Origin of the sequence: Paraburkholderia sediminicola (assembly GCF_046026855.1) — a bacterium.
Classification (GTDB): Bacteria; Pseudomonadota; Gammaproteobacteria; order Burkholderiales; family Burkholderiaceae; genus Paraburkholderia; species Paraburkholderia sediminicola_A.
The window spans coordinates 169,093-224,955 of record NZ_JAQQET010000004.1; the positions used below are offsets into that span (position 1 = coordinate 169,093).

The 55,863-nt window shown below is 61.8% G+C and carries 55 protein-coding genes and 3 tRNA genes (2 of these 58 cut by a window edge); 42 read left to right on the forward strand and 16 right to left on the reverse strand.

The features are described 5' to 3' along the window. From pncB to PQR40_RS06180, 5 genes are all read left to right on the forward strand, one after another. On the forward strand, positions 1–576 hold the 3' portion of the coding sequence (gene pncB / locus PQR40_RS06160; RefSeq protein WP_408222252.1) for a nicotinate phosphoribosyltransferase. It extends 621 nt beyond the left edge of the window; the window shows 576 of its 1,197 coding nt (coding positions 622–1,197); the start codon falls outside the window, past its left edge; its stop codon occupies positions 574–576. Between the two features lie 170 nt (positions 577–746). Continuing rightward, positions 747–1,409, forward strand: coding sequence for a LutC/YkgG family protein (locus tag PQR40_RS06165; protein WP_408333958.1), 663 nt, complete (start codon positions 747–749; stop codon positions 1,407–1,409). Positions 1,410–1,476: 67 nt separating this feature from the next. Continuing rightward, positions 1,477–2,904 carry a sodium:proton antiporter gene (locus PQR40_RS06170; RefSeq protein ID WP_408222248.1) on the forward strand — a complete coding sequence of 476 codons (1,428 nt, stop codon included), beginning with the start codon at positions 1,477–1,479 and terminating at the stop codon, positions 2,902–2,904. Between the two features lie 65 nt (positions 2,905–2,969). Further along, on the forward strand, positions 2,970–3,959 hold the full coding sequence (locus PQR40_RS06175; protein ID WP_408508612.1) for a 2-hydroxyacid dehydrogenase: 990 nt from the start codon (positions 2,970–2,972) through the stop codon (positions 3,957–3,959). After that, positions 3,956–5,404 (forward strand): DNA recombination protein RmuC, encoded by a 1,449-nt coding sequence (locus PQR40_RS06180; protein ID WP_408508613.1) that lies wholly within the window; start codon positions 3,956–3,958, stop codon positions 5,402–5,404. The genes PQR40_RS06175 and PQR40_RS06180 overlap by 4 nt, the downstream gene beginning before the upstream one ends. 27 nt (positions 5,405–5,431) lie before the next feature. Here PQR40_RS06180 and PQR40_RS06185 read toward each other — a convergent pair whose 3' ends face one another. The 6 genes from PQR40_RS06185 to PQR40_RS06210 form a co-directional block, all read right to left on the reverse strand. Continuing rightward, positions 5,432–5,920 carry a GNAT family N-acetyltransferase gene (locus PQR40_RS06185; RefSeq protein ID WP_408388641.1) on the reverse strand — a complete coding sequence of 163 codons (489 nt, stop codon included), beginning with the start codon at positions 5,918–5,920 and terminating at the stop codon, positions 5,432–5,434. Beyond that, positions 5,920–6,195 (reverse strand): hypothetical protein, encoded by a 276-nt coding sequence (locus PQR40_RS06190; RefSeq protein ID WP_064268466.1) that lies wholly within the window; start codon positions 6,193–6,195, stop codon positions 5,920–5,922. Before PQR40_RS06190 ends, PQR40_RS06185 begins: the two co-directional genes overlap by 1 nt. Positions 6,196–6,260: 65 nt before the next feature. Further along, the gene (gene moeA / locus PQR40_RS06195) at positions 6,261–7,562 is read right to left on the reverse strand and encodes a molybdopterin molybdotransferase MoeA (RefSeq protein ID WP_408508614.1); all 1,302 of its coding nucleotides are present in this window, start codon (positions 7,560–7,562) and stop codon (positions 6,261–6,263) included. A gap of 74 nt (positions 7,563–7,636) precedes the next feature. After that, positions 7,637–8,251, reverse strand: a complete 615-nt coding sequence (mobA, locus tag PQR40_RS06200; protein WP_408508615.1) for a molybdenum cofactor guanylyltransferase MobA — start codon at positions 8,249–8,251, stop codon at positions 7,637–7,639. A gap of 13 nt (positions 8,252–8,264) precedes the next feature. Next, positions 8,265–9,374 (reverse strand): GTP 3',8-cyclase MoaA, encoded by a 1,110-nt coding sequence (gene moaA, locus PQR40_RS06205; RefSeq protein ID WP_408508616.1) that lies wholly within the window; start codon positions 9,372–9,374, stop codon positions 8,265–8,267. 230 nt (positions 9,375–9,604) lie between these two features. Continuing rightward, complete coding sequence (locus PQR40_RS06210) at positions 9,605–12,856, reverse strand: Rne/Rng family ribonuclease (RefSeq protein ID WP_408508617.1); 3,252 nt, start codon at positions 12,854–12,856, stop codon at positions 9,605–9,607. A 731-nt stretch (positions 12,857–13,587) separates the two neighbouring features. Here PQR40_RS06210 and PQR40_RS06215 point away from each other — a divergent pair. Genes PQR40_RS06215 through PQR40_RS06230 form a run of 4 tightly spaced genes read left to right on the forward strand, consistent with a single transcriptional unit; the run spans position 13,588 to position 16,713 of the window. Continuing rightward, entirely contained in the window at positions 13,588–14,622 is a 1,035-nt protein-coding gene (locus PQR40_RS06215) for an RluA family pseudouridine synthase (RefSeq protein ID WP_408508667.1), read from the forward strand. Continuing rightward, positions 14,615–15,274, forward strand: a complete 660-nt coding sequence (locus tag PQR40_RS06220) for an HAD-IIIA family hydrolase (RefSeq protein ID WP_408508618.1) — start codon at positions 14,615–14,617, stop codon at positions 15,272–15,274. Before PQR40_RS06215 ends, PQR40_RS06220 begins: the two co-directional genes overlap by 8 nt. Then, positions 15,271–15,675: a Rieske (2Fe-2S) protein gene (locus tag PQR40_RS06225; RefSeq protein ID WP_408508619.1), complete on the forward strand. Its 405-nt coding sequence runs from the start codon at positions 15,271–15,273 to the stop codon at positions 15,673–15,675. The genes PQR40_RS06220 and PQR40_RS06225 overlap by 4 nt, the downstream gene beginning before the upstream one ends. 33 nt (positions 15,676–15,708) lie before the next feature. Further along, the gene (locus tag PQR40_RS06230; protein WP_408333982.1) at positions 15,709–16,713 is read left to right on the forward strand and encodes a S49 family peptidase; all 1,005 of its coding nucleotides are present in this window, start codon (positions 15,709–15,711) and stop codon (positions 16,711–16,713) included. A gap of 117 nt (positions 16,714–16,830) precedes the next feature. Here PQR40_RS06230 and PQR40_RS06235 read toward each other — a convergent pair whose 3' ends face one another. Both PQR40_RS06235 and PQR40_RS06240 read right to left on the reverse strand, forming a co-directional pair. Then, positions 16,831–17,550 carry an SAM-dependent methyltransferase gene (locus PQR40_RS06235; RefSeq protein WP_408333985.1) on the reverse strand — a complete coding sequence of 240 codons (720 nt, stop codon included), beginning with the start codon at positions 17,548–17,550 and terminating at the stop codon, positions 16,831–16,833. Beyond that, positions 17,547–18,164: a Maf-like protein gene (locus PQR40_RS06240; RefSeq protein ID WP_408222224.1), complete on the reverse strand. Its 618-nt coding sequence runs from the start codon at positions 18,162–18,164 to the stop codon at positions 17,547–17,549. The genes PQR40_RS06235 and PQR40_RS06240 overlap by 4 nt, the downstream gene beginning before the upstream one ends. 211 nt (positions 18,165–18,375) lie before the next feature. On the opposite strand from PQR40_RS06240, the gene PQR40_RS06245 reads away from it, so the two are divergent. From PQR40_RS06245 to nagZ, 22 genes are all read left to right on the forward strand, one after another. After that, entirely contained in the window at positions 18,376–19,020 is a 645-nt protein-coding gene (locus PQR40_RS06245) for a DUF177 domain-containing protein (RefSeq protein ID WP_408508620.1), read from the forward strand. Positions 19,021–19,121: 101 nt separating this feature from the next. Continuing rightward, a complete protein-coding gene (rpmF, locus tag PQR40_RS06250) occupies positions 19,122–19,301 on the forward strand; it encodes a 50S ribosomal protein L32 (protein WP_006051932.1) in 180 nt (59 codons plus the stop codon). A 172-nt stretch (positions 19,302–19,473) separates the two neighbouring features. Beyond that, the gene (gene plsX, locus PQR40_RS06255; RefSeq protein ID WP_408222220.1) at positions 19,474–20,580 is read left to right on the forward strand and encodes a phosphate acyltransferase PlsX; all 1,107 of its coding nucleotides are present in this window, start codon (positions 19,474–19,476) and stop codon (positions 20,578–20,580) included. After that, entirely contained in the window at positions 20,580–21,569 is a 990-nt protein-coding gene (locus tag PQR40_RS06260) for a beta-ketoacyl-ACP synthase III (protein ID WP_408222218.1), read from the forward strand. The genes plsX and PQR40_RS06260 overlap by 1 nt, the downstream gene beginning before the upstream one ends. 111 nt (positions 21,570–21,680) lie before the next feature. Beyond that, a complete protein-coding gene (gene fabD, locus PQR40_RS06265; RefSeq protein WP_408508621.1) occupies positions 21,681–22,616 on the forward strand; it encodes an ACP S-malonyltransferase in 936 nt (311 codons plus the stop codon). A 72-nt stretch (positions 22,617–22,688) separates the two neighbouring features. Beyond that, on the forward strand, positions 22,689–23,438 hold the full coding sequence (gene fabG / locus PQR40_RS06270; RefSeq protein ID WP_408222214.1) for a 3-oxoacyl-ACP reductase FabG: 750 nt from the start codon (positions 22,689–22,691) through the stop codon (positions 23,436–23,438). Positions 23,439–23,589: 151 nt separating this feature from the next. Then, the gene (gene acpP, locus PQR40_RS06275) at positions 23,590–23,829 is read left to right on the forward strand and encodes an acyl carrier protein (RefSeq protein WP_004197638.1); all 240 of its coding nucleotides are present in this window, start codon (positions 23,590–23,592) and stop codon (positions 23,827–23,829) included. Between the two features lie 327 nt (positions 23,830–24,156). Further along, the gene (gene fabF, locus PQR40_RS06280; protein WP_408508622.1) at positions 24,157–25,395 is read left to right on the forward strand and encodes a beta-ketoacyl-ACP synthase II; all 1,239 of its coding nucleotides are present in this window, start codon (positions 24,157–24,159) and stop codon (positions 25,393–25,395) included. A gap of 99 nt (positions 25,396–25,494) precedes the next feature. Next, positions 25,495–25,896: a protein YgfX gene (locus PQR40_RS06285; protein WP_494478195.1), complete on the forward strand. Its 402-nt coding sequence runs from the start codon at positions 25,495–25,497 to the stop codon at positions 25,894–25,896. Positions 25,897–25,997: 101 nt separating this feature from the next. Continuing rightward, positions 25,998–26,597, forward strand: a complete 600-nt coding sequence (gene rpoE / locus PQR40_RS06290) for an RNA polymerase sigma factor RpoE (RefSeq protein WP_408205998.1) — start codon at positions 25,998–26,000, stop codon at positions 26,595–26,597. Between the two features lie 82 nt (positions 26,598–26,679). Then, on the forward strand, positions 26,680–27,306 hold the full coding sequence (locus PQR40_RS06295) for a sigma-E factor negative regulatory protein (protein ID WP_408222208.1): 627 nt from the start codon (positions 26,680–26,682) through the stop codon (positions 27,304–27,306). Between the two features lie 4 nt (positions 27,307–27,310). Beyond that, on the forward strand, positions 27,311–28,354 hold the full coding sequence (locus PQR40_RS06300; protein WP_408222206.1) for a MucB/RseB family sigma factor regulatory protein: 1,044 nt from the start codon (positions 27,311–27,313) through the stop codon (positions 28,352–28,354). A 37-nt stretch (positions 28,355–28,391) separates the two neighbouring features. Then, positions 28,392–29,918 (forward strand): DegQ family serine endoprotease, encoded by a 1,527-nt coding sequence (locus PQR40_RS06305; RefSeq protein WP_408508624.1) that lies wholly within the window; start codon positions 28,392–28,394, stop codon positions 29,916–29,918. After that, positions 29,915–30,205: a glutaredoxin family protein gene (locus PQR40_RS06310; RefSeq protein ID WP_408205990.1), complete on the forward strand. Its 291-nt coding sequence runs from the start codon at positions 29,915–29,917 to the stop codon at positions 30,203–30,205. The genes PQR40_RS06305 and PQR40_RS06310 overlap by 4 nt, the downstream gene beginning before the upstream one ends. A gap of 192 nt (positions 30,206–30,397) precedes the next feature. Continuing rightward, on the forward strand, positions 30,398–32,191 hold the full coding sequence (lepA, locus tag PQR40_RS06315; RefSeq protein ID WP_408222202.1) for a translation elongation factor 4: 1,794 nt from the start codon (positions 30,398–30,400) through the stop codon (positions 32,189–32,191). A gap of 18 nt (positions 32,192–32,209) precedes the next feature. Then, positions 32,210–33,103, forward strand: a complete 894-nt coding sequence (lepB, locus tag PQR40_RS06320; protein ID WP_408222200.1) for a signal peptidase I — start codon at positions 32,210–32,212, stop codon at positions 33,101–33,103. Positions 33,104–33,277: 174 nt separating this feature from the next. Continuing rightward, on the forward strand, positions 33,278–34,528 hold the full coding sequence (gene rnc, locus PQR40_RS06325) for a ribonuclease III (RefSeq protein ID WP_408334000.1): 1,251 nt from the start codon (positions 33,278–33,280) through the stop codon (positions 34,526–34,528). Between the two features lie 55 nt (positions 34,529–34,583). After that, positions 34,584–35,483: a GTPase Era gene (era, locus tag PQR40_RS06330; protein ID WP_408334003.1), complete on the forward strand. Its 900-nt coding sequence runs from the start codon at positions 34,584–34,586 to the stop codon at positions 35,481–35,483. After that, positions 35,470–36,390 (forward strand): DNA repair protein RecO, encoded by a 921-nt coding sequence (gene recO / locus PQR40_RS06335; RefSeq protein ID WP_408508625.1) that lies wholly within the window; start codon positions 35,470–35,472, stop codon positions 36,388–36,390. Before era ends, recO begins: the two co-directional genes overlap by 14 nt. Then, positions 36,387–37,151 (forward strand): pyridoxine 5'-phosphate synthase, encoded by a 765-nt coding sequence (gene pdxJ, locus PQR40_RS06340; RefSeq protein WP_408222192.1) that lies wholly within the window; start codon positions 36,387–36,389, stop codon positions 37,149–37,151. The genes recO and pdxJ overlap by 4 nt, the downstream gene beginning before the upstream one ends. A 16-nt stretch (positions 37,152–37,167) precedes the next feature. Beyond that, complete coding sequence (gene acpS, locus PQR40_RS06345; RefSeq protein WP_408508626.1) at positions 37,168–37,611, forward strand: holo-ACP synthase; 444 nt, start codon at positions 37,168–37,170, stop codon at positions 37,609–37,611. A gap of 69 nt (positions 37,612–37,680) precedes the next feature. Then, entirely contained in the window at positions 37,681–38,709 is a 1,029-nt protein-coding gene (nagZ, locus tag PQR40_RS06350) for a beta-N-acetylhexosaminidase (protein WP_408334009.1), read from the forward strand. A 118-nt stretch (positions 38,710–38,827) separates the two neighbouring features. Here the strand turns inward: nagZ and PQR40_RS06355 are convergent, their stop codons facing one another. The 4 genes from PQR40_RS06355 to earP all read right to left on the reverse strand — a co-directional run bounded on the left by PQR40_RS06355 (position 38,828) and on the right by earP (position 43,208). After that, on the reverse strand, positions 38,828–40,210 hold the full coding sequence (locus PQR40_RS06355) for a sigma-54-dependent transcriptional regulator (protein ID WP_408334012.1): 1,383 nt from the start codon (positions 40,208–40,210) through the stop codon (positions 38,828–38,830). Positions 40,211–40,489: 279 nt separating this feature from the next. Then, positions 40,490–40,696: a CsbD family protein gene (locus PQR40_RS06360; RefSeq protein WP_408222184.1), complete on the reverse strand. Its 207-nt coding sequence runs from the start codon at positions 40,694–40,696 to the stop codon at positions 40,490–40,492. A 283-nt stretch (positions 40,697–40,979) separates the two neighbouring features. Then, positions 40,980–41,537, reverse strand: coding sequence for an elongation factor P (gene efp / locus PQR40_RS06365; RefSeq protein WP_408222182.1), 558 nt, complete (start codon positions 41,535–41,537; stop codon positions 40,980–40,982). A 477-nt stretch (positions 41,538–42,014) separates the two neighbouring features. Beyond that, positions 42,015–43,208, reverse strand: coding sequence for an elongation factor P maturation arginine rhamnosyltransferase EarP (earP, locus tag PQR40_RS06370; RefSeq protein ID WP_408508627.1), 1,194 nt, complete (start codon positions 43,206–43,208; stop codon positions 42,015–42,017). Positions 43,209–43,466: 258 nt separating this feature from the next. Between earP and uvrC the strand changes: the two genes are divergently transcribed. From uvrC to PQR40_RS06395, 5 genes are all read left to right on the forward strand, one after another. Continuing rightward, positions 43,467–45,665: an excinuclease ABC subunit UvrC gene (gene uvrC / locus PQR40_RS06375; protein ID WP_408222178.1), complete on the forward strand. Its 2,199-nt coding sequence runs from the start codon at positions 43,467–43,469 to the stop codon at positions 45,663–45,665. A 187-nt stretch (positions 45,666–45,852) separates the two neighbouring features. Further along, on the forward strand, positions 45,853–46,446 hold the full coding sequence (gene pgsA / locus PQR40_RS06380) for a CDP-diacylglycerol--glycerol-3-phosphate 3-phosphatidyltransferase (RefSeq protein WP_325046140.1): 594 nt from the start codon (positions 45,853–45,855) through the stop codon (positions 46,444–46,446). Positions 46,447–46,670: 224 nt separating this feature from the next. Continuing rightward, a tRNA-Gly gene (locus PQR40_RS06385) sits at positions 46,671–46,746 on the forward strand. Positions 46,747–46,808: 62 nt separating this feature from the next. Continuing rightward, positions 46,809–46,884: transfer RNA gene (locus tag PQR40_RS06390), tRNA-Gly, on the forward strand. 104 nt (positions 46,885–46,988) lie between these two features. Continuing rightward, positions 46,989–47,062 (forward strand) — tRNA-Cys (locus tag PQR40_RS06395). A 174-nt stretch (positions 47,063–47,236) separates the two neighbouring features. Here the strand turns inward: PQR40_RS06395 and PQR40_RS06400 are convergent. Next, on the reverse strand, positions 47,237–48,226 hold the full coding sequence (locus PQR40_RS06400) for a hypothetical protein (RefSeq protein ID WP_408334018.1): 990 nt from the start codon (positions 48,224–48,226) through the stop codon (positions 47,237–47,239). Between the two features lie 206 nt (positions 48,227–48,432). Here PQR40_RS06400 and PQR40_RS06405 point away from each other — a divergent pair, with 206 nt between their 5' ends. The 4 genes from PQR40_RS06405 (at position 48,433) to PQR40_RS06420 (ending at position 51,141) form a co-directional block, all read left to right on the forward strand. After that, positions 48,433–49,245 (forward strand): hypothetical protein, encoded by an 813-nt coding sequence (locus PQR40_RS06405; protein ID WP_408222174.1) that lies wholly within the window; start codon positions 48,433–48,435, stop codon positions 49,243–49,245. A 103-nt stretch (positions 49,246–49,348) separates the two neighbouring features. Next, on the forward strand, positions 49,349–49,753 hold the full coding sequence (locus PQR40_RS06410; protein ID WP_408222172.1) for a hypothetical protein: 405 nt from the start codon (positions 49,349–49,351) through the stop codon (positions 49,751–49,753). A 48-nt stretch (positions 49,754–49,801) separates the two neighbouring features. After that, positions 49,802–50,560, forward strand: a complete 759-nt coding sequence (locus PQR40_RS06415) for a TraB/GumN family protein (protein ID WP_408334021.1) — start codon at positions 49,802–49,804, stop codon at positions 50,558–50,560. 74 nt (positions 50,561–50,634) lie between these two features. Then, entirely contained in the window at positions 50,635–51,141 is a 507-nt protein-coding gene (locus tag PQR40_RS06420) for a GNAT family N-acetyltransferase (RefSeq protein WP_408222168.1), read from the forward strand. A 76-nt stretch (positions 51,142–51,217) separates the two neighbouring features. Here PQR40_RS06420 and PQR40_RS06425 read toward each other — a convergent pair whose 3' ends face one another. From PQR40_RS06425 to PQR40_RS06435, 3 genes are read right to left on the reverse strand one after another with little or no spacing between them, the layout of a single operon-like run. Continuing rightward, positions 51,218–52,102: a cytochrome c oxidase assembly protein gene (locus PQR40_RS06425; RefSeq protein WP_408222166.1), complete on the reverse strand. Its 885-nt coding sequence runs from the start codon at positions 52,100–52,102 to the stop codon at positions 51,218–51,220. Between the two features lie 9 nt (positions 52,103–52,111). Continuing rightward, on the reverse strand, positions 52,112–52,573 hold the full coding sequence (locus PQR40_RS06430; protein ID WP_408334024.1) for a copper chaperone PCu(A)C: 462 nt from the start codon (positions 52,571–52,573) through the stop codon (positions 52,112–52,114). Positions 52,574–52,591: 18 nt separating this feature from the next. Further along, entirely contained in the window at positions 52,592–53,161 is a 570-nt protein-coding gene (locus PQR40_RS06435; protein WP_408508668.1) for an SCO family protein, read from the reverse strand. A 475-nt stretch (positions 53,162–53,636) separates the two neighbouring features. Here PQR40_RS06435 and otsB point away from each other — a divergent pair, with 475 nt between their 5' ends. Then, complete coding sequence (gene otsB, locus PQR40_RS06440; RefSeq protein ID WP_408222162.1) at positions 53,637–54,386, forward strand: trehalose-phosphatase; 750 nt, start codon at positions 53,637–53,639, stop codon at positions 54,384–54,386. A 55-nt stretch (positions 54,387–54,441) separates the two neighbouring features. Then, positions 54,442–55,863 carry the 5' portion of an alpha,alpha-trehalose-phosphate synthase (UDP-forming) gene (gene otsA, locus PQR40_RS06445; protein ID WP_408508628.1) on the forward strand. 39 nt of this gene lie beyond the right edge of the window, so the window shows 1,422 of its 1,461 coding nt (coding positions 1–1,422); it begins with the start codon at positions 54,442–54,444; its stop codon lies off the right edge, out of view.

The following is a 55,863-nucleotide window of genomic DNA, read 5'->3' on the forward strand; positions in this document are numbered from 1 at the left end:
AGCCTCACGCCGCTTGGCACGATGGCGCATGAATACCTGCAGGCGTGTCAGGCGCTCGGTCCGCGGCTGCGCGATTCGCAGATTTTCGGTTTCGAAATGTGGGCGAAGGAGTATCGCGGCGACCTGGGTATTGCACTGTCGGACGTGTACGGTATGGAGGCATTCCTGCGCGACTTCGATATGTACTTCTGCAAGCTGTTCGACGGCGCACGCCACGATTCCGGCGATCCGTTCGACTGGGGCGAGCGCCTGCTCAAGCACTACGAGGCGAACCGCTGCGACCCGCGTACCAAGATCCTCGTGTTTTCCGACGCGCTCGACATTCCGAAGGTGTTGCAACTGTACGAGCGTTTCCGCGGCCGCTGCAAGCTGGCATTCGGCGTAGGAACCAATCTGACCAACGACCTGGGCTACAACCCGTTGCAGATCGTCATCAAGATGGTTCGCTGCAACGGTCAGCCGGTGGCGAAGCTGTCGGATTCGCCAGGCAAGAACATGTGCGAAGACAAGGCCTATCTCGCGTATCTGCGTCAGGTGTTCGGCATTGCGCAGCCCGAGGAAAGCGCCGCGAAGTAATGTGGCGCCTGTGCGGCTCGTGTGCGATTCATATGCCGGCACCTTACGGCAACAGCGCTCACCGCGTGGCCGATACGGCGCCCTAGGCCGTTCGGCCAGGGTGTTCGAGCCCAGGGTGGCCGGTATAATCCTCGTCACATCGCACGGCTGTCGACACGAGGATTTCGCATATGGACACATCGATTGCCCGCCGTAACATCCTGGCGCGCATCCGCGCGGCGCAGGGGCGCGAGCCTGAGCCGTCCGCTTCCGAGCGCGAGGCGGCTGCGGATTATCTGGCGCGCCATCCTCAAGGTCCGCGTCCGGAGATGCCGGCCGATCTGATCACGCGTTTCATCGAAGAAGCGCAGAAAATGGCAACCACGGTCGATACGGTCGAGGCACTGAGCGAGGTGCCTTCCGCCGCGCATCGCTACCTCACCGAACACGCTTTGCCGCTGCGGGCGATCGCGTGGCAAACCCTGCAAGATCTGCAATGGGCCGAAGCCGGGCTCAACGTTGAATTTCGCAAGCCTGAAGACGGCGACGTGGTCGGTCTCACCGGCTGCTTTTGCGCGACCGCGGAGACCGGCACGCTCGTTCTGCTGTCCGGGCCGGAAACTTATGCATCGGCAGGTTTGTTGCCGGAAACGCACATTGCGATCGTGCCGGCTTCGCGCATCGTCTCAGGACATGAAGAGGCGTTCGGGCTGATCCGCAGCGAACGCGGTGAACTTCCGCGTGCGGTCAATTTTGTCTCGGGGCCGTCGCGCACCGGGGATATCGAGCAGACTATTGTGCTGGGCGCACATGGGCCTTATCGGGTGCATGTGATCGTCGTACGTGGTGCCTGAGCGCGGCGAGCGTCGGTGCCTCTTCGCGGCGCGCACGGCCGCCTGCGATAACAAGGACTTCAAAAATATGAAACGACATGCCGTAGGGTCGAGCATGGTGCTGGCCGCTGCACTGACGCTGGCAGGGTGGCCTCAACTGGCGTCGGCGGCTACGCTCGACGGCGCGACTTTGTCGGCGCTTTGGGGCTTGCCGTTTGCGGGCGTGCTGTTGTCGATCGCGGTGTTTCCTTTGGTCGCGCCGGCATTCTGGCATCACCATTTCGGCAAGATCGCGGCAGCGTGGGCGCTCCTGTTCCTGGTGCCGTTTGCGCTTACCTTCGGCACGGGTGTCGCATTCGGTACGCTGGTACATGCGGTGCTCGAAGAATACATTCCGTTCATCGTGTTGCTGACGGCGCTCTATACGGTTGCGGGCGGCATCTGCGTGCGCGGCAATCTGCACGGCACGCCGCGCCTGAATACTGCGATTCTCGCACTGGGTACCTTATTGGCCAGCATCATGGGTACGACTGGCGCGGCGATGCTGCTGATCCGCCCATTGCTGCGCGCCAACGACAACCGCAAGCACGTCGTGCATGTGGTGGTGTTCTTCATCTTTCTGGTAGCGAACGCGGGTGGCTCGTTGTCGCCGCTCGGCGACCCGCCACTCTTTCTCGGTTTTCTCCAGGGCGTCAGTTTTTTCTGGACCACCACGCATCTGGCGTTGCCGATGCTGTTCGTCTGCGTCGTCCTGCTGGTCGCGTTCTATGCACTGGACTCATATTATTTTCATCGGCGTGAAGAAGAGCGCTCGCGCTTTCTCGATCCGACACCGGATTCGCCGCCGCTGGGCATCGAGGGCAAGATTAACTTCGTGCTTCTCGTTGCCGTGATTGCGCTGGTTTTGATGAGCGGACTATGGAAGTCGGACGTCGTATTCGATGTTTTCGGTACGCACGTCGCGTTGCAGAATGCTGCGCGCGATATTGCGCTGATCGGCGTCACCTTGCTCTCTCTGGCGTTGACGCCGCGTGCGGCACGCGCGGGCAACGACTTCAACTGGGCGCCGATCGAAGAGGTCGCCAAACTGTTCGCCGGCATCTTCGTGACGATCGCGCCGGTCATCACGATCCTGCGTGCCGGCGAAGCGGGCGCGTTCGCCGGCATCGTCCATCTGGTCAATCCGGCCGGCCAGCCACACGACCTGATGTACTTCTGGGCGACCGGCCTGCTATCGTCGTTTCTCGACAATGCGCCGACCTATCTGGTGTTCTTCAACCTCGCCGGCGGCGACGCACAGACGCTGATGACCACCGGCGCCAGCACGCTTGCAGCGATCTCGGCCGGGGCGGTGTTCATGGGCGCCAATACGTATATCGGCAACGCGCCGAACTTCATGGTGAAAGCGATCGCGGAATCGCGCGGCATTCGCATGCCGAGCTTTTTCGCGTATCTGGGCTGGTCGATTGTCGTGCTGATTCCGTTGTTTCTCGTCACCGGCTGGCTGTTTTTCTGACGCCTGATTTCATGTTTTCTTGACGCCGAGGCAATTGAACTCGACGCGCTATTCGGAGAATTGCAATGCAGAAGATCCTCGTCGCCCGTCCGATCTTTCCCGATGTGATCGAACGGCTCAAACAGTATTTCGACGTCGACTGGCATCAGGGCGACGTATTGCCCGTCGCCGAATTGACGCGCCGTCTCGCGGATAAAGACGGCGCGTTGACTGCGGGCGATCCGGTCGGCGCGGCCGTGCTCGCAGCGGCGCCGCGTCTGCGCGTGGTGTCGAACATGGCGGTGGGCTACAACAACTTCGACATGGCCGCGTTCAACGCGGCGAATGTGCTCGGTACCAATACGCCGGACGTGCTGAACGAATCGACCGCCGATTTCGGCTGGGCGCTGATGATGGCCGCGGCACGCCGCATCGCCGAGTCGGAGCACTGGCTGCGCGCGGGCAAATGGCAGAAGTGGACCTATGACGGCTTTCTTGGCACCGACCTGTATGGCTCGACGCTTGGCGTGATCGGCATGGGCCGGATCGGGCAGGCGCTGGCGCGTCGCGCGAAGGGCTTCAACATGCAGGTGATCTATCACAACCGTTCGCGCGTCGCGCCGGAAATCGAGGCGGAGTTGAACGCGCAATACGTGTCGAAGCAGGAACTGCTGCAACGCGCCGATCACGTGGTGCTCGTTTTGCCGTACACGAAGGAAAATCATCACACGATCGGCGCGGCCGAACTCGCGCAAATGAAGCCGAGCGCAACGCTCACCAACATCGCACGCGGCGGCATCGTCGACGATGCGGCGCTGGTCGAAGCGCTACGCACGAAACAGATCGCCGCAGCGGGCCTGGATGTCTACGAAGGTGAGCCGAATCTGAATCCGGCTCTGCTGACCGTGCCGAATGTCGTGCTGACGCCGCATATCGCCAGCGCGACCGAAGCAACGCGCCGGGCCATGGCGAACCTCGCTGCGGACAATCTGATCGCAGCGCTGGGTGAGGGTCCACGTGCCGGGCGGCCACCGAATCCGATCAACCCCGAGGTCATCGGCAAGGCGCGTTCATGACAATGATTCTGGTGGCGGCCGTTGCCGTGCTGGCGGTCGCCTTGGTCATCGCGTTGGCTTTGCTGATGCGCGGCCGTAGCCGTGCCGACGAAAGCGGGCAGTTCGAGATTCTCGGCGAGCGTATCGACGCAGCGGCAGATGCGCAGTCGCATGCTTATGAGCGGCTCGAGCGGCAATTGCGCAATGACATCACCGAAACGGCGCGCGTGTCGCGTACCGAGCAGAGCAGTGGATTCGCGCACTTTCAGCAAACACTGGCATCGCAATTCAGCAGTATGACGACAGTGCAGGGCGGCAAGATCGACGGCTTCGCCCAGCAACTCGACGCGGTGCGTCACAGCCTGCAGCAGCAGGCGCAGCAGGCGCGCGATGAGCAAGCGCGCACGCTCAAGCAGTTCGGCGAAACGCTGACCTTGCAACTGGGCCAACTTACCGAGGCGAACGATCGCCGCTTCGCCGAAGTGCGTGCAACCATCGAACAGCGACTGAAAGACATCGAGGCGAACAACTCGGCCAAGCTCGAAGAGATGCGCCGCACCGTCGATGAAAAATTGCACGCCACGCTCGAACAACGCCTGGGCGAATCGTTCAAGCTGGTGTCCGACCGGCTGGAGCAGGTGCATCGCGGTCTCGGTGAGATGCAGACGCTGGCTGCGGGCGTCGGCGATCTGAAGAAGGTCCTGACCAATGTCAAAACGCGCGGCACATGGGGTGAAGTGCAGCTCGAAGCGTTGCTCGAACAGTTGCTTACCGCGGATCAATACGCGAAGAACGTCGCGACCGTGCCGAAGAGCGCCGATCGCGTCGAATTCGCGATCAAACTGCCGGGCCGTGCGGAGGCAGGTGCTCCTGCCACGCCGGTCTGGTTACCCATCGACGCCAAATTCCCGCGCGAAGACTACGAGCGGCTGATCGAGGCTCAGGAGCGTGCCGATCCCGTTGCGGTGGAGGAGGCGTCGCGCGCGCTCGAAGCGCGGATACGCGCCGAGGCGCGTACGATTGCCGAGAAGTATGTGTCGCCGCCGCACACGACCGATTTCGCGCTGCTGTTCCTGCCGACCGAAGGCCTGTACGCGGAAGTTCTGCGTCGGCCGGGCCTGACAGATCTGCTGCAACGCGACTACCGCGTGACGATTGCCGGCCCGACCACGCTTACCGCCTTGCTTAATAGTTTGCAGATGGGATTCCGCACGCTTGCGATCGAAAAGCGGTCGAGCGAGGTATGGCAAGTGCTCGGCGCGGTTAAAACGGAGTTCGGCAAATTCGGCGACGTGCTGGCAAAGACCAAGGCACAGCTTGAAACCGTCACGCGTTCGATCGAAGCCGCGGAAACACGCACTCGCGTCATGAACCGCAAGTTGCGCGACGTCGAGGCATTGCCAGGTGAAGAAGCGAGCGGGTTGCTCGGCGATGCGCTAACGGGCGTGGATCTCGATGAGCAGTAATGCCGGATATCGAGGGACGGCTCAAACTCAGAAAGCGGCTCCGGCGGCCAGTCGTTCAAGCGCTTCGCCCGTCAGGCGCACGACACGCCAATCCGGCATCACCGTCGCGCCCATCTTTTCGTAGAAGTTAATGGCCTGCTTGTTCCAGTCAAGCACGGTCCATTCAAAGCGTCCGCATTGCCGCTCGACTGCCAGTGCCGCCAGCCGGGCGATCAACGCTGTGCCTAGACCGCCGCCGCGTTGGCTCGGTTGCACGTAGACATCTTCGAGATACAGCCCGCGCTTGCCGACGAAGCTCGAATAATTGTGGAAGAACAGCGCATAGCCGATGATGCGTCCTTCACTTTCCGCCACCAGCGCTTCGATCGAAGGCCGCGTGCCGAACAGGGCGTCATGCAAGCCGTCTTCGGTCGCGACGAAGACGTGCGTGAGGCTTTCGAATTCGGCCAGCTCGTACGTTAAGGCGAAGATTGCGCCCGTATCCGCGGGCGTCGCAGCGCGGATCGTTGCGGTCATTACGCTTCTTCCGGCGCGTCGGTCAGGTGGATTTCGATACCGCCAAAGCGCGACGCGACCCAGTTGTATGCGTGGCATGCAATCCATAGCAGGATGAAGCCGAGAATCGCGTTCAGCAGCAGCGCGCTGAACACCGTGCTCAGTTCAACCGAGCCATAGCGGATGAACGCCACCAGTACGCCGAGCAGCACGATCGGCACCGAGAACGTCAGGTACACGAGGATAAGCGCTTTGGCCGTCTGTCCCGGTGCAATGAACGAGATCTGTTTTTTCATGTGAGTCAAACCCGTGTGTCGTAGTGGTAATGGGTAAAACCGCAACGGAAGCGTTCAGCCAGGCGTCAGATGAGACCGTCGAACAGCATGATGTCGACGTGCTCGCCCTCGGCAATATCGGCTTCATCGTGCCCGAGAACGATGAAACAATTGGCTTCGCTCATCGAACTTAGCACGCCGGAACCTTGCGAGCCGGTTGGCGTGACATGCCATTGGCCGTGCGCATTCTGCTCGGCGACGCCACGTTGGTACTCGGTGCGCCCGGCGCGTTTGCGGATGATCTGGCGGCTGGCGGCGCGAAAGACCGGCAAAGCCTGCGGTGTTGCGCCGGACATCAGCAGCAGCGCGTCGCGCACGATCTGGTAGAACGTCACCATCACGGCCACGGGATTGCCCGGCAAGCCGAAGAATAGCGCGGGCAGCCCGAGACCCGAATGGTCGCCGGACCAGACCCGGCCAAAAGCGAGCGGCCGTCCTGGGCGCATCGCGAGATTCCAGAAAGCGACGTCGCCGAACGTCTGCAGCAATTGCTTGGTGAAATCCGCCTCGCCGACCGAGACCCCGCCTGACGTCAACACCACGTCGGCGCTGGCTGCGGCACTGCGCAACGCGGCTTCGAGCGCGGCGGGTTCGTCGCGCACCACACCGAGATCGAGCGTATCCATGTTCAGGCGCCGGAGCATCGCAAACAGCGTGTAGCGATTGCTGTCGTACACCGAACCTGGGTCGAGTGGCTCGCCGAGCGAGCGCAATTCGTCGCCAGTAGAGAAAAATGCGACGCGCAGTCGCCGCCGCACGTTGACTTCGCCAATGCCGAGCGAAGCCAGCAAACCGAGGTCTGACGCGCGCATGATGCGGCCGGCACGGAGCGCAGCATGGCCGCGTGCGAGGTCTTCGCCAGTCAGACGCCGGTTGGCGCCCGCCCGCACGGCGTTGGCCGCAAAGCGGATGGACACAGAATCGGCGCTGCTCTCGACAAGCTCCTGGGGCACGACGGTGTCGCAGTCAGTCGGCATGCAGGCGCCCGTCATGACGCGTACGCATTGCGCCGTGTCCACGCGGCCCGCAAACGGATGACCGGCCAGCGCTTTGCCGACGATCGTCAAATCGACCGCAGACTCATTCGTTGCCAACGCCGCGCGATTGAACGCGTAGCCGTCCATGGCCGAGTTGTCGTGCGAAGGGACGTCGATCGGCGAGACGATGTCGGCCGCCAGCACGCGGCCGAGCGCATCGCGCAAGGGCACGCGCTCGACCGCCGTGACGGGCGTTGCCCATTGGCGGACGATCGCCTGGGCGGCCGAAACAGGTAGCGCTTGAGGATCGTACTGCGCGACGCAGCGGGAAAATTCGTTAAGCGTGGTCATGAAGGGCTGGTCGTCGCGACCGGGGGCGGGCGCGGCTGCTGCCGTGCGGCCGGAGCGGGATTTCAACCGGGGCCTCAGCAACGCTCGAGGTCGGCGAGTTCTTGTAACGAATTGATATTGTAAAACGCGCGCTCGTCGGTAAAGGCGACTTCGACTGTCTTGTGGCGCGCGTACCACGCGCGGACCTTGCGCTCACCGGCTTCCAGAAAGGCCGCCAGGTCGTCTGCGAGACTCGTGCGGAGCAACGCGAACACAGGGTGGAGCGAGACGTGGCCTGCGGCGTCGGCGGTCGTGACGGTGGCGATGTCGGCCTGATTCGAACTGAGTGCCTGCGTGAGCAGGGCAGCGAGTTCGACGGGCAGTCCGGGTGTGTCGCAGGGCGCGCTCAGTACGTACGCGGTGCCGGCCGCGCGCAACCCGGCGAGCAGGCCTGCCAGCGGGCCGGGAAAGCCGGGCAGGGTATCGGCAAGCACCCTGGCGCCGAACGGCGCGCCGAGTGCAGTGTAGACGTCGGGGTGACGATTCGCGCTGATCAGCAGGGCGCTGGTTTGCGGCGCGAGCCGCTTCAGCACGTGGGAGGCGAGCGGCTCGCCGTGCAGCGTTTGCAGCCCCTTATCGACGCCGCCCATACGCATGCCGCGTCCGCCCGCGAGGACCAGACCGGTGATGTGTTCGCGTGTGGGGTTCATGGGCTCGGCTGCTTTAGCCGCCGATGTACGACATTTCCACGCGGCGGCCATCCTGCTCGCGCGGCGCGGCTGCGCTGCTGCCGCGCAATTGCGAATAGCGGTCGTTGCGGTTTTGCCAGATTTCGGCGACGGCGGTGGCAATATCGGCGTCGCTCGCACCGTTGCGCAGCAACGCGCGCAGATCGTGACCGGACGACGCGAACAGGCACAGGTACAGCTTGCCCTCGGTCGACAGGCGTGCACGCGTACAACTGCCGCAAAACGCGCGTGTCACGCTCGAAATCACGCCGATCTCGCCGCTGCCATCCGCGTAACCCCAGCGCTGGGCGGTTTCGGCTGCGCTGTGCGCTTCGAGCGGGACGAGCGGGAAATGCTCGGCGATGCGCGTCACGACGTCGGCGGAAGGCAGCACTTCGGTCATGTTCCAGCCGTTAGACGTGCCCACGTCCATGTACTCAATAAAGCGCAGCACCGTGCCCGTGTCTTTGAAATGACGCGCCATTGGCCCGATTTCGCTGTCGTTGGTGCCGCGCTTGACGACCATATTGACCTTCACCGGCGCGAGCCCCACCGCGTGCGCCGCGGCGATTCCGTCCAGCACGTCGGCGACGGCGAAGTCGGCGTCGTTCATGCGGCGAAACAGGGTGTCGTCGAGCGCGTCGAGACTTACCGTCACGCGGGTCAGGCCGGCATCTTTCAGGCTGCGCGCTTTGCGCTCCAGCAGCGAGCCGTTGGTGGTTAGCGTCAGGTCGAGTGGGCGGCCTTCCGGTGTCGCGAGTCGCGCGAGCCGTTCGATCAGGAATTCCAGATTTTTGCGTAGTAGCGGCTCGCCACCCGTAAGACGGATTTTTTCGACGCCATGTGCGACGAAGAGCCGCGCGAGCCGTTCGATTTCTTCGAAGCTGAGCAGTGCGCTATGCGGCAAGAACGCGTATTCCTTGTCGAATACCGCGCGTGGCATGCAGTAGACGCAGCGAAAATTGCAGCGATCCGTCACCGAGATGCGCAGATCGCGCAGCGGGCGCACCAGCGTGTCGTGCAGCACGCCACTGGGCGCCTGCACGGGGCCGGAAATGACCGGCACTGCGCTGAGATCGGCAACAGGGATGATGCGTCGGGACATGAATTACTTCGCTTGATGCTGCGTTTTGGGCTGCTTAGGCGCCACGATTGGTGCTGCGACGGGAATCCAGATCTTCATTCTAGCGGAAATGCACCCGGCGGCTGCTGGCCCCCGCCGCTGTCGGGGTATACGGGGAGTGGCATAAAGCATTCGATCAGGCGGGCGTGGTGGCTTCCATAAAGCAAAAAGCCCGCCGGTGAGGGCGGGCTTTTTGCGAGGCGGCGGTTCGCTTACTGCGGGTGCTTACCGGTTTCCACCATTTGCATTGGCGCGGTTTCGACCGGCGCCAACGCTTTACGCTCGCGACCCACGCGAACCGGCTTGGCCGCTTGTGCAGCAGCGTCCTGTGCCGCCCGCAGCTTGTCGGCGTCCGTGTTCACCCAGACGAGGCCGGCTTGTTCCAGCACAGGCTTCAGGGCTTCGGCCGATACACCGCCGTTACGCGGTGCCTGCGGCGCAGCTGCAACGGGCGTCGGCTCGACTGCTGCCTCAACGGCCGGAGCGGCCGCTGCAACGACGGGTTGCGGTTCGACGATCTCGGCTTGCGGCGCCGGCTGGGTAGCCGGTGCTTCGACCACTGCCGCCGGTGCTGCGGTTTCTACCGGAGCCGGTACGGCTTGCGCTTCAACGACCGGAGCAACTGCTGGCGTTTCGACTCGCGCTTCAGCGGGGGCTTCAACCCGAGCTTCGACTGCGGCTGCTTCAGCGTGAGCGACCGGCTCGACGAGCGAAACGGTTTCACGGGCTGCCGGTACAGCTTCGACCGGCGCGGCAGCGACATGCGCCACCGGCGCTTCCACTGCCTGTTCGACCGCAACCGATGCCACCGGCGCTTCTGCGACCGGCACAACCGTTTCCGTCGTCACAGCCTTCTCGACGGCCAGAGCCGGCGTTTCGGTTGCAGCATGCAGTTCGCTGACCACAGCGGTTTGCGTCGCGACAGCTGCGACAACCACTTCTACCGGCTTAACGTCGTTCGTTTCGTTGACGTCGGCCTTGTGCTCAAACGGTTGATGCGCGGCGCGCACCGGTGCTTCGTCGGTCACATTGGCGTTGTCGCCTTCAGCTTCCGCGACGTCCGCAGCCAGGTTGCCGTTCACGTCCTCTTCACGCTCACGACGGCCACCACGACGGCCGCGACGGCGACGACGGCGCTCTTCACCTTCACGCGCAACCGCTTCCTGATCGACCGGCGCACCGTTTTCGCCTAGGGCGGTCTGGTTTTGCGCCAGTTCTTCCGCGGTTTGCGCGTCGTTCTGTGTCAGTGCATCTGCCGCTTCCGGCTGCTGCTTGCGGCGTTCGCCGCGTTCAGTGCGCTCGCCACGTTCACGGCGTTCGCCGCGTTCGGCGCGCGGTGCGCCCTCGACGGTTTCCGCACGGTCGCGGTCACGGTTTTCGCGACCTTCACGCGGCTCACGAGCCTCGCGGCCTTCGCGGGCCTCACGCGGTTCACGAGTGCCACGCGGCTCGCGCGATTCACGTGCTTCGCGCGGCTCACGACCTTCGCGTGCTTCACGGCCTTCACGCGGTTCGCGTTCCTCGCGACGCTGCGACGGCTGCTGACCTTGAGCCTGACGGCCGCCGGTCGTGCCTTCTGCACGGCCCGCTGCATCACGGCCGCCAGCACCGCCACGGCGATTGCGGTTGCGATCGCCGCCGCGTTCGCCGGTGCGCTCACCGCGCTCCGTGCGTTCGCCGCGCGGACGCGTCTGCTTGTCGGTCGTAGCCGGTGCGGCAGGCGCCGGTGCGGCCGGCTGCACGCCGAACAGATTCTTCAACCAGCCGATAAAGCCGCCGCCGGCCGGTGTGACTGCCACCGGAGCCGGGGTTGCCGCCGGACGGACCGGCGCGCTCGGGGCCGGCTTCTCAGGCGTGATGCCCTTGACCGCGGCTTCCTGCTTCGGCTTTACTTCTTCGGCGCGCTTGCTGTAACCGGTTTCCGATTCCAGTTCGCGGGCTGCTTCTTCGGCCATCTTCCACGAAGCGCGCGGCTCGTCGAGGCGCGCATCGTCGTGACGCAGGCGCTCGAGCTTGTAGTGCGGCGTATCGAGGTGCTTGTTCGGGATCAGAACGACGTTGACCTTGAAACGCGATTCGATCTTGTTGATTTCCGCGCGCTTTTCGTTCAACAGGAAGGCGGTCACTTCGACCGGTACCTGGCAATGGATCGCCGCGGTGTTTTCCTTCATCGCTTCTTCCTGAATGATCCGCAGCACTTGCAGCGCGGACGATTCGGTATCGCGGATGTGGCCCGTGCCGTTACAGCGCGGGCACGTCACATGGCTGCCTTCCGACAAAGCCGGACGCAGACGTTGACGCGACAGTTCCATCAGGCCGAAGCGCGAGATCTTGCCCATCTGGACGCGGGCACGGTCGTGCTTCAAAGCGTCTTTCAGGCGTTGCTCGACTTCACGCTGGCTCTTGGCCGATTCCATGTCGATGAAGTCGATCACGATCAGGCCGCCCAGGTCGCGCAGGCGCAACTGGCGGGCCACTTCGTCGGCGGCTTCGAGGTTAGTGCGTGCAGCCGTTTCCTCGATGTCGGCGCCCTTGGTGGCGCGCGCCGAGTTCACGTCGATCGCGACCAGGGCTTCCGTGTGGTCGATCACGATGGCGCCGCCCGAAGGCAACGGCACTGTGCGCGAGTACGCGGTTTCGATCTGGTGTTCGATCTGGAAGCGCGAGAACAGCGGCACGTCGTCGTGATACCGCTTCACCTTGCTGACATTGTCCGGCATCACGATATCCATGAAGGCGCGGGCCTGGTCATGGATTTCGGTGGTGTCGATCAGGATTTCGCCGATATCCGGCTGGAAATAGTCGCGAATCGCGCGGATCACCAGGCTGGATTCGAGATAAATCAGCATCGGCTGGCCGCTCGAACCGCTTTGCGACGCGGCTTCGATGGCGCGCCACAGTTGCATCAGGTAGTTCAGGTCCCACTGCAGCTCTTCGGCGCTGCGGCCAATACCGGCCGTGCGCGCGATGATGCTCATGCCTTCCGGCAATTGCAGCTGCGCCATGGTTTCGCGCAGTTCCTGGCGGTCGTCGCCTTCAATCCGGCGCGACACACCGCCGCCGCGCGGGTTGTTCGGCATCAAAACGAGATACCGGCCGGCGAGCGAGATGAAGGTGGTAAGGGCTGCGCCCTTGTTGCCGCGCTCTTCCTTTTCGACCTGAACGATCAGTTCCTGGCCTTCACGGAGGGCGTCCTGGATGCGCGCGGAGCGCATATCGACGCCGTCACGGAAATACTGGCGGGCGACTTCCTTGAACGGCAAAAAGCCGTGGCGGTCTTCGCCGTAGTTGACGAAGCATGCTTCGAGCGACGGCTCGATGCGGGTAATGATGCCCTTGTAAATATTGCCTTTGCGCTGTTCGCGCCCGGCGGTTTCGATGTCGATATCGATGAGTTTTTGCCCATCGACGATGGCGACGCGCAGTTCTTCCTGCTGCGTCGCGTTGAACAACATTCGTTTCATTGAACGGCTCCAGGCGGCTTAGCTAGCCCTCAGCTGCGCGGTTGTCAGTCGCGAGAGCCAGGAGGGCAGCGGCATGCCGCGCCTTATTGTGTTTTCACAAGCACGCTGGAGCGGGAAAAATGGCGGGAGAATTGCCTGAGAGGGCCCGGCCCTATTGAAAATGGGCACGGTGCCGCAGGGCACATGCGAACACGGCTTCAAATAATGACCCGACACGCCGCGGGTTCTGCCAGCAGACCTTCATCAGCCTTTTGTCCACTCGCGCCGGTGCGCCAACTGGGCGCGTGACCGGAGGGTCGAAGGCTGCGGTCATGCCGCAACGGGAAGTTCGCGCAGTCGGCGCGTCTTTTCTCGCTGGGGGTGTCTCGCCTCATTTTGACGTCGCCATGTCTTGTACTTTCTACAAGACGCCTCGGGCGCACGCCGTATTTTCGCAACTCGCAGCTTCGTATAGCAGGGTGTCTGACCGCGCGATACTGAAGCTGAAAGTTAAATTCTTTTTTACCAAAATTCCGTTACCGTCGAAGCTGACCTTGACCGAACGCGCCTGTGGGCGCCGTCCCTGCCGGGCACTGACTTCGTGCGTGCAACATGTTGCATCTCATTTTCAGGGTGAGCAACCAGACCCCGGCGCAAGTAAAATAACGGTTTATCGCTTGCGCCTGCGCAATCCGCCCGAATTCCGGACACTGCGCCGGCCGCCGCAGACTGCTGGGCAAATTATATTCATAATGAAAGAGTTAGGCAAAATATCCCAGAAATCGGTCGCAAGCGACCAGGTCTCGATGATCGAGATCGACGACAGTGCGGCCGGACAGCGCATTGACAACTTCCTTTTGCGCGTCTGCAAAGGCGTGCCCAAAAGCCATATCTACCGCATCCTGCGGAGCGGGGAGGTGCGCGTAAATAAGGGCCGGATAGACGCGCAGTACCGCCTCGAACTGGGCGACCTGGTGCGTGTGCCGCCCATTCGCGTCGCTCAACCGAACGAGGCGATCGCCCAAACGCCGGTGCCGAGCGCCGATTTCAGAATTATTTTTGAAGACGAGCACATGCTCGTGATCGACAAACCGGCCGGTGTGGCGGTCCATGGTGGCAGCGGCGTTGCGTTCGGCGTGATCGAACAGATGCGTGAAGCGCGGCCGCAGGCGAAATTCCTCGAATTGGTGCATCGGCTGGATCGCGAGACGTCCGGCATCCTGATGCTCGCCAAGAAACGCACCGCACTGGTCAATCTGCACGAGCAGATTCGCGAGAACAAGATGGATAAGCGCTACTATGCGTGCGTCCATGGCGAATGGGCGAGCGACTGGGGCCGCCGCCGCGCGGTCAAGGAGCCGCTGCATAAGTATTTGACCGCGGACGGCGAACGGCGTGTGCGTGTGCAGGCCGATGGTCTCGCGTCGCACACGGTCTTTAATCTGATCGACCGCTGGCCGGAATACGCGCTGCTCGAGGCGGAACTGAAGACCGGTCGCACGCATCAGATTCGCGTCCATCTGCAGCATCTGGAGCTGCCGATCGTCGGCGATGCCAAATACGGCGATTTTGCGCTGAACAAGGCGCTGGCCCGCGCCAAGGCGAAGCCGGGCCTGAAGCGCATGTTCCTGCACGCTTACCGTCTTAAGCTGACGCATCCGGCAACTGGAGCGCCCGTGCAGTTCGAGGCGCCGCTGCCGGCTGAATGCCGCAGTTTCGTTGCGCAGCTCAATGAATTACGTGAATCACGAAGTGGGTCAAACCCGGAGACGACACCGCATGGCTAGAGAGCAATTTGATCTGATCGTCTTCGACTGGGACGGAACGCTGATGGATTCGACCGCGCACATCACGCGCAGTATCCAGGCAGCGTGCCGCGATCTCGGTCTGCCGGTTCCCGCCGACGAGGCCGCCAGCTACGTGATCGGCCTCGGCCTGCGCGACGCGCTGCAAATCGCCGCGCCCACGCTCGATCAGGCCGACTACCCGCGTCTGGCGGAGCGCTACCGCTTCCACTATCTGGTGAAGGATCAGACCACCGAACTGTTCACCGGCGTGCGCGAGATGTTGCAGGAATTGCGCGATCAAGGGTATTTGCTGGCGGTGGCGACCGGCAAGAGCCGCGTCGGGCTGAACCGCGCGCTCGATCAATCGCGGCTGACGAGTCTGTTCGACGGCACCCGCTGTGCGGACGAAACCTTCTCAAAGCCGCATCCGGCCATGCTGCACGAGCTGACGCGTGAACTGGGGCAGGCTCCGGCGCGCACGGTGATGGTCGGCGATACGACGCACGATCTGCAAATGGCGATCAACGCGGGCGTTGCGGGCATCGGTGTCACATACGGCGCGCATCCTGCCGGCTCGTTGACGGCTTTGTCGCCGAAATTCGTTGCGTCGAGCATCAACGATCTGTCCGGCTGGCTGCGAGAGAACGCATGAGTACGGGTACGACCGAATCGGTGGCGCAGGCCGTTCGCATTTGCGCTTCGGAAGAACTGGTCGACGGCGGTGCGGGCGTGCGGCGCGCGGCCACGCTCGGCGGTGGCGACGTCGTGGTTTTTTTTGTTCGCTATGATGGCCATGCATACGGCTATTTGAATCGCTGCGCCCACGTGCCAATGGAGCTCGACTGGGCTGAAGGGCAGTTCTTCGAATCGTCCGGTTTATACTTGATGTGCGCTACACATGGTGCGATTTACGCGCCTGATACGGGCAAATGCGTCGGCGGTCCGTGCCGCGGCGGCCGGTTGCGCCCCGTCCAGACTGACGAGCGGGATACGCCCGAAGGCCGCGCCGTGTTCTGGCTGCCCGACGGCGAACTGCGCCCGGCCACGCCCTGATTTTTCTCCTCTTCGACCTTTCCACTGCACCGCATGTCCGACAATTTGACTCCCGAACCGAAGGAACCGTCCCTGACAGGTCGCCCCCGCACGCCTGCCGATGAGCCGGGCTGGGAGCGCGCCGCGCTCGAGCGCATTGCGCTTGCGGCAATCAATGAACAGCGCGCGGCACGGCGCTGGAAGATTTTTTTCCGCTTTGTGTTCCTGATCGTCGTGCTGGTGGCGATATGGGGCGCCTTCGATTTCTCCGGCGACAAGGTGTCGACCACGGGCCGGCATACGGCAATGGTGACGCTTGACGGCGAAATCTCTGCTAATACGAATGCAAACGCCGAAGATATCAATACTGCACTGGAAAGTGCATTCGACGATGCGGGTACGGCAGGCGTGATCCTGCGCTGTAACAGCCCGGGCGGCAGCCCGGTGCAGGCGGGCATCATCTATAACGAGATTCGCCGGCTGCGCGCCAAGTATCCGTCGATCCCCTTGTATGTCGTGGTCGGCGATATGTGTGCGTCGGGTGGCTATTACGCGGCCGCAGCAGCCGACAAGATTTACGTGGACAAGGCGAGCATCGTCGGTTCGATTGGCGTGCTGATGGACAGCTTCGGCTTTACTGGCTTGATGGACAAGCTGGGGATCCAGCGCCGTTTGCACACTTCGGGTGAGAACAAGGGCTTTTTCGACCCGTTTTCGCCGGAAACGCCGAAGATGGACGAGCATGCACAGGACATGCTCGACCAGATTCACACCCAGTTTATTGACGCCGTGCGTGAGGGTCGTGGTAAGCGCCTGCACGAAACGCCGGACATGTTCTCGGGCCTCTTCTGGACGGGTCAGAAGAGTGTCGAACTGGGTCTTGCAGACGGTTTCGGCGACGCGGACTACGTTGCGCGCGACCTCTTCAAGGCACCGGATATCGTCGACTATACGGTCAAGGAAAGCATTACGGACCGCGTAGCACGCAAGTTCGGTGCGGCGGTCGGCAGTGGCGCCGTTCATGCGATGGCGCTCGGCGGGAAGATGAGTTTGCGGTGATTCAATACGAAAAAGCCCCGTGCGATCGAATGTTGATCGCGCGGGGCTTTTTTGTTTTTTGCCGTTAGTTAAACCGCGAGCGATCGGCAAGCTGATCGGTTTGAGCCGCAGCAGCGCTCAGACGGCGAGGATCAGGAAAATTGCCGGCCGCTTGTGGAGATCGATAACCGGTTTCTTTTTCCAGTCGGCCACAGTGCAGCTGGCGATGGTTTCCGTTTCAAGCGTCAGATCGACGGCGACGCAGACCAACGTGGACGGCGCGCACGTTGCCAGCAACGTGTCGAGCAGCGGCTTATTCCGATAAGGTGTTTCGATAAAAATCTGCGTTTGCTTGCCTTTGCGCGACTGTTGCTCCAGGTCGCGCAGACGCTTGGCCCGTTCGGTGGCGTCGACCGGCAGGTAGCCGTGGAACGCAAAGCTCTGGCCATTCAGGCCGGAAGCCATCAACGCCAGCAGAATCGAACTCGGTCCGACAAACGGCACGACCTTCACGCCGCGCTCGTGCGCACGGCGCACCAGCAAGGCGCCCGGATCGGCGACCGCCGGGCAGCCGGCTTCGGACACCAGGCCCGCATCGGTGCCGGCCAAAAGCGGCGCGAGCAGTTTGTCGATCTCGCCAGCCGGCGTATTGACATTCAATTCGCGAATCTCGATTTCCTGGATAGGCTTTTCGGTGCCGACCTTCTTCAGGAAAGCGCGAGTGGTTTTCGCGTTTTCGCCAATGTAATAGTGCAATGATGCCGCGCGAGCGCGCACCGGCGCGGGCAGGACGGCGTCGAGTGCGTCGGCGTCGCCTTCGCCGAGCGTGTTCGGGATCAGATATAAGGTGCCGCTCATTGTGCCCCCAGAAGTGGGTAACCCACTGCGAGCAGCATGCGCGACAGTGTGATTAACGGCAGGCCGACCAGCGCGGTCGGGTCGTCCGAGTGAATGGCATCAAGCAATGCGATGCCGAGACCTTCGGATTTGGCGCTGCCCGCGACGTCGTAAGGCGTTTCGGCGCGCAGATAGGTGTCCAGCGCGGCGTCCGGCAAGTCGCGGAATTGTACGCGGGTGATTACGTCGACGGCTTGCGCCGCCCCCGAACGACTGTCGAACAGGCACAGCGCACTGTGGAACAGTACTTCGCGGCCGCGCATTGCCTGCAACTGGGCGAGCGCCTTGTTGTGCGTGCCGGGCTTGCCGATCTGCAGGCCGTCGTAGGTGGCGACCTGATCCGAGCCGATTACGAGTGCGGCTTCACCGGCGCCGAGTTTGTCTGCCACCGCGCGGGCTTTCGCCTCGGCGAGGCGCAGGGCGGTCACTTCGGGCGTTTCGCCGGTGAGCGGCGTCTCGTCGATTGCCGGCACGAGGACGTCGAACGGAATGCGCAGGCGCTCGAGCAGGTCGCGACGATACGGCGAACTCGACGCCAGAATCAGGCGTGGCGGGCGATTGAGGGAATCTGGCATGGTCAACCAACAGCTAGAGAGGCGGGCGTACGAGGTTGCGCGGATTTCGCGTATGTACGGGCTTAAGTGTTTGACTCGAAAAGACAAAACGGATATGATTTCGGGCTTTTCATCGGTATGCTATTGAGCGAGCGGGCCTTTTTCTGAAGTTCGCGGACTACTTTGCAACCGATTTACCCTCGGCGAAATCCTTGCCGACGCAGGAGCGCACATGACTCAACATCCTGGCAACCCTGCTGGTCTGCCCGACCCGCATGATCTCGATCTGTTCGAATTTGCGCGGAGTGGGCGTCAGGCCGCGGGTGTCGTGCGCGTCTCGCAACTGCCGCGCATGTTAAACGAAGTCCCGGCAGAAGCGCCAGACCGCGATACCGCGTTCACCTGGCAAGCCGAAGGGGCGACGCAACCGGAATTGCAGGACAACGGCACTGAGGGTCCGCAGCCTTATCTGAGGCTCGCCATTCACGGTGCTGCATGGCTCGAATGTCAGCGGTGCATGACGCCGTATCTGCAGGCGTTCAATGTCGATGCAACTTACCGGATCGTCAACACTGAGGCGGAAGCCGAAGAGTTTCCGCTCGACGAGGATGAAGTCGAAGTGATCGTGGGCTCGCGCCAGTTCGATCTCATCGACTTGATCGAAGAAGAGTTGCTGCTTTCCTTGCCGCTCGTGCCCAAGCACGAGGTTTGTCCCGAAGTACACGAGAGCCTCGTCTCTGGTGTGGCTGGAGCAGAAGGCGAGGGCGACGAGGCCGCGGGGGATGAGGCTGGTAAGGGCGGTGAGCCCGAGCGGCCCAATCCGTTTGCGGCGCTCGAAAGTCTCAAGCGCGGTGAGCCGGGCGACAAGAAGCACTGAACAGTTGCATGGGAGCGCGAAGCGGGCGCATTGGCCATTCGGTCGATGGCGGACACCGGGTCGGGCTGTGTTAGAATTCGGAAAATTTTTAGGAGTTAGTCATGGCAGTTCAACAAAATAAGAAGTCGCCGTCGAAGCGCGGTATGCACCGTTCGCACGATTTCCTGACGGCAGCGCCGCTGGCCGTGGAACCGAGCACGGGCGAAGTGCATCTGCGTCACCACGTTAGCCCGAACGGCTACTATCGCGGCAAGAAAGTCGTCAAGACGAAGAACGACTAATCGTTCCACTGCGGTGCGCCCCTTGGCGTTTCGCGTGGCGATCGGCTCGCTTGACATTTTCCCGGCTCGGCAGAAAGGCGGCATTCAACTGCCGCTTTTTTGTGTCGATCGCAATTGGCGCTTTGGCGCTTGCTGCGGTTCCATGCAGGGCGCCTGAAATTCGTCGCACTCCATGACAGTAAAGCTCACGATAGATTGCATGGGAGGCGACCACGGCCCGTCCGTGACCGTTCCCGCTGCCGTCAACTTCGTTCGTTCGCATCCCGACGCGCAGTTGCTGCTCGTCGGCATTGAAAGTGCGATTCGTGCGCAGCTGAAGAAGTTGAAGGCTCAGGACCTGCCGGCGCTGACCGTCGTACCAGCTTCCGAGATCGTCGCCATGGACGATTCGGTCGAAGTCGCGCTGCGCAAGAAAAAAGACTCATCCATGCGCGTGGCGCTGAATCGCGTCAAGGAATGCGAGGCGCAAGCCTGCATTTCCGCCGGCAACACTGGCGCGCTGATGGCGGTCTCGCGTTATGTGCTGAAGACGCTGCCGGGCATCGAACGCCCGGCGATCGCGTCTGCGTTACCCAATCCCACTGGCTACACGATGATGCTCGACCTGGGCGCCAACGTCGATTGCGAGCCGCAGCATCTGCTGCAGTTCGCGGAGATGGGGCACGCGCTCGTGTCCGCGCTCGAAGGCCGCGAGCGGCCCACCATTGGGCTGCTCAACATTGGCGAAGAAGTCATCAAGGGTAACGACACCATCAAGCGTGCCGGCGAACTCCTGCGCGCGAGTACACTTAACTTTCACGGTAACGTTGAAGGCAACGATATCTTCAAGGGCACGGTTGACGTGATCGTCTGTGACGGTTTTGTCGGCAATGTCGCGTTGAAAACGTCGGAAGGCCTTGCGCAGATGCTCTCCAACATCATCAAGGAAGAGTTCGGTCGTTCGTGGCTTACCAAGGTGATGGCGGTGCTCGCATTGCCAGTATTGATGCGCTTCAAGAAACGCGTCGATCATCGGCAATACAATGGGGCCGCATTGCTGGGCCTGCGCGGGTTGGTGATCAAAAGCCACGGCTCGGCGGATGCCTATGGGTTTGAGTGGGCTATCAAACGCGGGTATGATGCCGTCAAAAACGGCGTGCTGGAACGCCTTGCGCGGGCAATGGAAGAGAATGCGAGTTCTCTGGAACAGGCGGCGCGCGACGCGAGCGGTGGGGGGCAGGCAAGCCCGATCGCAGGCCAGCCGGCCGAGCCCTACGCTGCGCAATCCTCGAAGGCATAATGGCTCAATCGACAATTTATTCCCGCGTGCTGGGCACCGGCAGTTACCTGCCGCCCGGGCGCGTCACCAATCAGGATCTGGCTGAACGTCTCGCCAGGCAGGGCGTCGAGACGAGCGACGAATGGATCGTCGCCCGCACCGGCATCCATGCGCGTCACTTCGCCGAACCCGATGTCGCCACCAGCGATCTGGCGCTGGCCGCCTCGCAGCGCGCGATTGAAGCGGCCGACATCGATCCGCAATCCATCGATCTGATCATCGTTGCAACCTCCACGCCTGACTTTGTGTTCCCGAGTACCGCGTGCCTGTTGCAGAACAAGCTCGGCATCAAGAACCACGGTGCGGCATTCGACGTGCAGGCCGTCTGTTCCGGCTTTGCCTATGCGGTTGCGATGGCGGACAGTCTGATTCGCGGCGGCCAGCATCGCACGGCGCTCGTGATCGGCGCAGAAACCTTCTCGCGCATTCTCGATTTCAAGGACCGTACCACCTGCGTACTGTTCGGTGATGGCGCGGGCGCGGTGATCCTGCAGGCGTCCGAAGAACCTGGCGTGTTGGCGAGCGCTTTGCACGCAGACGGCAGTCATTCGAACATTCTCTGCACGCCTGGCAATGTGAACGGTGGTGTGATCGAGGGCAGCGCATTCCTGCATATGGACGGGCAGGCTGTGTTCAAGCTCGCGGTCAATGTGCTCGAAAAAGTCGCGGTCGAGGCGCTTGCAAAAGCGAATCTGTCGGCCGAGCAGATCGACTGGCTGATTCCGCATCAGGCCAATATCCGCATCATGCAAAGCACCTGCCGCAAGCTCGGCTTGCCGCAGGAACGCATGGTCGTCACGGTGGGCGAGCACGGCAATACGTCGGCTGCGTCCATTCCGCTCGCATTCGACGTCGCCGTACGCGACGGCCGCATCAAGCGCGGCCAGAACGTGCTGATCGAAGGCGTCGGCGGCGGCTTCACGTGGGGCGCGTCGGTTATCCGCTACTGATAGCGGCGACGTTATGGCGAGCGCTCTTCGTGGCGCTCGAATCCGCTTGAGCGCGCTCGCCATCAACCGGGCGCGCCACCCACATCTGACAACATCGATTTTGGGGACGATATGAAATTTGCATTCGTTTTTCCTGGGCAAGGTTCGCAGTCGGTCGGCATGCTCAACGCATTCGCCGATCACGCGATCGTACGAGAGACGGTTCAGGAAGCGTCCGATGCGCTCAATCAGGACCTCGGCAAGCTGATCGCGGAAGGCCCCGTCGAAGATCTGAATCTCACCACCAATACCCAGCCGGTCATGCTGACCGCCGCGTATGCGATTTATCGCGCGTGGCAGCAGGCGGGCGGCCCGAAACCGGCCATCGTCGCCGGTCATAGCCTCGGCGAATACACCGCGCTGGTCGCGGCGGGCGCAATCGCGTTTCGCGATGCTGTGCCGCTCGTGCGTTTTCGCGCGCAAGCTATGCAAACGGCCGTGCCGGTAGGCGTTGGCGGTATGGCTGCGATCCTCGGCCTCGATGACGATACGGTGCGCGCAGTTTGTGCCGAAGCGTCGATCGCGGGCGTTGTCGAAGCAGTGAATTTCAACGCGCCCGCACAAGTTGTGATCGCCGGTCACAAGGCTGCCGTCGAAAAGGCCTGCGAAGTCGCGAAGGCGAAGGGCGCAAAGCGTGCGTTACCGTTGCCGGTGTCCGCGCCGTTCCACTCGTCGCTGCTCAAGCCTGCCTCGGATCAATTGCGCGAGTATCTGGCCAGCGTCGACGTGCAGGTACCGTCGATTCCGGTGATCAACAATGTTGACGTCGCGGTGGTCAACGAGCCGGCAAAGATCAAGGACGCGCTGGTGCGTCAGGCTGCAGGTCCGGTGCGTTGGGTCGAAAGCGTACAGGCGATAGCGGCGCAAGGCGTTACGCATGTGATCGAATGCGGTCCTGGCAAGGTCCTTGCGGGTTTGACGAAGCGCATCGACGGCAATCTGGTCGGCGTTTCAGTGTTCGATCCGGCTTCGCTCGAAGAAACGCTTAAGCTCGTGACGGCGGGCTGAACGCCGCGTCATTGGCGCCACGATCGGCATCAGGAATCAATCAGCCCTCCGAAAGGGCATCCGGACTGACAGATGGAAAAGACTCTCGACAAGCAAATCGCAATCGTAACGGGCGCGTCGCGCGGCATTGGCCGTGCAATCGCGATGGAGCTGGCGCGCCAGGGCGCGACGGTGATCGGCACGGCGACCAGTGAAAGCGGCGCAGCCGCGATTACCGAAGCGTTTGCTGCAGCCGGCGTGAACGGCCGCGGCGCGGTGCTCAACGTGAACGACGCCGCCGCAGCCGAAACGCTGATCGACGGCACTGTGAAGGAATTCGGCGCGCTGCACGTGCTGGTGAACAATGCCGGCATTACGCAGGACCAACTCGCGATGCGCATGAAAGACGACGACTGGGACGCGGTGATCGACACCAATCTCAAGTCGGTCTTCCGTTTGTCGCGCGCGGTACTGCGTCCGATGATGAAGGCGAAGGGCGGCCGTATCATCAACATCACGTCGGTGGTCGGCTCGGCCGGCAACCCGGGGCAGGTCAACTATGCAGCCGCGAAAGCGGGCGTAGCAGGTATGACGCGCGCACTGGCACGCGAGATCGGTAGCCGCGGCATCACCGTCAATTGTGTCGCGCCAGGCTTCATCGACACTGATATGACCAGGACGTTGCCGGAAGAGCAGCAAACCGCGCTGAAGACGCAGATTCCGCTCGGCCGCCTCGGCAGCCCGGACGATATCGCGCACGCTGTGGCGTTCCTCGCGTCGCCCCAGGCGGGGTATATCACCGGCACGACACTGCATGTGAACGGCGGAATGTACATGTCGTAACAAAATTCGGTTACTATCCGCGCCTTGATGCGTTTGCAAAAGCGTAAGGCGCATGCCTTGACAGGAACCCGATGCGCCTCTTTTTTGCCGGGTCAAACCTGATAAAATGCGCGCACCTGTATTTTTGAACTTCTTTTCCCTTGGAGGGGTAATGGACAATATCGAACAGCGCGTCAAGAAGATCGTCGCAGAACAACTGGGCGTTGCAGAAGCTGAAATCAAGAACGAAGCTTCGTTCGTGAACGACCTCGGCGCTGACTCGCTCGACACAGTTGAACTCGTGATGGCCCTCGAAGACGAATTCGGCATGGAAATTCCGGATGAAGAAGCCGAGAAGATCACCACTGTTCAGCAAGCGATCGACTACGCTCGCGCGAACGTCAAGGCCTAAGGTCATTCACGCCTGCGTTTCTGCGTTGGCGGCGTATGACGCCCTGCCGTGTCGGTTTCCGACGCCAGCAGGGCTGGCGCTTTTTGCCGTGCAGGAGCCAGCGATGCTGACAGCGCAAGTTTCCGCGCGATTGCCGACTTTCAAGAAAACGCCGGGCCGCCCTGCGTTTTCCGCCCCGAAGGAAGTCCCCTTGGGGGATTGTCCCCCTCGGGGGAGCCTGGTGCGAAGCGCCAGGTGTGGGGGCGGCTAACAGCCACAGGGCACACAGGGCAGGTTCCTGTGGCCGCTGTGGCTTTTGCTTTTGTCATCTATGAAAAAGGGGTTACCGTGAGCCGCCGTCGTGTTGTTGTTACAGGCCTGGGGCTGATTTCGCCTGTTGGCAATAATGTTGCCGACGGCTGGGCCAATCTGGTCGCCGGCAAGTCGGGTATTGCCAATATCACGAAGTTCGATGCGTCGAACTTCTCGACTCGTTTCGCCGGCGAGGTGAAGGGCTTCAATATCGAGGACTACATCCCCGGTAAGGAAGCGCGCCACATGGATACGTTCATCCATTACGGCGTCGCAGCCGGCATCCAGGCGATGCAGGATAGCGGTCTCGAAGTTACCGACGAGAATTCGGAGCGCATCGGCGTAGTGGTCGGTTCAGGCATCGGCGGCTTGCCGATGATTGAAAACACGCAGACCGAATTGCTGAATCGCGGCCCGCGCCGTATTTCGCCGTTCTTCGTGCCTGCTTCGATCATCAACATGATCTCGGGCCACCTGTCGATCAAATTCGGCATCAAGGGTCCGAATCTGGCGATCGTGACCGCATGTACCACGGGTCTGCACTGTATCGGCGAGGCTTCGCGCCTGATCGAATACGGTGACGCCGACGTGATGATCGCTGGCGGCGCCGAATCGACTGTGTCGCCGCTCGGTGTCGGCGGCTTTGCGGCGGCGCGTGCGCTGTCGCAACGCAACGACGATCCGGCAACGGCGAGCCGTCCGTGGGACAAGGATCGCGACGGTTTCGTGCTGGGCGAGGGTGCCGGCGTGATGGTGCTCGAAGAGTACGAACACGCGAAGGCGCGCGGCGCGAAGATTTACGCCGAAGTCAGCGGTTATGGGATGAGCGGCGACGCCTATCACATGACGGCACCGCTGGAAGATGGCGACGGTGCACGCCGCTGCATGCTGGCTGCCCTGAAGAACGCGGGCGTCAACACGGACCAGGTGAATTACCTGAACGCGCATGGCACGTCCACGCCGCTCGGCGACCTGGCTGAAACCACCGGCATCAAGCGCGCTTTCGGCGACCACGCCAAAGACATGGTCGTGAATTCGACCAAGTCGATGACGGGCCATCTGTTGGGCGGCGCCGGCGGTCTGGAATCCGTGTTTACGGTGCTGGCCGTGCATCATCAGGTGTCGCCGCCGACGATCAACATCTTCAATCAGGATCCGGCCTGCGATCTCGATTACTGCGCCAACACTGCGCGGGAGATGAAGATCGACGTCGCGCTGAAGAACTCGTTCGGGTTCGGCGGCACGAATGGCACGCTGGTTTTCAAGCGCACCTGATTGCCAGATCGTTTGGTGACACGCCAGTCGAAAACGCCGGTTTGTCCGGCGGTTTCCCTTGAATCGGCAACGCCCGACGGAGCGCCGCAGCGGATTGCGTTGCGGCGCTCCGTCGCCATGCGCGCCGCTTTAGGGGTGTTCGTCCTGATTGCGACGTTGGCCGCCTATATCTGCTTCGCGTCGCATCTAGGCACATGGCAGGCCGTTCCGTTGGCGCTTTCCGTGTTAGCGCTGCTGACACTCTGTGCGGTAAAACATGAGCGTGCGCAGCCTGTTGCGCTGAAAATCGGCCCGGACGGATTGTCTGCCTGGGATCGCGGCGGCAGTTTGCTCATGCAGGGCCGCATTGCTGGCTGCTCACAATGGAGTGGCCGCTTGCTCGTTCTGGCGCTGGTGCCTGACCAGGGGCGCTCCCGCACGCTACTTCTTGCCGCTGACGCGCTTCCAGCGCCTGTCTTCCGGGAACTGGCCGTGCTGGGCCGGCATGGCGCCGGTGCCTGACTGTAACGACTGTAACCGCTGTTACCTGAGTAACGTGCCGCGATGATGGGGACGCTACAATGGTCCCCCGCCATGCGCCCTATAGTTAACGGATTTATCAGGTGAGCGAAAAAGAAATTGATCAGTTGCTGGTCGAGCGCGTCCAGAAGGGCGACAAGGCCGCGTTCGAGCTTCTGGTCTCCAAATACCACCGTAAGATTCTCCGGCTGATCTCCCGTCTCGTGCGGGACCCGGCTGAAGTGGAAGACGTCGCCCAGGACGCCTTTATCAAGGCGTACCGGGCGTTGCCGCAGTTTCGCGGGGATTCGGCCTTTTATACGTGGTTGTACCGGATTGCGGTCAACACGGCAAAGAACTACCTTGCGACCCAAGGGCGGCGCGCACCGACTTCGACCGAAGCAGATGCTGAAGAAGCTGAAACTTTCTCGGACGCCGACCAACTAAGGGATATCAACACGCCTGAGTCGATGTTGATGAGCAAGCAGATCGCTGAGACGGTCAATGCTGCGATGGCGGTTTTACCGGAAGAATTGCGCACCGCCATTACTCTTCGTGAAATTGAAGGTTTGAGCTACGAAGAAATCGCTGAGATGATGGGTTGCCCAATTGGCACAGTCAGATCACGAATTTTTCGCGCTCGCGAAGCCATTGCGGCAAAATTGCGTCCGTTGCTTGACACACCTGAAGGCAAGCGCTGGTAAACACCAGCCCTCCGGACGGGACGCGGGTGCAATATCTGGATTAGTGGTGTCACTACGGGGTATTTGTAAGATGGGGAGCATCATGGGGTCGGTCTCGATGCAATCGCAAGCCAGCTCGCGCGGCGAGCGTCTGTCCGCTTTTGTCGACGGTGAGCTGTTCGGCGAAGAGCATCTCAACACGTTTGTTTCCGGACTGGATGGCGAAGATCGTGCCGCCTGGTCGTGCTATCACCTGATCGGCGACGCGCTGCGCTCCGACGATCTGGCGGTTAGCCCAGCGGCGAGCAATGCGTTCCTGAGCGGTTTTGCCGCACGTCTCGGCAATGAGCCGCACCTGCTCGCGCCTGCCGCAATGCCGGTCGTGCGCCGCTTGCTGGCGCTGCGTCGCCGGGTTGTGCCGGCCTTTGCTGTCGCTGCCGCCGCTGCCACATTGACGTGGATCGTCGTGCCGCAACTGCAAGGCGTGCCGGGTGGCCCGGGCGTGACGCAAGTCGCGTCCATCCAGTCGCACGGCGATTCGCTGCAACGCGTGGCCATGGCCTCGATGCCTGCCGCCGCGGTCCAGCCGGTCGCGCAAGACGCCAACATCATTCGTGACGCAAGTCTCGATCAGTATCTGGAAGCTCACCAGCAATTCGCGCAACAACCGGTCATGCCGGGCTCGATGCCGCTGATTCGCGCTGCCGCAGTTTCTACGCAAGGCCAATAGTTTGATGCAGACTCCGCGGTTGAATAAAACGACTATCTGGGGGCGGCTGCCGGCATTTCTGTTCTGCGCAGCCGTATTGTTGTCCGCTACACCGCGGGTCTTTGCACAAACCGACGATCCACTCGTCGCCCGTCGCACGGCCGCGGAGCTGCTCGATCGAATCCATCAGGCCGCCCAGCAGCAGAACTATGAGGGCGCGTTCGTCTATCAGCGCGGCAATTTCGTTCAGACGTCGCAGATCGCGCACTACGCGACCCGCACGGACGGCGAATTCGAGCAGCTCGAAAGCCTCGACGGCAAGCCGCGCAAAATGCTCCGCCATAACGAAGATCTCTACACGTTCGTACCTGAACGGCATCTGTGCGTGGTTGAGAAGCGCCAGAACAAAGATTCGTTTCCTGCTCTGCTGGCTGTAAGCGGCGAGCAGGTGCTGTCTGTGTATGAGCCGAAGCTGCTCGGTGACGATCGCGTCGCGGGTATCGACAGTCAGGTGATCGAGCTCGACCCGAAAGACGCATATCGCTTTGCTTACAAGCTGTGGGCCGACAAGAAGACTGGTTTGCTGCTACGTGCGCAGACGCTTGACCCGAACGGCCAGGTGCTTGAGCAGTTGTCGTTTTCGCAGATTCGCATCGGCGTGCCGGTCGACAAGACCGCCATCGTCAACGGTATTCGTAATCTGGCAGGTTGGACGGTGGTGCGTCCGCCGGTCGAGCCGGTCGATATGGCTGCGCAAGGCTGGCAAATCACGCCGACGGTGCCGGGCTTCCGCAAGATTCGCGAACTGCGCCGCCCAATGGCCGCGCGTGAGGCGAGCCAGCCGACCATTCCGGTCGATCAGGCCGTATTTTCCGACGGCCTCGCGGCCATTTCGGTGTTTGTCGAGCCGGTTGAGAACAATACTCGCAAGGAAGGCGCGGGTAGCAGCGGCGCCACCCACGTGCTGGTCAAGCGGCGGGGCGACTTCTGGATTACTCTGCTTGGTGAAGTGCCCCAGACCACATTGCAGCAATTTGCGTCTGCCATAGAATATAAAGCTCCGAAGTAATCCTCCGAATCACTCGAATCCCTCGGCTTGCTACGATATGACGACTTTCTCGGTGCGCAAATTCCTCGCGGCCGCGGTGGTAGCGGCGTGTTTGCCGCTCGTGCCGCACACGGCGTCGGCGGCTTCCGCAGCCAATCTGCCCGACTTCACTGACCTCGTCGACAAGGTTGGTCCGGCAGTCGTCAACATTCGCACGACCACGCGCGTGTCGAACAGCAGTGCCCGCGGCGGACTGCCGCCAGGTATGGACGACGGCGACATGTCGGAGTTTTTCCGCCGCTTCTTCGGCATCCCGTTGCCGCAGTCGCCGCAGTCGCCGCAATCACCGGGTACGCCTGGTACACCGCGCGGCGGCGATAACGGCGGTAGCGGCGGCAGCCAGGACTCGCCGGATAACAGCGATCCCGAGCAGAACAGCGGCGTCGGCTCAGGCTTCATCCTGTCGGCAGACGGCTACGTGATGACCAACGCGCACGTCGTGGACGACGCGGACACCATTTACGTCACCCTCACCGATAAGCGCGAGTTCAAGGCCAAACTGATCGGTGTGGACGATCGGACCGATGTTGCCGTCGTGAAGATCAGTGCTGCCAACTTGCCGACCATTACGATTGGCGACTCGAACAAGGTGCGTGTGGGCGAGTGGGTGGTCGCGATCGGTTCGCCGTTCGGTCTTGAGAACACGGTGACGGCCGGCATCGTCAGCGCCAAGGGGCGCGACACGGGCGATTATCTGCCGTTCATCCAGACCGACGTGGCCGTCAATCCGGGCAATTCAGGCGGTCCGCTGATCAACATGCAGGGCGAAGTGATCGGCATCAATTCGCAGATTTACAGCCGTACTGGCGGTTTCATGGGCATCTCGTTCGCCATTCCGATCGACGAGGCGATGCGTGTGGCCGATCAGCTGAAAACCTCGGGTAAGGTAGTGCGCGGCCGGATCGCAGTGGCGATCGGCGAAGTGACGAAGGACGTAGCCGATTCGCTCGGTTTGCCGAAGGCGCAGGGTGCGCTCGTCAGCAGCGTCGAACCGGGCGGTCCAGCGGACAAGGCGGGCGTGCAGCCCGGCGACATCATCCTGAAGTTCAACGGTCATTCGGTCGACACGGCAACAGATTTGCCGCGCATGGTCGGCGATACGAAGCCGGGCACCAAGTCGACTATTACGATCTGGCGCAAAGGCCAGACGCGCGATCTGCCGGTCACGATTGCCGAGATGCAGCCGGACAAGACCGCCAAGGCGGATCAGAAGAAGCCGCCAGTGCCGAAGCAGCGCGCCACCAACGTGCTAGGGCTCGCCGTTAGCGATATTCCTTCTGACCAGCTGAAGGCGCTGAAACTGCACAACGGTGTGCAGATCGACGCAGTAGATGGCCCGGCTGTGCGCGTCGGGCTGCAAAAGGGCGACATCGTCCTGCGTGTGGGCGATACGGATATCACGAGCGCGAAGCAGTTCGACGACCTGAGCTCGCACCTCGACCCGCAGAAGATGGTGGCGCTGTTGGTTCGTCGCGGCGAGAACACGCAGTTCGTGCCGATTCGTCCGCGCAGCGCGCAGAAATGAAGAAAGTGGCGCCGCTCACGCTCTATGGGCGCGCGTGGTGCCACTTATGCGACGACATGCGTGCCGCGCTCGAGCCTTTGCTGGCCGAATTCGGCGCGCAAGTCGTCGTGATCGACATTGACACCGATCCATTGCTGGAAGCCCGTTACAACGAGCTAGTGCCGGTTCTGCTCTGCGACGGTGTCGAACTGTGTCACTATCACCTTGACGCGGCGCGGGTTCGCGCCGCGCTCGCCGCACGCTTTGTGGCGGCGCATTCGGGATCCACACATTCGGGATCCAATTAAGGGCCCAACCAGACGCAAACGTGCGTCGTTGACCCCCGGTTTCACGTCTCTCCTGAGCCGTCTTTTCCGCCCGAGCCTCGCAAGATGCGCCGGGCGATAGCCTTTTCGGCTAAAATAGATAGGTTTTTCACCTACTTACAAGGCGTGCTCCGCTATTGTCCGGGCGCGCCTTTTTCGCTTGATCGGTACTGAATGGATCATATTCGTAACTTTTCGATCATTGCGCACATCGACCATGGCAAGTCGACGCTCGCCGATCGCATCATCCAGATCTGCGGTGGCTTGTCCGACCGCGAGATGGAATCTCAAGTGCTCGACTCGATGGATCTCGAGCGCGAGCGCGGCATCACCATCAAGGCACAAACCGCCGCACTGACCTATAAGGCCCGTGATGGGCAGATCTACAACCTGAACATGATCGACACGCCGGGCCACGTCGACTTCTCGTACGAAGTCAGCCGCTCGCTGTCCGCGTGTGAAGGCGCGTTGCTGGTCGTCGACGCAAGCCAGGGCGTGGAAGCGCAAACCGTCGCCAACTGCTATACGGCGATTGAGCTTGGCGTCGACGTGATTCCGGTGCTCAACAAGATCGACTTGCCGGCCGCGAACCCCGAGAGCGCAATCGAAGAAATTGAAGACGTGATCGGTATCGACGCAACCGACGCTACGCGTTGCAGCGCGAAGACCGGCCTTGGCGTGGAGGACGTGATCGAAGCACTGATCGCCAAAGTGCCGCCGCCCAAGGGCGATCCGGAAGCACCGTTGCAGGCGCTGATCATCGACTCGTGGTTCGACAATTACGTCGGCGTCGTGATGCTGGTGCGTCTGATGAACGGCACGCTTCGTCCGAAAGACAAGATCCGCATGATGGCGACCGGCGCGCAGTACCCGGTTGAGCACATCGGCGTGTTTACGCCGAAGTCGAAGAATCTCGAATCGTTGTCGGCCGGGCAGGTGGGTTTCATCATCGCCGGCATCAAGGAATTGGCCGCCGCGAAGGTGGGCGACACCGTCACGCTGGTGAACCGTCCGGCTGCCGAGCCGCTGCCGGGCTTCAAGGAAGTGAAGCCGCAGGTGTTCGCCGGCCTCTATCCGGTTGAAGCCAACCAGTACGACGCGCTGCGTGATTCGCTGGAAAAGCTGAAGCTCAACGACGCCTCGCTGCAGTACGAGCCGGAAGTGTCGCAGGCGCTTGGCTTCGGTTTCCGTTGCGGCTTCCTCGGTCTGTTGCACATGGAGATCGTGCAGGAGCGTCTCGAGCGTGAGTTCGACATGGACCTGATCACCACGGCGCCGACCGTGGTGTACGAAGTCCTGCAGCGCGACGGCACGCTCCTCATGGTCGAAAATCCGGCCAAGATGCCGGAGCCGTCGAAGATTGAGGAAGTACGTGAGCCGATCGTCACGGTGAACCTGTACATGCCGCAAGAGTACGTCGGCGCGGTAATCACGCTGTGTACGAACAAGCGCGGCAACCAGATCAACATGCAGTATCGCGGCCGTCAGGTGCAGTTGACCTACGAAATCCCGATGGGCGAAGTCGTGCTCGATTTCTTCGACCGTCTGAAGTCGATCTCGCGCGGCTACGCGTCGATGGATTACGAGTTCAAGGAATACCGCGCGGCAGACGTCGTGAAGGTCGACATGCTGATCAACGGCGACAAGGTGGATGCGTTGTCGGTGATCGTGCACCGTTCGCAAAGCCAGTATCGCGGCCGCGAAGTGGCGGCGAAGATGCGCGAACTGATTCCGCGCCAGATGTACGACGTCGCGATTCAGGCCACTATCGGTGCGAACATCATTGCGCGCGAAAACATTAAAGCGTTGCGTAAGAACGTGCTGGCAAAATGCTACGGCGGCGATATTTCCCGTAAGAAGAAACTGCTCGAGAAACAAAAGGCAGGCAAGAAGCGAATGAAGCAGGTGGGGTCGGTCGAGATTCCGCAAGAGGCTTTCCTCGCGATCCTGCGTGTCGAAGACAAATAAGACGAACAACGGAACTCTATGAATTTTGCGCTGATTCTTTTTGTGCTCGTCATTTTGACGGGCGTCGCATGGGTCGCAGACAAACTGATTTTCGTGCCGCAACGGCGGCGCGCGGCGGATGCGGTGGTCGCCGAGTTCGACCGCCAGCAGGCACGCGTCGGCGAGCGTTTCGCCGACGAAAACGCGGCGCAAACACGTGCCCGTCTGCGTGACGACAAGCTGCGCCAACCGTGGTGGCTCGAGTACTCGGCGAGCTTCTTCCCGGTGATTCTGGTGGTGTTTGTGGTGCGCTCGTTTGTGGTCGAGCCGTTCAAGATTCCTTCGGGCTCGATGGTGCCGACGCTGCTGGTAGGCGACTTCATCCTCGTCAATAAATTCGACTACGGCATCCGTCTGCCGATCATCAACACGAAGCTCACTGAAGGCCGTCCGCTCGAGCGGGGCGACGTTGTGGTGTTCCGCTACCCGAAAGACGAATCCGTCGACTACATCAAGCGCGTGATTGGCCTGCCGGGCGACACCATTGCTTATCAGGACAAGCAACTGACGATCAACGGCAAGCCGGTACCGGAAACGGCGCTGCCTGACTACCTCGACGAAGAGCGCCTCGGCTACGCGAAGCAATTCGAAGAAGATCTTGATGGCCGCAAGAACGCGATTCTGAACAACCCGGCCGTGCCGCCGTTCATCGTTGGCGCGGAAGATTATCCGTATCGCGATAACTGCACGTACAACGCACGCGGCGTGATCTGCAAAGTGCCGCCGGGCAATTACTTCATGATGGGTGACAACCGCGATAACAGCGCTGATAGCCGCTATTGGGGTTTTGCGCCGGACAAGAATATCGTCGGTCGCGCGTTTTTCATCTGGATGAACTTCAGCAATCTGAAACGCATCGGCCCATTCCACTGAGCGCGCATGCATTGATTGCACGACACGCCGCGGCGATGGCCCCATCTGGGTCATTTCCGTCGCGGCGTGTTATCACGCTACTTTAAGAATCCGCGGTAACGTCGCTTCACTACGCTTTTTCCGCTGGCCGTCCCGCGTTTTCGCCGGGGCAGGCGCCCGCGTTATACTCTGCCCATGCCCCTATCTCCGTTGGAAAGCCGTCTGCGCTACGAATTTCGCAATGCGGAATTGTTGCGCCAGGCTTTAACGCACCGCAGCCATAGCTCCACGCATAACGAACGGCTCGAGTTCCTCGGCGACTCCGTTCTAAATTGCGCGGTGGCTGCGCTTTTGTTCCAACGTTTCGGCAAACTGGACGAAGGCGACCTGTCGCGCGTCCGCGCCAATCTGGTCAAACAGCAATCGCTTTACGAAATCGCTCAGGCCCTGAATATTTCTGAAGGGCTGCGTCTCGGTGAGGGCGAACTGCGCAGCGGCGGCTTCCGCCGTCCGTCGATCCTGGCTGACACGCTCGAAGCCGTGCTGGGTGCGGTGTTCCTCGACGGTGGCTTCGATGCGGCCCAAACGGTGATCAAACGCCTTTACGTGCCGATTCTCGATCACATCGACCCGCGCACGCTCGGCAAAGACGCCAAGACGCTGCTGCAGGAATATCTGCAGGGTCACAAAATCGCGTTGCCCACGTACACGGTCGTCGCAACTCATGGTGCGGCGCACAATCAGCAGTTTGAAGTCGAATGTACGGTGCCGAAGCTGGACGTCAAAGTGTCCGGTTCCGGCGCGAGCCGTCGGGCGGCCGAACAGGCCGCGGCCAAGAAGGCGCTTGACGAAGTGGTGGCCGCCGCGCCCGCCGTGGTCGCCAAGCCCAAGCGTTCGAAAGGCGCCCGCGCGGCGAAGAATGTCGAGCAGGAGATCGTGCCGGGTGTGACCGGCGTACAGGCTGCCCTTGATTTGCGCAGCCCGGATCGCAAAAGCGAGCGCGGAGCCCGCCCTCCGCCGGTGGCAGAGCCGGCAGCCGAACGGCCGACCCTGACTGCGACGTCCGCGCCGCTGGCTGTGATTCGCGCCGCGCATGTGGAATACAGCGGACAGGACAAGTCAGAGCGCGCGGATAGGGCGGAAAGAGCCGACAAGGCAGCCTCCCACGCAAACGACAAGTCTGCCGACAAAGCCGCGACAGACAAGCCGGCCGAAAAGTTGGACGCCAAATCCGCCGAAATCCGATCCGAAGGCGCCAGGCCTACGGACGTCATGGCCTCTGAAGCCAAGCCTGATGCCGCCGCTGTACGTGGCGCCGACAAACATCGCAGCCGTGAAGCCGTTCCCGGCGCCGCTGTGCCCACGCCTGGCGTGCCGGCACCTATCGAAGACGAACCCGGCGTAGTCGACGCGGTGCAAACCCGCGTCGCCGATGCGGGCCATTGATTGCCATCGGCGCGCCATTCCCCGCGTGTCGATCTGAACTTGCCGTAGCCCGAATATGAACGCTCCCACTCCCACTGGTTTTCGCTGCGGCATGGTCGCGATCGTCGGCCGCCCGAACGTCGGCAAGTCCACGCTGATGAACGCGCTGGTCGGCCAGAAAGTCAGTATCACGTCGCGCAAGGCGCAGACCACGCGCCACCGCATCACCGGCATCCATACGCTTGAAGACGCGCAGTACATCTTCGTCGACACGCCGGGTTTCCAGACCAAGCACAGCGGCGCGCTGAACCGTTCGCTCAACCGCGCGGTCACGTCCACGCTGAGTTCGGTCGACGCGATCCTGTTCGTGATCGAAGCCGGCCGCTTCGGCCCGGACGACCAGAAGGTGCTCGATCTGATCCCGCCGTCGGTGCCCACGCTGCTGATCGCGAACAAGCTCGATCGCGTGTCGGATAAGGATTCGCTGTTCCCGTTCATGCAGCAGGTGGCCGCGTTGCGCCAGTTCAACGAGATCGTGCCGCTGTCGGCGAAGAATCCGGACGACATCAAGCGTCTGATGGCGACGATCAAGCCGTTCCTGCCGGAAGGCACGCCGATCTACGGCGAAGACGACCTGACCGATCGTAGCGAGCGTTTTCTTGCCGCCGAAATCCTGCGCGAAAAAGTGTTCCGCTGGACGGGCGACGAACTGCCGTACACGAGCACCGTTCTGATCGACAAGTTCGAGACAGAAGGGCGCCTGCGCCGCATTTTTGCGACCATCCTGGTGGAACGCGATACGCAAAAGGCGATGATTATCGGCCAGAAGGGTGCCAAGCTGAAGCAGATCAGCACTGAAGCCCGCCTCGATATGGAAAAACTGTTCGACGGCCCGGTGTATCTGGAAACCTTCATCAAGGTGAAGAGCGGCTGGGCTGATAACGAGGCTGGACTCCGCGCGTATGGGTACGAATGACGCGTGGATGACGCTGAATTCCGACGCTGACCCGGACAACTCGGAGCCGGCAGCGCCGGCACGCGAGCCATCCAAACCCGCTCGCAGTACCAAAAAATCCTCATCGGGTGCCAAAAGCGTTCAGGCTGCTCAAGGCGCCGAAGGCGAGCCGCGCAAAGCGCCGGCACGCCGCGCGCCGCGTACCTCTGCTTCCGATTACCGGATTGCGGAGCAACCCGCTTTCGTCCTGCACAGCTATCCCTACCGTGAGACCAGTCTGATCATCGACGTGCTGTCGCGCGATCATGGTCGTCTCGCGCTCGTCGCGAAGGGCGCGAAGCGTCCGCATTCCGCTTTGCGCGGCGTGTTGCAGACCTTCCAGCCGCTTGCGTTGTCATGGACCGGCAAATCCGAAGTGCGCACGCTGACCGGCGCCGAATGGGTCGGCGGCATGTTGCCTTTAGCGGGTGACGCGCTGCTTTGCGGTTTCTATGTCAACGAACTGATGGTCAAATTCTGCGCACGCGAAGACCCGCATCCGCAACTGTTCCATCACTACGTCGTTACGATGACGCGCCTCGCGCATGACGAACCGCCCGTGCAGGTGCTACGTTCGTTCGAGCGCGTGCTGCTGCGCGAAACCGGTTATGCGATGGCGCTCGATCGCACCGTTGCGCGCAAAGCGGTGCAGGCCGAAGGCCGCTACGTGTTCGATCCGGAGCGGGGCGTGCGCGAAGCATCCGACGATTTGCCAGCGCTTTGGCCGGTAATCGCCGGACAGACCTTGCTCGATATGGAAAGGGACGATTACCATCGAGCGCAGACGGTGGGGCAAAGCAAAACGCTGATGCGCTTTCTGCTCAACACTTACCTTGGCGGCACGCCGCTCGCGACGCGCCAGATACTGATCGACTTGCAGAACTTATGAGCTTCTTTCTTACGTCGCCGAATGTGATTGACCTGGGCGTGAACATCGATCACGTCGCCACGCTGCGCAACGCGCGCGGCACGTCTTATCCCGATCCGATCCGCGCCGCGTTGATGGCCGAAGAGGCCGGTGCCGATGTGATCACGTTGCATCTGCGTGAAGACCGCCGCCATATCGTCGATGCCGACGTGCGCAAGCTGCGGCCGCTGTTGAAAACGCGCATGAATCTGGAATGCGCGGTTACGCAGGAGATGCTCGACATCGCATGTGAAGTTCAGCCGCACGACGTTTGCCTCGTGCCGGAAAAGCGTCAGGAGCTGACGACTGAGGGCGGCCTCGACGTCGCCGGCCAGTTCGAAGCCGTGCGCGCCGCATGCAGGCAACTTGCCGCAGCGAATTCGCGAGTGTCGCTCTTCATCGATCCGGACGAAACGCAAATCCGCGCGGCCCACGAAGCGGGCGCACCGGTGATCGAGCTGCACACCGGCCGCTATGCTGAAGCACACGATCCCGCCGAACAGCAGCGCGAATATGAACGCGTGGTGCGTGCCGTCGAGTTCGGCGCAACGCTTGGCATCAAGGTCAATGCGGGTCACGGCTTGCACTACACCAACGTTCAGCAGATCGCCGCGATCGAAGGTATCGTCGAGCTGAATATCGGCCACGCGATCGTCGCGCATGCGATCTTCGCCGGCTGGGACAACGCTGTGCGCGAGATGAAGGCGATCATGGTCGCCGCCCGTCTCGGCGCAAGCGCTTAAGGCCGCGGCGGCGCCCATGACGATCTACGGCATTGGCACGGACATCGTTCAGGTCAGCCGGGTGGCCGCGGTGATGACACGCACCAATGGCCGCTTCGCCGAGAAGGTGCTCGGCCCGGACGAGCTGCGCGTTTATCACGCGCGCCACGCGCGTTCGGCGGCGCGTGGACTCGCCTTTCTCGCCACACGGTTCTCGGCCAAAGAAGCATTCTCGAAAGCGATCGGCCTCGGCATGCGCTGGCCGATGACCTGGCGCGCGTTGCAAACGCTCAACAAACCCAGCGGCGAGCCGATGGTGGTTGCGTCGGGTGAGCTGGCCGAATGGCTCGATGCGCGCGGCATCACGGCGCGTGTGACGATCAGCGACGAACGCGATTACGCCGTGTCGTTCGTGATCGCCGAAACTGGGGATGGCATGCGAGGATCGGACTCTCCCCACGCGCCGGCCAGCGACGAATAAAAATATCTTGAACGCGGCGCACGTCGGCCGAGTCTCTCTTTGCTCCAGGCTTTTTTCTAGCGGAATTCGATGAAAACCACTCCCGGACCGGTCATGCTCGACGTGGTCGGCACAACGCTGAACCACGACGACAAACGCCGCCTTGCCCATCCGATGACCGGCGGCGTGATTCTGTTCGCGCGCCATTACGAGAGCCGCGCGCAATTGATCGCGCTGACCGATTCGATCCGCGCGATTCGCGACGATCTACTGATTGCCGTCGACCACGAAGGCGGCCGCGTGCAGCGTTTTCGCACTGACGGCTTCACGGTGCTGCCGGCGATGGGCAAGCTCGGCGCGCTGTGGGATAGCGACGTGTTACATGCCACCAAGGTGACGACCGCGGTCGGCTATATCCTCGCGGCCGAATTGCGCGCGTGCGGTATCGATATGAGTTTTACGCCGGTGCTCGATCTGAATTACGGTCAGTCGCAGGTGATCGGCGATCGCTCGTTCCATCGCGATCCGCGCGTCGTTACCTTGCTGGCGAAGAGTCTCAACCACGGCCTCGCATTGGCCGGCATGAGCAATTGCGGCAAGCATTTCCCAGGGCACGGTTTCGCGCAGGCGGACTCCCACGTTGCGGTGCCGGTCGACGACCGCGCGCTCGACGAGATCCTGCGCGAGGACGTGGCGCCGTACGATTGGCTTGGCGTGTCGCTCGGGGCCGTGCTGCCCGCACATGTGGTTTATCCTCAGGTCGACTCGAAGCCGGCGGGTTTCTCGCGTGTCTGGCTGCAGGACATTCTGCGCAAAAAATTGCGTTTCGAAGGCGCTGTCTTCAGCGACGATCTCTCGATGGAAGCTGCGCGCCAGGGTGGCACGCTGACGGAAGGCGCGAGCGCCGCGCTGCAGGCCGGTTGCGACATGGTGCTGATCTGCAATCAGCCGGACGAAGCGGAGAAAGTGTTGGACGCACTGCGTTTCACGCCGTCCAAAGAATCGCAGCAGCGGCTTAAGCGCATGCGGCCGCGCGGCAAGGCGCTGAAGTGGAGCAAGCTCGTAGCCGAGCCGCAGTATCTGCAAGCGCAGGCCTTGTTGCGCAGCGCGTTTGCATGAGCGACCGGTAGGCAACTGGTCAGTAGCCAAAGCGTTTGCATCGAGCAAAAAAACGGCGCCTTTTTCAGGCGCCGTTTTCTATTCAAGCCTGGCCAGCCGCGAAGCCGGCCTCGGCCATTCAGTTCAACCGCATCCGTTGCAGCTTGTTGTACAGCGTCTTCGGACTGATGCCCAGCAGCGAGGCCGCGCGATGGCGCGTGCCGCCGACTGCATCGAGCGTCGCGCGGATCAGCATTTCCTCGACGTCCGCGAGCGGCGTGCCGACGGTGACCTGCACGCGGCTGCCGTTCAGATCGCGTCCGTTGACCGAGCCCGCTTCATCGGCACGCAACGATTCCAGCACGTCGCCTGACGCGTGATAGGCCCGGCGTACACGATCCTGCAACTCGCGCACATTGCCCGGCCATTCGTACGAAAGGCACTCGCGCAGGAAATTCGGCCCGACGTGCTTGGTGACTTCCACGGTGCCGCGCGCGATCGCTTCGTGATTCAGTTCGTCGACAACAGCTTGCGCAATCAGCGCCGGATCTTCGCCGCGCTCGCGCAACGGCGGCAACGTGACGGCGGCCGCTTCGAGACGCAGCGCGAGGTCTTCGTGCAAGCTGCCGTCGGCGACCGCCGCGCGTGGATTTTTCCGCGTCGAGGCGATCAGCCGGAAGTCGGTCACCACCTGATTCGTGCCACCAACCCGCATGAAGGTCTGCGAATCGAGCGCGCGCAGCAGCGCTTCCTGCTGGGCGCGCGGCAGTTCGGCGATTTCGTCGATGAACAGTGTGCCGCCGCTGACCTGCTCGAACAGGCCCGGCTCGCGTTGCTCTGCACCACCAAACGCGCCGCGCTCGTGGCCGAACAGCAGGCTGTCGAGCGAGCGATGCGCCGCGCCGCTACCCGCCGTCCGGCAGTCGAACGTGACAAACGGCCCTTTGCGGCGCCGGCTCATGTCGTGCAGCGTGCGCGCGGCGAGTTGCTTGCCCGTGCCGGCTTCGCCGGAAATCAGCACGGCGGCTTCGGTCGGCGCGATATGTTCGATCGTGTCGTACACATGCTGGATCGCGCCGCTGCGACCCAGTAACGAGCCGAAACGACCGAGTTGACGCAGCGACGCACGCAATGTCTGGACTTCTTCGGTCAGCTCGTAGGGACGCGGAATCCGGGCGAGCAGACTGCGCAGACGCGGAATGTTGACCGGTTTGAGCAGATAGTCCCAGATGCCGTGCCGCAGACCCTCGATCGCGCTCTCCACCGTCGCGTTGCCGGTCATCACAATCACGGGCAAGGCGCCGCCGGGCGGGTGCGCGGGCAGGTGCTGCAACACATCGAGCCCGCTGCCGTCCGGCAGATTCAAATCGACCAGCACGACGTCGGGGATGAAGCGCGTCAGTGCCGCCCGGGCCTCGGCGATAGTGGTCGCGGTGTCGACGGAGAAGCCGTCGGCAGCGAGGATGGCGGACAGGCCTGACAGGCTATTGGGATCGTCTTCAACAATCAGGGCATGTGGCATGGCGAGCGCTATTTTTTAGATGGACGGAATGCCCGGTATGCCGCGCCGATACGCTGGCGCGCGACACGGGCGCGGTGGCTGGCCGGTACTGCCGGTCGAATGCCATACCGCGCGGCCAGCGTTGGCCACGGCGGCAGGAGAGCCGCGGACCAATTGGCATGGACGCGGTACAAGGGGCGATTCGACTCACGTAGTTCTGGTCCTTTGCTTTCAGGGAATGCCCGCTCTGACGCGATGTAACGTTTGGGCAGGGCACCTGTATTTCCTTCATTCGACCGGTCAGAAATCCCGGTTGCTGTCGAAGAAACGTCTTACCTCGAGTTCCGCTTGCTCGCGGGTCTTACCGTATCGTTCCTGGATCAGCCCAGTCAATTTGTCGGCGCGGCCTTCTGCCTTGGTCAGCTCGTCGTCCGTCAATTCACCCCATGCTGTCTTGGCCTTGCCGATCATTTGCTTCCACTTGCCTTCAGCGATGTCGTTATTCATGTCGCATCTCCGGAGTTGAGGAAATAAAGCCTTACGGGCCCGTATCCCAGAGAAGCATGGACTGTGCCAAAGCTAATTACTTAAGCTTATCAATGGTTTGTTTGACGCAAAGCAGGAAGAAACGGGCAGCGGACAGGCATTTTTGAGAAAACCACCGGTAAAGTTTTCCTCAACCATACACGGTGGCGCAAAAAAGAAAAAGCGCCCAATGTGGGCGCTTTTTCCTTGCCATTTTTTCACTACGCCGGATTTGCTCCCGCGCAGGATTCGGGCAGCAGGCGCTTTAGGCGCGGCTGCGGTACTCGTGCGTACGCGTGTCGATTTCGATCTTGTCACCGATGGCGCAGAAGAGCGGCACTTGCAGTTCGAAGCCGGTGGTCAGCTTGGCGTTCTTCAACACCTTGCCCGACGACGTATCGCCCTTGACAGCCGGTTCCGTGTAGGTGATTTCGCGGACCAGCGTGGTCGGCAGTTCGACCGAGATGGCTTTCTCGTTGTAGAACACGACTTCGCAAGCCATGCCGTCTTCGAGGTAATGGAGGGCATCGCCCATCATTTCGCCTTCGACTTCGAACTGGTTGTAATCGGCGTCCATGAACACGTACATCGGGTCAGCGAAGTACGAGTATGTGACTTCCTTGCGCTCCAGCACGACGACGTCGAACTTGTCGTCTGCCTTGTACACGCTTTCCATGCCTGCGCCGGTCAGCAGGTTCTTGAACTTCATTTTGACGACGGCGGAGTTGCGGCCCGATTTGTTGTATTCGGCCTTTTGCACGACCATCGCGTCTGCGCCGATCATGACTACATTGCCGGTGCGGAGTTCCTGTGCGGTCTTCATAAAACTGTCCTGTACGAAATAAGTAGCTTCAACTTTTGCTCAACGGCATACGGCGCAAGCGGCTTCGCTGCTCCTCGCACTCTGTACGGCGCGGCGCCGCTCGGGAGCGGCATCTGCCGGGAGCAGTGCGTGGCGCGTGGCCGGCTTGCCGCAGTGACTCGCGGCGAAGTTGCCAACCTGCAACTCCTGCAATCCGTTACCTGCTTTTTACCCTGTGCGGGCGTGTACACGAGTGGCACCGATCGACAGGATGCGCCCCTTTTTTGACATTTCCACCACTCACATCTGGAGACATACGGAGCGGGGAGCAGATCATGCATCTTTCGATGCCGGGTTCGCCAAGGCCAAGCAGACTGGCTGATGGGTGCGCCTCACGAGTTGCCTGGCAAATTTGCCAGGCGCATTTGCCGAATGAATTTCCCAGGGCAACTCGCTGCGATCGGGCCGCGCTTGCGTCGTCGGCCGTTGGATAACCGCTTATTTTAACTGACTTTTTGCGAACAAGGCCAGATTTCCGGCGAGGTCGCCCACCTTGGCCAGTTCGCCGGCCCATTCGGCCGCGCGTTGCTTCAGCGCTGCGCGGTGGCGCTGGAATTCGGCCCAGTCCGGCCGGCCCGCGCCGTTCCATGCGTGCCAGAAGCGTGCGAGGGCGTCCCGCGCGTCGGTGGGCAGGGTGCGGCCATAGTGAGCGAGCGCTGCGTCGAGCTTTGGCAGATGGGCGTCGTCGGCCTGGGGGTAGATGTGCCAGACAAAGGGTTTGGCGGCCCATTGGGCGCGCACGAACGAATCTTCGCCACGCACGAAATTGATGTCGCTGGCCCACAGCAGCGTGTCGTAGCCGGGTTGCCCGGTAAAAGCGAGTGCGTGGACGCTGAGGCTGCCGCGCCCGGCGTGTGAACCGGCGGCAAACGAAGGCAGGTCGAAAAAACGTGCCACCGCGCCCGAAATGCGGCCTTCCGGCACCAGCAGAACGACCGGCTCGGCGCTGTCGCGCCATTGCTCGAGGAGGCTGTCGACGGCGGGGTTTTCGTAGGCGAACAGCGAGACGACCGTAGCCGTGGCCGGTGGCGGCGCGCAGCCGGTGGTCTTTAGCCACCACGCTTCGCGCGCCGCTTGCGACGCCTCGAAAGCCGTGCGCGCGGCGTCGAGATGCCGTTCCTTCAACACGCCGCCGGTGCCGGGGCCGAGTCCTGGGAAAAAGAAGGTCTTCGTCAGCGCATAGCGGGGATGCGGCGATGGCCGTAGGTGGAAATCCGCGACCCAGTCTTCGGCGCTCAGATATTCCAGGTTGAACCAGACCGGCGCGCGCTCGCGCCGCGCCATCGCGGCGACGTAGATCGGCGGCAGCTCGCAGGCGAATGCCTCGATCACGACGTCAGCCACTTCAAGCGTGTCGCCCGCGTGGGCCGGTTCGTGCCAGTGTTCAATGACGATGCCGCCAACCGCCTGACGCGCGCGATCCAGCGCCAGCGACGGGCACAGCATCTGGAACGCATGCAGATCGTCGACGAACACACGCACCTGCCAGCCGTGTTCGCTCGCCAGTTGCTGCGCGAGACGCCAGCACACGCCGATATCGCCGAAATTGTCGATTACCGCGCAAAAGATATCGCAAGCGATTGCCGTGGGCGCGGCGGCAGGTTGTTCGGCAGGAGGCGTAGCGGAGGACATAGTGGCGTGAGTCGCAGAGTGGGACGGGTGGCGTGGTCGGGTTCTGCAGGGCCTTGCCGGCGGGCGATGCAATCAGGTTCAGCCGCCGGCTTGCACCGATGCATCACGCCGCTCGATGCAGCAGGGTTCGAACGCACGCGGAATGCTCTAAACTGGCGATTCTAAAGCACTCGTCCGCGGTTCCGCGCCTAAGTGGGCATTCAGCTCGCAGCACGCGGGCAGAGGCTTCGCGACACTGTCCCAGCCAACCGATTCTGCATGACCGAACCCGAAGCAACCGACGTTTTTGAGCCGAAAAAATTGCTCGCCCAATTGCCGCATCTGCCCGGCGTCTATCGCTATTACGATACGCAGGGCGCGGTGCTTTACGTGGGCAAGGCGCGCGACCTCAAGAAGCGCGTCTCGAGCTACTTCACGAAGACCCAACTGTCGCCGCGCATCGCGATGATGGTGACGCGCATCGCGCGCGTCGAGACGACCGTCACGCGCTCGGAGGCTGAAGCGCTGCTGCTCGAAAACAATCTGATCAAGGCGCTGGCGCCGCGTTACAACATTCTGTTTCGCGACGACAAGTCGTATCCCTATCTCAAGCTGACCGGCCACAAGTTTCCGCGCATGGCGTATTACCGCGGCTCGGTGGACCGCAAGAATCAGTACTTCGGTCCGTTCCCGAGTGCGTGGGCGGTGCGCGAGAGCATCCAGATCCTGCAGCGCGTGTTTCAATTGCGCACCTGCGAAGACTCGGTGTTCAACAACCGCACGCGGCCGTGTCTGCTGCATCAGATCGGCCGCTGTACGGCGCCGTGCGTCGCGGCAATCAGCGAAGAGGATTACGCGCGCGATGTCGCCAACGCGTCACGCTTTCTGCTCGGCCGGCAGGGCGAGGTGATGAAGGAGCTCGAGCAGAAAATGCATGCCTTCGCGAGTGAGCTGAAGTTCGAGCAGGCCGCAGCGGTGCGCAATCAGATGAGTTCGCTGTCGACCGTGCTGCATCAGCAGGCGATCGAAGTCGGCGGCGATAGCGACGTGGATATTCTCGCGGTCGTCGCGCTCGGCGGGCGCGTGTGCGTGAATCTCGCGATGGTGCGCGGTGGCCGGCATCTGGGCGACAAGGCTTATTTCCCTGCGCATGTGGAAAGCGCGTTGACGATCGGTGAGGGCGGCCTGGAAGAGGGCGGCGACGATGACCTGTTGATCGATGCTGCGACCGGCGGCGGTTCGGCATCTGACGAGGCCACAACCGGGGCGAACGCATCGTCCGATGCAACTGATGCACTCGCGATCGCTCAGGAGATGCCGCTCGAAGAGGACGATGACGAGGCAGACGCGGCTGGCGAGACCGAAGCGGATGATGCGGCCGAGTCCGAACTCGAACCCTCGGCGCCGCGCAAGGGCCGTGCAATCGCCGGCGGCATCGAATCTGAAGTGCTGGAAGCGTTCATCGCGCAGCACTACATCGGCAATCGCGTTCCGCCGGTGCTCGTGGTCAGCCACGCGCCCTCCACACGCGAGCTGGTCGATGTGCTGATCGAGCAGGCCGGCCATAAAGTGACGGTGCTGCGCCAGCCGCAAGGCCAACGGCGTGCATGGCTCGCGATGGCCGAGCAGAACGCGCGGCTCGCGCTCGCACGGCTGCTCTCGGAACAGGGCTCGCAGCAGGCCCGCACGCGCGCGCTCACCGATACGCTCGGCATGGAGTGCGACGACCTCGCGCATCTACGTATCGAGTGCTTCGACATCAGCCACACGATGGGCGAGGCGACGCAGGCGTCGTGCGTGGTGTATCACCATCACAAGATGCAGTCGTCCGAATATCGCCGCTACAACATCACCGGCATCACCCCGGGCGACGACTACGCGGCAATGCGCCAGGTGCTCACGCGCCGCTACGAGAAGATGGTCGCGCAAGCGGCAGCGAACGCTGCGGACGAAGCCGCGGAATTGCAAACCGACGCGTCCGCGGACCCGTCGCTCGCAGCGGATGCCGCGGAGCCGGTAGCGGCCGGCGGCATTCTGCCGACCATCGTGTTGATCGACGGCGGCAAGGGCCAGGTCGAAATCGCGCGCCAGGTGTTCACCGAACTGGGTCTCGATACCGGCATGCTGGTCGGTGTCGCGAAGGGCGAGGGGCGCAAGGTCGGCCTCGAGACCTTGATTTTCGCCGACGGCCGCGCGGCGCTCGAGCTCGGCAAGGAAAGCGCGGCGCTCATGCTGGTCGCGCAGATCCGTGACGAGGCGCACCGTTTCGCCATCACCGGCATGCGGGCGAAGCGCGGCAAGACACGCCAGACCTCGCGGCTCGAAGAGCTCGAAGGGGTGGGCGCAAAGCGGCGCCAGCGGCTGTTGGCGCGCTTCGGCGGGCTGCGTGGAGTGGTCGCGGCCAGCGTCGAGGATCTGGCAAGTGTCGAAGGGATTTCGCAAGCGCTTGCCGAGCAGATCTACCGGCAGTTGCACTGATCCCGGTACGCCAGGCTGCCTGAGGAGCGGCAGGTGGCGGGCCAATAAGTGTCCGCGAGGGGCCCGCAGGCGGCTGATACGCGGTGCTTCGGTGACGCGTGTGCCAGGCCCCGCGCGCCGCATTGCTTGTGGCAGGCCTTGTGACACGGCACAATTGCATCTCCCTTGCCAGACGCTGCGCCTGCCCATGCCGTTTAATTTTCCGATTTTCCTGACCTGGCTGCGGATCGTCCTGATTCCGCTCGTTGTCGGCGTGTTTTATTTGCCCGACATGATGATGAGCCCGGCACACCGCAATCTGGCGGCCGCGACGATTTTCATTCTGGCGGCGCTCACCGACTGGTTCGACGGCTTTCTGGCCCGAAAATGGAATCAGACCTCGGCGTTCGGCGCGTTTCTCGATCCGGTCGCCGACAAGCTGATGGTGACGGCTGCGTTGCTGGTGCTCGTGCAACTCGCGCGGATCGATTCGGCGATTGCGCTGGTGATCGTTGGACGCGAGATTGCAATCTCGGCGCTGCGTGAATGGATGGCGCAGATCGGCGCTTCGAAAAGTGTCGCCGTGAATTCGCTCGGCAAGTTCAAGACGGTGTGCCAGATGGTCGCGATTCCGATGCTGCTGTTCTACGGGCCGTTGCCGTTTGGCGGCGGAGTCTACGTTGACACGCGTGTGTGGGGCCTGTGGCTGATCTATCTGGCTGCGTTCCTCACGATCTGGTCGATGCTCTATTACATGAAACTCGCGTGGCCGCAGATCCGCGAGCGGGGCGGCGTTGCCTGACTGGAAAACGATCGAGGGACAACGCTGGCGGCCGCGGCGTGCCCGAACGTCGCCGACGTATAAGTGAAATCTTTTCGGTTAAAGACATTCGCAAAAGGGGTTGACACGTTTCGGTCGATTCTCCATAATCTCGTTTCTCCGATGCACGCAGTTTGAGGCGACGGTGGCAGTAAGAGTGTAGTTGCGGTAATAAGGCAGCAGTTAGCAGGGCAAAGCAGCACAATGCGGGAGTAGCTCAGTTGGTAGAGCGCAACCTTGCCAAGGTTGAGGTCGCGAGTTCGAGCCTCGTCTCCCGCTCCAAATTTTGAAGCAACGCGTTGTTTGGCGAAGTAAAAGTGCAAGGCGTTGTGAAGTAGGGCAATGCGGGAGTAGCTCAGTTGGTAGAGCGCAACCTTGCCAAGGTTGAGGTCGCGAGTTCGAGCCTCGTCTCCCGCTCCATACATAAGGGGAAGCAACGCTTCCCTTTTTGTTTGGTGGGTCGGTCCTTACGGTTGCCCACCAGACAAATCTGAGAATCTGCAGCTAGGTTCCAGTCCGCTTGCGGCGCGATAGCAAAGCGGTTATGCAGCGGCCTGCAAAGCCGTTTAGGCCGGTTCGACTCCGGCTCGCGCCTCCAGTAGTTGATGTAAAGAAAAGCCCCGACTTGTCGGGGCTTTTCTTTTTTTCGGCCGCATCGAGGCTGAGAGCAACGCGAAGTGACGCGTTCCGGCCATACAGCTCTTGCTGTCATCCGCACGTTTGGCGCGGCGAGCAGGCAGTTGCGCCCGCTTGCTCATCACTTACCACCACTTCAAAAAACAATCGCCGACTTGATCGATTGCAGCGCCGCGCTGTTCAGGAGGTAGTAGCTGTCTTGCGGCGTTCCGCCGCCGAGCGGCGTGAGCTGTAACGTCGTGCCGTCCTTGATCAGGTAGCCCGCGTAAATTCCACCATTGTTCTGATAGTAGACACGGTAGTCGGTCGCCGTCGCGCCCAGCGCCGTGTTGGCGACCCATGCCCGCGTTCCGGCGAGCGTGACGATCTGTCCATCGCTAATCTGATAAGTCTTGCCGTCTGTCGTGCTCGCGTAGGGAAAGAAATTTTCCAGCGTCGAAATCGTGGCGGAGCACGGCGTCGGATTGCTCCCGGTCGTGGCGGGCGTGAGGCAGTCGTACGTGAAGGCCTCGTCGCCGACCGTGTGCCTGACGACTTTGATGTAGGCCGCGCCCGTTTGCCAACTGGCCTGCTGGTTGTACAGCGATTGCCCGTTCAACGTATTCGTGAGAACGCCAACGGCGCTGTTCGCAAAGAGCTCGGCGGGTGAGGCGGAAATCAGGCCGCTTAGCGGCACCACGGTGTAGCTGGTGCCAAGCAACGTGCGAAGCACTGTTTTACCGTCCGATGTCAGATAATCTATCTGGACATTCGCCCCTGAATAACTGATCCGGGCTTGTGGCGGAGACGCGGAGGTATTGACGGCGCCGTTGACGAGTAAGCGCGTTGCCGCCATTGCCGGAACCTGCAGTGTGGACGACACAGAGGTGTACGTTTCGGTCATCAGCTGCGCCTCATTTGCGGGGCTTTGCGCGACGCTCGAGTCCTCGGTGTAGAAGACACTGCTCGGGTTGACGGTCAGTGCGCCAGTCGACGATGTGCTAATCGACAGGCTGGCGCTCAGATAGTGCATACCGCCGTTCGCCGCGAGCGCGACACTTTCGTAGTTCTTTTGCGCGTCACTCAGATTCGAACTGCTTGCTGTCGACCCCGAACTACCCGACGAGCCTCCCCCGCATGCAGACAAAAGAAGGGCCGCTCCCGCAGCCAGAATTGATTGTCTATTTACTAATTGTCTTTTATATACTTTCATTTTTGATTTTTTGTCTTTCAATTTTATTCTAATGATTCTTTAAAAGCCCCGAATGAAGCATTGATCGTTAGCAGTTCGATTCCGGTCATGTAAAGTATCTCATCCTGCTTCGCATATTCGGAAATATCGTTAGATATACGATGCATGGGTTCTCGATTTTTCCAGGTCGAGAAAGCACGGGGCAGGGCAAACCCGCTGTTAATACAACACTTCGACCAATGAAAAAAATCATAACCGCTGCTGTGCTGTTTACCGTTGGGTTGCCACTGCTGGCGATCGCGCAATCGGCGCCACCGCCTGCCATTAAGGGTGGAGATTCGTGGACCTACGTGAACACCTTTGAGAAAGCGCCTTCAACTTGGCGTCAGTCGCACGACGAAGTGACGGTTTTGCGCGCAACGCCTTCCCACATCTACTACACATCGAAGCAGTCGGGATCGACTCAGGCGCCGAGTGAGGTGATCGCAGGCGCCGACTGGAGCCGCGAACGGAACGTGAATGGCGCCGAGGTTGTCGTCAATCGACCGTTCCTTTTCCCGCTATCGCCGGGCAAAACCTGGAACCTGGAATATACGGAACTGCATCCGAACAAGGCCTTCGCTTCGCAGAAGTGGAGCAGCCAGTATCGGGTGGTGGGCATTGAAACCGTCGAGGTGCCGGCGGGGAAATTCCAGGCGATTAAAGTCGAAGCGGAAGGCGAATGGGTTGCGCAGATCGAGCCGACCCAGACCATCACTCAAGCCGTGCAGACGCAGCAGGGCGATACCGCCATGGTGACTCACGCACAGAAAACAGGTCCCGCCCAGGTCACCGGACGCACCTATAAAGCGTTCTGGTATGTGCCTGAGATCGGCCGCTGGGTGAAATCAGTGGAAGAATATTACGGCAGTAATGGCGTGCGAAACGAGCGCTATACAGGTGAACTGGAGTCGTTCAAAAGAAGCACGGAATGATTGGAATGCGTGCGATTAAACTGTCAGCTTTTGCAGCGTTAGAAAAAAGCCCCAAACACCTGGGTTTTTTTCTAGTAGCTGTTTACTGTGAAACTGGCCAGGCATGCGTATTCCAAACCTTGAACGCCGCTCCTTCTACTTGCGCCTGATTTACGCGCTCTGCCTCTGCGGCGCCACCTGGACACATCTGCAAGTGGCGCTCGTCCACGGACTCTGGTGGGACTACGGCGGCGTGGCACCGCTGACGCGAGTCTACTGGACGTCACTGCTCTTCATTGATCCGCTAACGGTTCTGCTACTGCTGTTGAGTCCACGAGCGGGACTGATCCTCTGCGTCGCGGTCATCGGGACAGACGTGGTGCACAATTCATGGTTCGCGCTGCATCATCCGATCCGCATGGACCTGTACCTTTCGCAGATCGTCTTTCTGCTGTTCGTCGCGTTCACGGTGCGAACCGCCTGGCGAGGCGCTACAAGCCGGTCCGCCGCGCTGCGCGCCGTCGATTGAATTTGCCCGATTGCCTCTTTGCGCAATTGCCCGTCCACACGAGGCTGCATGTACCTACAACTCACCGGCACGAACGTCCGTCTGCTCGGCTCGATGCATCTGTTTCCGGCAACGAGCCGCCGAACGCCGCCGTGGGTCGCCGAAGCGTACGACTGGGCCGAATCGCTGGTCTTCGAATCCGATCCACCGACGATCCTGCCGTTTCTGAAGACTCGCCCACCGGGTGGTGCCAACCCGTTGCAGCCCTTGCTCTCCGCCGATGCCTGGAATCAGCTACAAGCTGTGTGGCCTGCGGAAGGTCCGTTGGCGCCGCTCGTCGATCTGCGTCCATGGGCCGCACTGATCGTCGCGCCGACGCTGTTTCAGCAGGTTGTTGAAGGCGTCGAGCCGCGCATGCTGCGCTCGGCGCTGACGCAAGCCAAACCGTACCAGTATCTCGAGACTGCGCAGGACGTGGCGGCGTCGCTCGAATCGATTCCGCTTGAAGCGGTCGGCACCGCGCTCGGCATGCTGATGTCCGATCTCGCCGAGCCGCAGCGTACGCTGGAGCGGATGCACGCCGCCTGGCTAAAGGGTGATCTGCCGGCCGTGCACCAGATCGCCGTCGAGTCGCCGATGTTCAACCTGCCCGGCATCCGCCACGCCATTCTCGATGCCCGCAATCGCGCGTGGGCGGCGCGCGTGACGGGGTTGCTCGGGCGACCGGAGCGGACATTGGTGGTGGTCGGCGCGCTGCATTTGTGTGGGCCCGGTAACCTGATCGACTGTCTCGCACAGCCTGTCGAGCCGGTATTTGGCGCGCCATAGCCTAAGGCCGCCACGCGCGGCATAATTCCGCATTGCCGCCGCTCGTTAAGGCGCGCCTCTTTTGAAGACTTTCCATGACTGAACCGCAGCAAACCGCCGCCACGCGACTGGCGCAACTCGAATGGCGCTGGAAAGCGTTCGAAGACCTCACGACCGCCGAGGTCTATGCGATGCTGGCTGCTCGCAGCGCAGTGTTCGTCGTCGAGCAGAACTGCGTGTATGACGATATCGACGGGCTTGATTCAGATGCCTGGCACCTGTTCGCCTTTGGTCCCGGCGACGCATCCAGCAACAAGCGCTCACCGCTCGCGGGCTATCTGCGCGTGCTGCTGCCCGACGCCGACGACACCGATATCCGCATCGGCCGTGTGCTGACAACAGCGGACTTCCGCGGCATCGGCCTCGGCAACGCGATGCTCGAGCGCTCGCTCACGCATATCCGCGCGCAGTGGCCCGGTACGCCGATTCGTTTGCATGCGCAGGCGCATCTGCAAGGTTTCTACGGCGCATTCGGCTTTACGCCGGTGTCGGAGATACACGAAGAGGACGGCATCCCGCACGTGTGGATGCGTTCGGCCTAAGCGAGGTTGCAACCCGGCTCGGCTCGGCGCGCGCCGACCGGCTTCAAACGCCGCGACTTCAACCGATTCGAAATGTTCAGCGGTGGCTGCTCGCAGGCGCTGACGCGGTTTGCGCCAAGGCTTGCGTCGCCTTTACGCGCCGCTCGCCGCGCAGACGTCCGCGTGCTGACAATCGCATCCAGTGACGCAACGCCACCAGTGAGCCGATCACGCTCATCATCGAACCCGGAATCCATAGCAACAGCCCGCCGATCTGCTGATCGCGCATCGGGCTCAGCCATGTGAAGGCGCGGCCGCAGATCGAGTAGATCGGATACAGTTCATGCGGCGTAAAGAAGATAAACGCGCCGAGCATGATCTGCGGCGGAATCGCGGCGATCACCACCAGTACGCGCTTGCCGGGTGACAAACGCGCCGGTGGCGCTGGTCGCGGATCGAGCACGAGCCACCAGAACAGCAAGCCGTCGATCACCATGCTCCAGTTCATCACGCGATAAAGCCGCCAGTCGAGCATTGCCACGAAATGGATCGGCGACATCAGCCAGAAGTAGATCAGCCCAACGAACAACGTGACGGCGACCACCGGGTGCATCACCACGTCGAGCAGCTTGCGTACCACCGGAGTCTCCAGCGCGGGCCTGACGAAACGCTGCCGCCAGCCGAAGGGAATGCCCGCGCGCAACGCGGCGCCCGGATAAGAGAGCGCGATAAAGAACGGCCCAAGGTGATGCAGCACCAGATGCTGCGCGCGATGCATGAAGAACTCATGCTCGAAGAAATAATCGAGCCGCGTATGCAACGCGACATACAAGGCGACCAGCCCGAACCAGAAGGAAATGCGTCGGGGAATCGACACCTTCGCCTTGTGCGCGCCGCGCACGAAAAGGATCGCCGGCACCAGCAAGGCGATCACGACGGTCGGCGAAAACTCCCAGGGATCGAGCCAGTAGAGCAGGTTCATTGCAGGGCGTTACTTGGTCTGGGCGGGCGACTTGACGGCGAACGGCGTATCGAGCGTTTCACCGTCGGAGAACTTCAGCGTGAGATGCACGGTGTCGCCCGGTGCGATTTTGTGCTTCGCGTCTTCGAGCATCACGTGATAGCCGCCTGGCGCAATCGCCACCTGGCCGTGCGCGGGCACCGTCAGCTTGTCGACCATCACCATCTTTTGCGTTGAACCGTTCGACACGGTTTGATGCAGCATTGCGTCGCCGTAGTCGTTGCTGGAAATATCGACGAGGTCGACTGGCTTGTCGCTCGCGTTCACCAGCGTCGCGTAGCCGGCGGCGGGCAGGTTGTTCGGCAACCAGCGCACCCATGCGTCCTTGACGCTGATCGCCTGAGCGCCGGCGGCGTTCGCGATCGAGGCAAAACCGAACGAGAGGGCGAGGGTGCAGCTCAGTGCGGCGAAAGTTTTGATCTTGGTCGACATGGATGAACTCAGGAAAGGTCAGGAACGGTCATCAATGATACGGCGCAGGTCTTGTGCGATCGCATCAGGGGTATCGTGATCGGTGGCGAGCAGGCGCGCGTGGCCTTGCTGGTCGAACACGTAGACGGCCGAGCTATGGGTGACTTCGTAGTTGCCGTTGGGGTCGCGCTTTTCCATCTGATAGGCGACACGGTAACGCTTGGCGAGCGACTCGATCTGCCAGTCGGTGCCGGTCAGGCCTTCGGCGTGTCGCGAGTCGAAGGCGCCGACGTAGTCGTGCAAGGCTTTGGGCGTGTCGCGTGCCGGGTCGACAGTGATGAACAGAATGCGCACTTTTTGCGCATCCGGGCCGAGTTTGCCGAGTACCTGCATCAGGCGGCCCATCGTTTCGGGACAGACGTCCGGACAATGCGTGTAGCCAAAGTAGACGAGCGAGGTGCGGCCTTTAAACGAATCGCCAGTGACGGTGCGGCCGTCATCGCCGGTCAGCGTGAAATCGAGATCCGGCAAGTGGCCGGTCACGTTGGTCAACTGGAACGGTTCGGCGCGATGCGTGCAGCCGGTTAGCGCACCGAGCACGCCCACCATGACGGTCAGTGCGAACAGGCGCCCGGGCCACGAGCGGCGTGGCGTTACGAGGTTCAACTGCAGATGGCGGGACGAGAGAATGGGGAACAAAGCAGGGTTCAATGACTCGATTGAATAGCGGCGCGTGACGTTGCCCATGAATGGACGCGGCGTGGTTCGTGCAAGGCGCGCAGCCCGTCATAGTGTGCAAATAGGGTTGTCACTGCAATGGTCTGCGTGGCTGCGACTGTATCGCAAAATGTCCGGCGACGTCGTGCAACGCCCGCGGGCGCGCGGTTTGCGAGGCAATTTGACGCAGGCGGCTGAAAGCTCGCTGAAGCCAGATTGTTCTCTTTTTGAACGCAATTGTGAGCTGCATCGGCCGAGCCGCCCGGTCAGGCTTGTGTCCAGGCTTACTTTCTCGAAAAATTGACGGATGCGCGGTAAGATGCGCACACTTTTCCGGCCGCAGAAGGCTGAAAGGCAAAATTAACCGATGCAAGCACTTCCGGCTGTTCTGTCTCCGAGCGAGACGGCATTTTTCTTCGACTTCGACGGTACGCTCGTCGAACTCGCGCCCACGCCGGACGGCGTGCTGGTGCAACCGCGCGTCATCGCGTTGCTGAGCGAGTTGCGCAGTCTCACGAACGGTGCGGTTGCGATCGTGTCAGGCCGCGGCATCGATAGCATCGACGGTTTTCTCGGCATGCCCGATCTGCCGATCGCCGGTCTGCACGGCGCCGAACGGCGCGACGCGAACGGCGACACGCAGCGCATCGGCTTTCACGACGAGCGCCTGTTGCGCATGGAGCAGGTGCTCGCGCAGGTTGTCAACGACCATCCCGGCATGCTGCTCGAAATCAAAGGCGCCGCGCTGGCCTTGCATTACCGCAACGCGCCCGACCGCGAGCCGGTGGCGCGCGAGGCAACCGAGCGGCTGGTTGCCGATTACCCCGGCTCATATGTGTTGCAGCCGGGAAAGATGGTCTACGAAATCAAACCGAAGGACGTCGACAAGGGGCGGGCGATGCGCGCGTTCCTGGAAGAGCCGCCGTTCGTCGGCCGCAAGCCGGTGTTTGCCGGCGACGATCTGACCGACGAGAAAGGCTTTGCCGTCGTCAATGAGCGCGGTGGCCTGTCGATCAAGGTGGGCGCGGGCGATACGATGGCGCATACGCGCGTCGACTCGGTAACGGCGCTGCTCGACTGGCTGGAATCGATTGTCGCGGCCGCGCGCGGAGCGTGATGGTCAGGCCGTATCGTTCAACGTATATGACTTACTGCATCGGGAACCGCGCTTCATGAGCCGACTGATCATCGTATCGAACCGGGTCGCACCTATTTCGGAAGGCGGCCCGGCCGCAGGCGGTCTGGCGGTTGGCGTGTACGACGCGCTGAAGGAAACCGGCGGCATGTGGTTCGGCTGGAGCGGCGACGTGCTCAGCTCGGGTCAGCCGCAAATCAAGGTCGAAGAGCGCGGGCCGGTGACCTTCGCGACCATCGCGCTGATGCGCCGCGACTACGACCAGTACTACCGCGGTTTTTCGAACGCCACGCTGTGGCCGGCGTTCCACTACCGCGCCGATCTGGTTCAGTACGACCGGCACGACTTCGAAGGCTATTGCCGCGTCAATGCGTGGCTCGCCCAGCAACTCGTGCCGCTCTTGCGCGAAGACGACGTGATCTGGGTCCATGACTATCACCTGATTCCGTTCGCCCAGGCGTTACGCGCGGCCGGCGTGAAAAATCGCATCGGGTTCTTTCTGCATATTCCGTTTCCGGCGTCGCAGGTGTTGCTGGCGGTGCCCCCGCATCGTGAGCTGGTTGAAGCGCTGTGCTCGTTCGATCTGCTCGGTTTTCAGACCGCGCCGGATTTGCGGGCGTTCTGCGATTACATCGTCAACGAGGCGAACGGCACGGTCGACGTGTCGGGCAACGGCCCGCTGAGCGTTCATGCGTTCGGCCGCAGCTTGCGCGCGGCGGCTTATCCGATCGGCGTCTATCCGGATGAAATCGCCGAGCTTGCGAAAGCGGGCGAGCGCGGCAAGCCGGTACGCACCATGAAGACGGCGCTGCATTCGCGCAAGCTGATCATGAGCGTCGACCGCCTCGATTATTCGAAGGGTCTGGTCGAACGTTTTCGTGCGTTCGAGCGCCTGCTGGAGCATTTCACCGCGCAACGCAACAAGGTCTCGTTCCTGCAAATCGCACCGCCGACGCGGGCCGACATGCACGCCTATCAGGACATCCGCCTGCAACTCGAAGGGGAGTCGGGGCGCATCAACGGCCGCTTCGCCGAGTTGGACTGGACGCCGATCCTGTACATCCACAAGCAGTACGAGCGCTCGGTGCTCGCCGCGTTGTTTCGCACGGCGCATGTCGGCTACGTCACGCCATTGCGCGACGGCATGAACCTCGTCGCCAAGGAGTATGTGTCGGCGCAGGATCCGGACAATCCGGGCGTGCTCGTGCTGTCACGCTTTGCCGGCGCCGCGCAGGAACTGGATGGCGCGTTGATCGTGAATCCGGTGGATATCGACGGTATGGCCGAGGCGCTTGCCAGCGCGCTGGAGATGCCGCTTGCGGAGCGTCAGGCGCGTCATCGCGACATGATGGTGCAACTGCGCGAGAACAACGTCTCGGTGTGGCGCGATAACTTCATGCGCGATCTGCAGAGCGTGGATGGTGCGAGAAGCACCAGAACTGTGAAAGTGCGTGCTGGG

Excerpts from the sequence above, each read along its gene's own strand:
- PQR40_RS06170 (WP_408222248.1), top strand. The coding sequence starts at position 1,477 with ATGAAACGACATGCCGTAGGGTCGAGCATGGTGCTGGCCGCTGCACTG.
- PQR40_RS06260 (WP_408222218.1), top strand. The coding sequence starts at position 20,580 with ATGGCTCAATCGACAATTTATTCCCGCGTGCTGGGCACCGGCAGTTAC.
- PQR40_RS06310 (WP_408205990.1), top strand. The coding sequence starts at position 29,915 with ATGAAGAAAGTGGCGCCGCTCACGCTCTATGGGCGCGCGTGGTGCCAC.
- PQR40_RS06360 (WP_408222184.1), bottom strand. The coding sequence starts at position 40,696 with ATGAATAACGACATCGCTGAAGGCAAGTGGAAGCAAATGATCGGCAAG.
- acpP (WP_004197638.1), top strand. The coding sequence starts at position 23,590 with ATGGACAATATCGAACAGCGCGTCAAGAAGATCGTCGCAGAACAACTG.
- era (WP_408334003.1), top strand. The coding sequence starts at position 34,584 with ATGAACGCTCCCACTCCCACTGGTTTTCGCTGCGGCATGGTCGCGATC.
- recO (WP_408508625.1), top strand. The coding sequence starts at position 35,470 with ATGGGTACGAATGACGCGTGGATGACGCTGAATTCCGACGCTGACCCG.
- PQR40_RS06210 (WP_408508617.1), bottom strand. The coding sequence starts at position 12,856 with ATGAAACGAATGTTGTTCAACGCGACGCAGCAGGAAGAACTGCGCGTC.
- efp (WP_408222182.1), bottom strand. The coding sequence starts at position 41,537 with ATGAAGACCGCACAGGAACTCCGCACCGGCAATGTAGTCATGATCGGC.
- PQR40_RS06435 (WP_408508668.1), bottom strand. The coding sequence starts at position 53,161 with ATGGTGGGCGTGCTCGGTGCGCTAACCGGCTGCACGCATCGCGCCGAA.
- PQR40_RS06415 (WP_408334021.1), top strand. The coding sequence starts at position 49,802 with ATGTACCTACAACTCACCGGCACGAACGTCCGTCTGCTCGGCTCGATG.
- nagZ (WP_408334009.1), top strand. The coding sequence starts at position 37,681 with ATGAAAACCACTCCCGGACCGGTCATGCTCGACGTGGTCGGCACAACG.
- acpS (WP_408508626.1), top strand. The coding sequence starts at position 37,168 with ATGACGATCTACGGCATTGGCACGGACATCGTTCAGGTCAGCCGGGTG.
- moaA (WP_408508616.1), bottom strand. The coding sequence starts at position 9,374 with ATGTCCCGACGCATCATCCCTGTTGCCGATCTCAGCGCAGTGCCGGTC.
- PQR40_RS06235 (WP_408333985.1), bottom strand. The coding sequence starts at position 17,550 with ATGAGCGGCACCTTATATCTGATCCCGAACACGCTCGGCGAAGGCGAC.
- PQR40_RS06355 (WP_408334012.1), bottom strand. The coding sequence starts at position 40,210 with ATGCCACATGCCCTGATTGTTGAAGACGATCCCAATAGCCTGTCAGGC.
- PQR40_RS06190 (WP_064268466.1), bottom strand. The coding sequence starts at position 6,195 with ATGAAAAAACAGATCTCGTTCATTGCACCGGGACAGACGGCCAAAGCG.
- PQR40_RS06245 (WP_408508620.1), top strand. The coding sequence starts at position 18,376 with ATGACTCAACATCCTGGCAACCCTGCTGGTCTGCCCGACCCGCATGAT.
- pgsA (WP_325046140.1), top strand. The coding sequence starts at position 45,853 with ATGCCGTTTAATTTTCCGATTTTCCTGACCTGGCTGCGGATCGTCCTG.
- PQR40_RS06215 (WP_408508667.1), top strand. The coding sequence starts at position 13,588 with ATGAAAGAGTTAGGCAAAATATCCCAGAAATCGGTCGCAAGCGACCAG.
- rpmF (WP_006051932.1), top strand. The coding sequence starts at position 19,122 with ATGGCAGTTCAACAAAATAAGAAGTCGCCGTCGAAGCGCGGTATGCAC.
- lepB (WP_408222200.1), top strand. The coding sequence starts at position 32,210 with ATGAATTTTGCGCTGATTCTTTTTGTGCTCGTCATTTTGACGGGCGTC.
- PQR40_RS06220 (WP_408508618.1), top strand. The coding sequence starts at position 14,615 with ATGGCTAGAGAGCAATTTGATCTGATCGTCTTCGACTGGGACGGAACG.
- PQR40_RS06425 (WP_408222166.1), bottom strand. The coding sequence starts at position 52,102 with ATGAACCTGCTCTACTGGCTCGATCCCTGGGAGTTTTCGCCGACCGTC.
- PQR40_RS06405 (WP_408222174.1), top strand. The coding sequence starts at position 48,433 with ATGCATGGGTTCTCGATTTTTCCAGGTCGAGAAAGCACGGGGCAGGGC.
- PQR40_RS06185 (WP_408388641.1), bottom strand. The coding sequence starts at position 5,920 with ATGACCGCAACGATCCGCGCTGCGACGCCCGCGGATACGGGCGCAATC.
- uvrC (WP_408222178.1), top strand. The coding sequence starts at position 43,467 with ATGACCGAACCCGAAGCAACCGACGTTTTTGAGCCGAAAAAATTGCTC.
- PQR40_RS06420 (WP_408222168.1), top strand. The coding sequence starts at position 50,635 with ATGACTGAACCGCAGCAAACCGCCGCCACGCGACTGGCGCAACTCGAA.
- rnc (WP_408334000.1), top strand. The coding sequence starts at position 33,278 with ATGCCCCTATCTCCGTTGGAAAGCCGTCTGCGCTACGAATTTCGCAAT.
- PQR40_RS06430 (WP_408334024.1), bottom strand. The coding sequence starts at position 52,573 with ATGTCGACCAAGATCAAAACTTTCGCCGCACTGAGCTGCACCCTCGCC.
- lepA (WP_408222202.1), top strand. The coding sequence starts at position 30,398 with ATGGATCATATTCGTAACTTTTCGATCATTGCGCACATCGACCATGGC.
- mobA (WP_408508615.1), bottom strand. The coding sequence starts at position 8,251 with ATGAACCCCACACGCGAACACATCACCGGTCTGGTCCTCGCGGGCGGA.
- PQR40_RS06300 (WP_408222206.1), top strand. The coding sequence starts at position 27,311 with ATGCAGACTCCGCGGTTGAATAAAACGACTATCTGGGGGCGGCTGCCG.
- PQR40_RS06305 (WP_408508624.1), top strand. The coding sequence starts at position 28,392 with ATGACGACTTTCTCGGTGCGCAAATTCCTCGCGGCCGCGGTGGTAGCG.
- plsX (WP_408222220.1), top strand. The coding sequence starts at position 19,474 with ATGACAGTAAAGCTCACGATAGATTGCATGGGAGGCGACCACGGCCCG.
- PQR40_RS06225 (WP_408508619.1), top strand. The coding sequence starts at position 15,271 with ATGAGTACGGGTACGACCGAATCGGTGGCGCAGGCCGTTCGCATTTGC.
- fabG (WP_408222214.1), top strand. The coding sequence starts at position 22,689 with ATGGAAAAGACTCTCGACAAGCAAATCGCAATCGTAACGGGCGCGTCG.
- fabD (WP_408508621.1), top strand. The coding sequence starts at position 21,681 with ATGAAATTTGCATTCGTTTTTCCTGGGCAAGGTTCGCAGTCGGTCGGC.
- PQR40_RS06410 (WP_408222172.1), top strand. The coding sequence starts at position 49,349 with ATGCGTATTCCAAACCTTGAACGCCGCTCCTTCTACTTGCGCCTGATT.
- PQR40_RS06180 (WP_408508613.1), top strand. The coding sequence starts at position 3,956 with ATGACAATGATTCTGGTGGCGGCCGTTGCCGTGCTGGCGGTCGCCTTG.
- earP (WP_408508627.1), bottom strand. The coding sequence starts at position 43,208 with ATGTCCTCCGCTACGCCTCCTGCCGAACAACCTGCCGCCGCGCCCACG.
- PQR40_RS06165 (WP_408333958.1), top strand. The coding sequence starts at position 747 with ATGGACACATCGATTGCCCGCCGTAACATCCTGGCGCGCATCCGCGCG.
- PQR40_RS06240 (WP_408222224.1), bottom strand. The coding sequence starts at position 18,164 with ATGCCAGATTCCCTCAATCGCCCGCCACGCCTGATTCTGGCGTCGAGT.
- otsB (WP_408222162.1), top strand. The coding sequence starts at position 53,637 with ATGCAAGCACTTCCGGCTGTTCTGTCTCCGAGCGAGACGGCATTTTTC.
- PQR40_RS06295 (WP_408222208.1), top strand. The coding sequence starts at position 26,680 with ATGGGGTCGGTCTCGATGCAATCGCAAGCCAGCTCGCGCGGCGAGCGT.
- PQR40_RS06230 (WP_408333982.1), top strand. The coding sequence starts at position 15,709 with ATGTCCGACAATTTGACTCCCGAACCGAAGGAACCGTCCCTGACAGGT.
- PQR40_RS06175 (WP_408508612.1), top strand. The coding sequence starts at position 2,970 with ATGCAGAAGATCCTCGTCGCCCGTCCGATCTTTCCCGATGTGATCGAA.
- pdxJ (WP_408222192.1), top strand. The coding sequence starts at position 36,387 with ATGAGCTTCTTTCTTACGTCGCCGAATGTGATTGACCTGGGCGTGAAC.
- moeA (WP_408508614.1), bottom strand. The coding sequence starts at position 7,562 with ATGACCACGCTTAACGAATTTTCCCGCTGCGTCGCGCAGTACGATCCT.